50 protein-coding genes, 3 pseudogenes and 1 riboswitch (2 of these 54 cut by a window edge) are annotated in these 56,534 nt (G+C 73.1%); of the genes and pseudogenes, 37 read left to right on the top strand and 16 right to left on the bottom strand.

All coding sequences use genetic code 11. The features are described 5' to 3' along the window. The 7 genes from chvE to ET495_RS16430 all read left to right on the top strand — a co-directional run. On the top strand, positions 1–483 hold the 3' end of the coding sequence (gene chvE, locus ET495_RS16395) for a multiple monosaccharide ABC transporter substrate-binding protein (RefSeq protein WP_129205668.1). Its footprint begins 642 nt before the window's first position; the window shows 483 of its 1,125 coding nt (coding positions 643–1,125); its start codon lies beyond the left edge, outside the window; it ends in the stop codon at positions 481–483. A gap of 211 nt (positions 484–694) precedes the next feature. Next, the gene (gene mmsA, locus ET495_RS16400; RefSeq protein ID WP_281276198.1) at positions 695–2,248 is read left to right on the top strand and encodes a multiple monosaccharide ABC transporter ATP-binding protein; all 1,554 of its coding nucleotides are present in this window, start codon (positions 695–697) and stop codon (positions 2,246–2,248) included. Then, on the top strand, positions 2,245–3,417 hold the full coding sequence (gene mmsB / locus ET495_RS16405; RefSeq protein WP_129205670.1) for a multiple monosaccharide ABC transporter permease: 1,173 nt from the start codon (positions 2,245–2,247) through the stop codon (positions 3,415–3,417). Before mmsA ends, mmsB begins: the two co-directional genes overlap by 4 nt. 111 nt (positions 3,418–3,528) lie before the next feature. After that, positions 3,529–3,642, top strand: a riboswitch (ZMP/ZTP riboswitch). A 73-nt stretch (positions 3,643–3,715) separates the two neighbouring features. Beyond that, positions 3,716–5,023 carry a serine hydroxymethyltransferase gene (gene glyA / locus ET495_RS16415; protein WP_129205671.1) on the top strand — a complete coding sequence of 436 codons (1,308 nt, stop codon included), beginning with the start codon at positions 3,716–3,718 and terminating at the stop codon, positions 5,021–5,023. 89 nt (positions 5,024–5,112) lie between these two features. Beyond that, on the top strand, positions 5,113–5,991 hold the full coding sequence (locus ET495_RS16420) for a bifunctional methylenetetrahydrofolate dehydrogenase/methenyltetrahydrofolate cyclohydrolase (RefSeq protein WP_129205672.1): 879 nt from the start codon (positions 5,113–5,115) through the stop codon (positions 5,989–5,991). 158 nt (positions 5,992–6,149) lie between these two features. Beyond that, positions 6,150–6,626: a VOC family protein gene (locus tag ET495_RS16425; RefSeq protein WP_129205673.1), complete on the top strand. Its 477-nt coding sequence runs from the start codon at positions 6,150–6,152 to the stop codon at positions 6,624–6,626. 139 nt (positions 6,627–6,765) lie between these two features. After that, entirely contained in the window at positions 6,766–7,542 is a 777-nt protein-coding gene (locus ET495_RS16430) for an exodeoxyribonuclease III (protein ID WP_245993508.1), read from the top strand. 66 nt (positions 7,543–7,608) lie between these two features. Here the strand turns inward: ET495_RS16430 and galK are convergent, their stop codons facing one another. From galK to ET495_RS16445, 3 genes are all read right to left on the bottom strand, one after another. Beyond that, positions 7,609–8,895, bottom strand: coding sequence for a galactokinase (gene galK / locus ET495_RS16435; protein WP_129205674.1), 1,287 nt, complete (start codon positions 8,893–8,895; stop codon positions 7,609–7,611). Between the two features lie 140 nt (positions 8,896–9,035). Continuing rightward, a complete protein-coding gene (locus tag ET495_RS16440; protein ID WP_245993158.1) occupies positions 9,036–9,821 on the bottom strand; it encodes a VanZ family protein in 786 nt (261 codons plus the stop codon). Then, entirely contained in the window at positions 9,818–10,546 is a 729-nt protein-coding gene (locus tag ET495_RS16445; protein WP_129205675.1) for a D-alanyl-D-alanine carboxypeptidase family protein, read from the bottom strand. The genes ET495_RS16440 and ET495_RS16445 overlap by 4 nt, the downstream gene beginning before the upstream one ends. Before the next feature lie 86 nt (positions 10,547–10,632). On the opposite strand from ET495_RS16445, the gene ET495_RS16450 reads away from it, so the two are divergent. Both ET495_RS16450 and ET495_RS16455 read left to right on the top strand, forming a co-directional pair. Beyond that, on the top strand, positions 10,633–11,316 hold the full coding sequence (locus tag ET495_RS16450; RefSeq protein WP_129205676.1) for a response regulator transcription factor: 684 nt from the start codon (positions 10,633–10,635) through the stop codon (positions 11,314–11,316). Beyond that, positions 11,309–12,484, top strand: a complete 1,176-nt coding sequence (locus tag ET495_RS16455; protein WP_129205677.1) for a sensor histidine kinase — start codon at positions 11,309–11,311, stop codon at positions 12,482–12,484. The genes ET495_RS16450 and ET495_RS16455 overlap by 8 nt, the downstream gene beginning before the upstream one ends. Before the next feature lie 79 nt (positions 12,485–12,563). Here ET495_RS16455 and ET495_RS16460 read toward each other — a convergent pair whose 3' ends face one another. Genes ET495_RS16460 through ET495_RS16470 form a run of 3 tightly spaced genes read right to left on the bottom strand, consistent with a single transcriptional unit; the run spans position 12,564 to position 15,552 of the window. Next, a complete protein-coding gene (locus ET495_RS16460; protein WP_129205678.1) occupies positions 12,564–13,706 on the bottom strand; it encodes an Mrp/NBP35 family ATP-binding protein in 1,143 nt (380 codons plus the stop codon). A 9-nt stretch (positions 13,707–13,715) separates the two neighbouring features. Continuing rightward, entirely contained in the window at positions 13,716–14,264 is a 549-nt protein-coding gene (locus tag ET495_RS16465; protein ID WP_129205679.1) for a DUF1003 domain-containing protein, read from the bottom strand. After that, positions 14,257–15,552 (bottom strand): magnesium transporter MgtE N-terminal domain-containing protein, encoded by a 1,296-nt coding sequence (locus ET495_RS16470; RefSeq protein WP_129205680.1) that lies wholly within the window; start codon positions 15,550–15,552, stop codon positions 14,257–14,259. The genes ET495_RS16465 and ET495_RS16470 overlap by 8 nt, the downstream gene beginning before the upstream one ends. 108 nt (positions 15,553–15,660) lie before the next feature. Here ET495_RS16470 and ET495_RS16475 point away from each other — a divergent pair, with 108 nt between their 5' ends. Further along, positions 15,661–16,473, top strand: coding sequence for a YflT domain-containing protein (locus ET495_RS16475; protein ID WP_129205681.1), 813 nt, complete (start codon positions 15,661–15,663; stop codon positions 16,471–16,473). A 111-nt stretch (positions 16,474–16,584) separates the two neighbouring features. On the opposite strand, the gene ET495_RS16480 is transcribed toward ET495_RS16475, so the two are convergent. Together ET495_RS16480 and ET495_RS16485 are read right to left on the bottom strand one after the other, a co-directional pair. Then, positions 16,585–18,150, bottom strand: a complete 1,566-nt coding sequence (locus tag ET495_RS16480) for an aminopeptidase P family protein (protein ID WP_129205682.1) — start codon at positions 18,148–18,150, stop codon at positions 16,585–16,587. A 41-nt stretch (positions 18,151–18,191) separates the two neighbouring features. Next, positions 18,192–18,995 (bottom strand): alpha/beta fold hydrolase, encoded by an 804-nt coding sequence (locus ET495_RS16485; RefSeq protein WP_129205683.1) that lies wholly within the window; start codon positions 18,993–18,995, stop codon positions 18,192–18,194. A gap of 97 nt (positions 18,996–19,092) precedes the next feature. On the opposite strand from ET495_RS16485, the pseudogene ET495_RS16490 reads away from it, so the two are divergent. The 16 genes and pseudogenes from ET495_RS16490 to ET495_RS19540 all read left to right on the top strand — a co-directional run bounded on the left by ET495_RS16490 (position 19,093) and on the right by ET495_RS19540 (position 36,722). Then, a pseudogene (locus tag ET495_RS16490) lies at positions 19,093–19,943 on the top strand (PHP domain-containing protein). After that, a pseudogene (locus ET495_RS16495) lies at positions 19,940–20,574 on the top strand (MarC family protein). The pseudogenes ET495_RS16490 and ET495_RS16495 overlap by 4 nt, the downstream one beginning before the upstream one ends. Before the next feature lie 208 nt (positions 20,575–20,782). After that, the gene (locus ET495_RS16500) at positions 20,783–21,256 is read left to right on the top strand and encodes an RpiB/LacA/LacB family sugar-phosphate isomerase (protein WP_129205684.1); all 474 of its coding nucleotides are present in this window, start codon (positions 20,783–20,785) and stop codon (positions 21,254–21,256) included. A gap of 280 nt (positions 21,257–21,536) precedes the next feature. After that, positions 21,537–23,284: pseudogene (locus ET495_RS16505) on the top strand (glycerol-3-phosphate dehydrogenase/oxidase). Positions 23,285–23,316: 32 nt separating this feature from the next. Then, the gene (glpK, locus tag ET495_RS16510; protein ID WP_129205685.1) at positions 23,317–24,831 is read left to right on the top strand and encodes a glycerol kinase GlpK; all 1,515 of its coding nucleotides are present in this window, start codon (positions 23,317–23,319) and stop codon (positions 24,829–24,831) included. A 49-nt stretch (positions 24,832–24,880) separates the two neighbouring features. After that, entirely contained in the window at positions 24,881–26,263 is a 1,383-nt protein-coding gene (locus ET495_RS16515; RefSeq protein ID WP_129205686.1) for an MFS transporter, read from the top strand. Between the two features lie 105 nt (positions 26,264–26,368). Further along, a complete protein-coding gene (caiA, locus tag ET495_RS16520; RefSeq protein WP_129205687.1) occupies positions 26,369–27,502 on the top strand; it encodes a crotonobetainyl-CoA dehydrogenase in 1,134 nt (377 codons plus the stop codon). Continuing rightward, complete coding sequence (gene caiB / locus ET495_RS16525; protein ID WP_211340867.1) at positions 27,502–28,749, top strand: L-carnitine CoA-transferase; 1,248 nt, start codon at positions 27,502–27,504, stop codon at positions 28,747–28,749. The genes caiA and caiB overlap by 1 nt, the downstream gene beginning before the upstream one ends. 68 nt (positions 28,750–28,817) lie before the next feature. Beyond that, positions 28,818–29,576 carry an adenine nucleotide alpha hydrolase family protein gene (locus ET495_RS16530; RefSeq protein ID WP_129205688.1) on the top strand — a complete coding sequence of 253 codons (759 nt, stop codon included), beginning with the start codon at positions 28,818–28,820 and terminating at the stop codon, positions 29,574–29,576. A 23-nt stretch (positions 29,577–29,599) separates the two neighbouring features. Further along, entirely contained in the window at positions 29,600–30,511 is a 912-nt protein-coding gene (locus ET495_RS16535) for an electron transfer flavoprotein subunit alpha/FixB family protein (protein WP_129205689.1), read from the top strand. Positions 30,512–30,527: 16 nt separating this feature from the next. Continuing rightward, positions 30,528–32,090, top strand: a complete 1,563-nt coding sequence (locus ET495_RS16540; RefSeq protein WP_129205690.1) for an AMP-binding protein — start codon at positions 30,528–30,530, stop codon at positions 32,088–32,090. 36 nt (positions 32,091–32,126) lie between these two features. Continuing rightward, a complete protein-coding gene (locus ET495_RS16545) occupies positions 32,127–32,993 on the top strand; it encodes a MaoC/PaaZ C-terminal domain-containing protein (protein ID WP_129205691.1) in 867 nt (288 codons plus the stop codon). 96 nt (positions 32,994–33,089) lie between these two features. Next, entirely contained in the window at positions 33,090–33,275 is a 186-nt protein-coding gene (locus ET495_RS19795) for a hypothetical protein (protein WP_425471240.1), read from the top strand. Next, positions 33,272–34,330 carry an FAD-dependent oxidoreductase gene (locus ET495_RS16550; RefSeq protein ID WP_211340869.1) on the top strand — a complete coding sequence of 353 codons (1,059 nt, stop codon included), beginning with the start codon at positions 33,272–33,274 and terminating at the stop codon, positions 34,328–34,330. Before ET495_RS19795 ends, ET495_RS16550 begins: the two co-directional genes overlap by 4 nt. After that, positions 34,327–34,584, top strand: coding sequence for a ferredoxin family protein (locus ET495_RS16555; RefSeq protein WP_211340870.1), 258 nt, complete (start codon positions 34,327–34,329; stop codon positions 34,582–34,584). The genes ET495_RS16550 and ET495_RS16555 overlap by 4 nt, the downstream gene beginning before the upstream one ends. Positions 34,585–34,652: 68 nt before the next feature. Then, positions 34,653–36,722 carry an MFS transporter gene (locus ET495_RS19540; RefSeq protein WP_342770123.1) on the top strand — a complete coding sequence of 690 codons (2,070 nt, stop codon included), beginning with the start codon at positions 34,653–34,655 and terminating at the stop codon, positions 36,720–36,722. Here ET495_RS19540 and ET495_RS16570 read toward each other — a convergent pair. Then, positions 36,603–36,896, bottom strand: a complete 294-nt coding sequence (locus ET495_RS16570) for a DUF1905 domain-containing protein (RefSeq protein ID WP_129205693.1) — start codon at positions 36,894–36,896, stop codon at positions 36,603–36,605. The two genes, ET495_RS19540 and ET495_RS16570, sit on opposite strands and share 120 nt — an antisense overlap. 1,007 nt (positions 36,897–37,903) lie before the next feature. Here ET495_RS16570 and ET495_RS16575 point away from each other — a divergent pair. After that, positions 37,904–38,467, top strand: a complete 564-nt coding sequence (locus tag ET495_RS16575) for a hypothetical protein (protein WP_129205694.1) — start codon at positions 37,904–37,906, stop codon at positions 38,465–38,467. A gap of 239 nt (positions 38,468–38,706) precedes the next feature. On the opposite strand, the gene ET495_RS16580 is transcribed toward ET495_RS16575, so the two are convergent. Then, complete coding sequence (locus ET495_RS16580; protein WP_129205695.1) at positions 38,707–40,335, bottom strand: DEAD/DEAH box helicase; 1,629 nt, start codon at positions 40,333–40,335, stop codon at positions 38,707–38,709. A 201-nt stretch (positions 40,336–40,536) separates the two neighbouring features. Here ET495_RS16580 and ET495_RS16585 point away from each other — a divergent pair, with 201 nt between their 5' ends. Continuing rightward, positions 40,537–41,241 carry a ferritin-like fold-containing protein gene (locus tag ET495_RS16585; protein WP_129205696.1) on the top strand — a complete coding sequence of 235 codons (705 nt, stop codon included), beginning with the start codon at positions 40,537–40,539 and terminating at the stop codon, positions 41,239–41,241. Positions 41,242–41,376: 135 nt separating this feature from the next. On the opposite strand, the gene ET495_RS16590 is transcribed toward ET495_RS16585, so the two are convergent. Next, positions 41,377–41,601 (bottom strand): DUF3107 domain-containing protein, encoded by a 225-nt coding sequence (locus tag ET495_RS16590; RefSeq protein WP_129205697.1) that lies wholly within the window; start codon positions 41,599–41,601, stop codon positions 41,377–41,379. Between the two features lie 340 nt (positions 41,602–41,941). Here ET495_RS16590 and ET495_RS16595 point away from each other — a divergent pair, with 340 nt between their 5' ends. Genes ET495_RS16595 through ET495_RS19550 form a run of 3 tightly spaced genes read left to right on the top strand, consistent with a single transcriptional unit; the run spans position 41,942 to position 49,274 of the window. Further along, positions 41,942–45,520 carry a UrvD/REP family ATP-dependent DNA helicase gene (locus ET495_RS16595; protein WP_245993159.1) on the top strand — a complete coding sequence of 1,193 codons (3,579 nt, stop codon included), beginning with the start codon at positions 41,942–41,944 and terminating at the stop codon, positions 45,518–45,520. Further along, positions 45,517–47,253: an ATP-dependent helicase gene (locus tag ET495_RS19545; protein WP_342770124.1), complete on the top strand. Its 1,737-nt coding sequence runs from the start codon at positions 45,517–45,519 to the stop codon at positions 47,251–47,253. Before ET495_RS16595 ends, ET495_RS19545 begins: the two co-directional genes overlap by 4 nt. Before the next feature lie 14 nt (positions 47,254–47,267). Beyond that, a complete protein-coding gene (locus tag ET495_RS19550) occupies positions 47,268–49,274 on the top strand; it encodes a 3'-5' exonuclease (RefSeq protein WP_342770125.1) in 2,007 nt (668 codons plus the stop codon). 10 nt (positions 49,275–49,284) lie between these two features. Here the strand turns inward: ET495_RS19550 and ET495_RS16605 are convergent, their stop codons facing one another. Beyond that, positions 49,285–50,070, bottom strand: coding sequence for a phosphotransferase (locus tag ET495_RS16605; protein WP_245993162.1), 786 nt, complete (start codon positions 50,068–50,070; stop codon positions 49,285–49,287). Positions 50,071–50,489: 419 nt separating this feature from the next. Between ET495_RS16605 and nudC the strand changes: the two genes are divergently transcribed. Then, positions 50,490–51,530, top strand: coding sequence for an NAD(+) diphosphatase (nudC, locus tag ET495_RS16610; protein ID WP_245993163.1), 1,041 nt, complete (start codon positions 50,490–50,492; stop codon positions 51,528–51,530). Between the two features lie 228 nt (positions 51,531–51,758). Here nudC and ET495_RS16615 read toward each other — a convergent pair whose 3' ends face one another. Continuing rightward, on the bottom strand, positions 51,759–52,028 hold the full coding sequence (locus tag ET495_RS16615) for a mycoredoxin (protein ID WP_129205699.1): 270 nt from the start codon (positions 52,026–52,028) through the stop codon (positions 51,759–51,761). A 55-nt stretch (positions 52,029–52,083) separates the two neighbouring features. Between ET495_RS16615 and ET495_RS16620 the strand changes: the two genes are divergently transcribed. The 4 genes from ET495_RS16620 (at position 52,084) to ET495_RS16630 (ending at position 54,974) form a co-directional block, all read left to right on the top strand. Beyond that, a complete protein-coding gene (locus tag ET495_RS16620; protein ID WP_425471163.1) occupies positions 52,084–53,910 on the top strand; it encodes an ATP-dependent helicase in 1,827 nt (608 codons plus the stop codon). A 14-nt stretch (positions 53,911–53,924) separates the two neighbouring features. After that, positions 53,925–54,161 (top strand): HRDC domain-containing protein, encoded by a 237-nt coding sequence (locus ET495_RS19800; RefSeq protein ID WP_425471164.1) that lies wholly within the window; start codon positions 53,925–53,927, stop codon positions 54,159–54,161. A gap of 115 nt (positions 54,162–54,276) precedes the next feature. Then, positions 54,277–54,456 carry a hypothetical protein gene (locus ET495_RS16625; RefSeq protein WP_129205700.1) on the top strand — a complete coding sequence of 60 codons (180 nt, stop codon included), beginning with the start codon at positions 54,277–54,279 and terminating at the stop codon, positions 54,454–54,456. A gap of 146 nt (positions 54,457–54,602) precedes the next feature. After that, positions 54,603–54,974 carry a WhiB family transcriptional regulator gene (locus ET495_RS16630; protein WP_281276139.1) on the top strand — a complete coding sequence of 124 codons (372 nt, stop codon included), beginning with the start codon at positions 54,603–54,605 and terminating at the stop codon, positions 54,972–54,974. Positions 54,975–54,977: 3 nt separating this feature from the next. On the opposite strand, the gene ET495_RS19025 is transcribed toward ET495_RS16630, so the two are convergent. From ET495_RS19025 to ET495_RS19035, 3 genes are all read right to left on the bottom strand, one after another. After that, a complete protein-coding gene (locus ET495_RS19025; RefSeq protein ID WP_245993165.1) occupies positions 54,978–55,208 on the bottom strand; it encodes a hypothetical protein in 231 nt (76 codons plus the stop codon). A gap of 106 nt (positions 55,209–55,314) precedes the next feature. Continuing rightward, complete coding sequence (locus ET495_RS19030; protein ID WP_245993166.1) at positions 55,315–55,524, bottom strand: hypothetical protein; 210 nt, start codon at positions 55,522–55,524, stop codon at positions 55,315–55,317. Then, on the bottom strand, positions 55,506–56,027 hold the full coding sequence (locus ET495_RS19035; protein WP_245993167.1) for a hypothetical protein: 522 nt from the start codon (positions 56,025–56,027) through the stop codon (positions 55,506–55,508). The genes ET495_RS19030 and ET495_RS19035 overlap by 19 nt, the downstream gene beginning before the upstream one ends. A gap of 64 nt (positions 56,028–56,091) precedes the next feature. Between ET495_RS19035 and ET495_RS16640 the strand changes: the two genes are divergently transcribed. Then, positions 56,092–56,534, top strand: partial view of a SprT-like domain-containing protein gene (locus ET495_RS16640; protein WP_129206093.1) — the 5' portion only. The gene runs 118 nt beyond the window's last position; only the first 443 of its 561 coding nucleotides appear in the window; it begins with the start codon at positions 56,092–56,094; its stop codon lies beyond the right edge, outside the window.

Genomic DNA, 56,534 nt, shown 5'->3' on the forward strand with positions numbered 1-56,534 from the left:
GACCTCGACGGCTGGACCCAGATCGGCATCCAGGGCTGGGAGTCGGCCCGTGCGCAGTCCGAGATGGAGAACCGCCTCAACTCGTTCTACCAGGACAAGCAGGTCGACGTCGTGCTCTCGCCGAACGACTCGCTCGCCCTGGGCATCGCGCAGGCCCTGGCCGGCGCGGGCTACACGGTCGGCCAGGACTGGCCGCTCCTGACGGGCCAGGACGCCGACGTCGCCAACGTCCGCAACATCCTCGCCGGCCAGCAGTCGATGACCGTGTGGAAGGACACCCGCACGCTGGGTGACCAGGTCGCCAAGATGGTGACCCAGATCGTCAACGGCGAGACCGTCGACGTCAACGACACCACGTCGTACGACAACGGCGTCAAGGTCGTCCCGTCGTTCCTCCTCAAGCCGCAGGTCGTGACCAAGGACGACGTGCAGTCCGTCCTCGTCGACTCGGGCTTCCTCAAGGCGTCCGACGTCGGTCTGTGACCGTCTGCCGGCCCGCGACGCACGCGTCGCGGGCCGGCCACCCCGCCCTCGACCTTCCGGGTGCTCCCCGGGTCGACGGCAGGCATGTCATCACGACCACCAGACGACCCAGCAGTAGACGAGGAAGGAATCCGTCATGGCCACCCAGAAGACGGAGCAGGCCGGGTCCGGGGGCGCACCGGTCGCGCCCGTCGGGGACCTGATCTTGCAGATGCGCAGCATCAGCAAGGAGTTCCCCGGCGTCAAGGCCCTGAGCGACGTGACGCTCGAGGTCCGCCGGGGTGAGGTACACGCGATCTGCGGCGAGAACGGCGCCGGCAAGTCGACGTTGATGAAGGTGCTGTCGGGTGTGTACCCGTACGGCACCTACACGGGCGACATCCTGCTCAACGGCGAGGAGGTGCGGTTCAAGGGGATCCGCGACTCCGAGGAGGCGGGCGTCGTCATCATCCACCAGGAGCTCGCGCTCGTCCCGCGCCTGTCGCTCGCCGAGAACATCTTCCTCGGCAACGAGCAGGCGGCCGGCGGCGTCGTCGACTGGAACCTGACCCGCTCCCAGGGGGCCAAGCTCCTCAAGCGCGTGGGGCTCGCCGACAACCCCGACGTCACCCCGCTCGACATCGGCGTGGGCAAGCAGCAGCTCGTCGAGATCGCCAAGGCGCTGTCCAAGAAGGTCGACCTGCTCATCCTCGACGAGCCCACCGCGGCGCTCAACGACGAGGACAGCGCGCACCTGCTGGGCCTGATCCGCGAGTTCCGGGACCAGGGCATCACCTCGATCATCATCAGCCACAAGCTCAACGAGATCGCGGCGATCGCCGACCGTGTGACGGTCATCCGCGACGGAGAGACGATCGAGACGCTCGACTTCCACGGGGCGCAGCCCGTCACCGAGGACCGCATCATCCGCGGCATGGTGGGTCGCTCGCTCGACCACCGCTTCCCCGAGCACCACCCCCAGATCGGGGAAGAGGCGCTGCGCGTCGAGGACTGGACGGTCCACCACCCGATCGACACCGAGCGCGTCATCGTCGACCACGCGAACATCAACGTCCGCCGTGGCGAGATCGTCGGCCTCGCGGGTCTCATGGGCGCCGGGCGGACCGAGCTCGCGATGAGCCTGTTCGGGCGCTCGTGGGGCTCCAACATCTCGGGCCGCGTCTTCAAGGAGGGGCAGGAGATCACGCTGCGGCGCGTCGGTGACGCGATCGCGGCCGGCATCGCCTACACCACCGAGGACCGCAAGGCGCTGGGCCTCAACCTGATCCAGACCATCCGCGAGAACGTCTCGGCGTCCGCGCTGGGCAAGGTCTCGAACTGGTGGGGCGTGGTGCGCAGCGGCGCGGAAGAGGTCGTCGCGGAGAAGTACCGCAAGGAGTTCCGCATCAAGGCCCCGACCGTCGAGTCCCTCGTGGGCAAGCTCTCGGGCGGCAACCAGCAGAAGGTCGTGCTGTCCAAATGGGTGAACGCCGACCCTGACGTGCTCATCCTCGACGAGCCCACGCGCGGCATCGACGTCGGTGCCAAGTACGAGATCTACGGGATCATCAACGCCCTCGCCGACGCCGGCAAGGCCGTGATCGTGATCTCCTCCGAGCTCCCCGAGCTCATCGGCGTCTGCGACCGCATCTACGCGATGAGCCAGGGCCGGATCACCGGCGAGGTCCCGCGCGAGCAGGCCACGCAGGAAGAGCTCATGCGCTACATGACGATGGAGAAGGCCCCGGCGGCTGCCGGCGTGGCTGTGGAAGGAACCAACCGATGAACGTTCTGAGGGAGTACCTCGGCCGCAACGTCCGCCAGTACGGCATTGTCGCTGCGCTCGTGGTGATCGTGCTGCTGTTCCAGTTCCTGACCGACGGCCGCCTCCTGGCGCCGAACAACATCGCGGCACTGATCCAGCAGAACGCGTACGTCATGATCCTGGCGATCGGCATGGTGGCCGTGATCGTCGCGGGGCACATCGACCTGTCGGTCGGCTCCGTGGTCGCGTTCATCGGCGGTCTCGTGGCGATCATGATGCACGACTGGGGCTGGCCCGTCGCCATCGCGATCCTCGCGGGGCTCGCCATCGGCGCCCTGGTCGGGGTCTGGCAGGGGTTCTGGATCGCCTACGTGGGCATACCGGCGTTCATCGTCACGCTGGCAGGCATGCTCATCTTCCGCGGTCTGGCCATCGTGCTCGTCGGGCAGACGGTGGCCCCCCTGCCGTCCGGGTTCAACCGCATCGGTAACGGGTCGCTGCCGAACTTCCTCGGGTTCCTCGGGAACATGGACGTCGTCACGCTCGTCATCGGCGTCATCGCGATCGTCGGCCTGGCGTTCTCGCAGGTGCGCGCCCGTGCCAACCTCGTCCGGCACGAGCTGAGCGTCGAGCCGATCGGTGCGTTCATCGGCAAGCTCGTGGTGATGGCCGCGCTCATCGCGCTCGTGACCTACTGGCTGTCGCTGTCGCGTGGCGGCACCCCGATCATCCTGCTCATCGTCGGCGTCCTGATCCTCGGCTTCACGTTCGTGCTCAACCGCACGGTGTTCGGCCGGCACGTGTACGCCGTCGGCGGCAACCGCAACGCGGCCATCCTGTCGGGCGTCAACTCCCGCCGCACGGACTTCATGATCTTCGTCAACATCGGCATGCTCGCCGCGGTCGCCGCCATCGCGACGACGGCCCGTGCGGGTGCCGGCGTCGCGGCGGCCGGCATGAACTTCGAGCTCGACGCCATCGCCGCCTGCTTCATCGGTGGCACGGCCGTCTCGGGCGGCGTCGGCCGGATCTCGGGAGCCATGGTCGGCGCGCTCATCATGGGCGTGCTCAACATGGGCCTGTCGATCCTCGCGGTCGACGCGGCCTGGCAGCAGGCCATCAAGGGTCTGGTGCTGCTGCTCGCGGTCGCGCTCGACATCGTCTCCAAGCGCCGAGGGGCGCTGGGCTGACGGAGCTCGGCTGAACCGGCGCCGCTCGGCGCCCACCTGACATCGCCATCAGGGAGCCGTCGGACGTGGGGTGACCCCCACAGGTCCGGCGGCTCCTTGGTGCGTTACCCTGGACGGCGTCGCGACTGGCGCAGCCCCCTCCGCACGCGGGGACGGGGCAGGTGGATGACCACCAGGGAGCGGCAACGCTGTAACGACGACGGGTCGTCCGCCTGGGCCCTGTGTCATGACCTCGTGTCACGTCCATCGTCCGTCGCAGCGGCGTCCGTCGCTGCGTCCCGCAGCCAGGGAGCACGCCATGTCCTTCGAGACTCCGAGCGCACACACCCCCGACCCCCTCCTGACCGGCACCCTCGCCGACGTCGACCCCGAGATCGCCGCCGTGCTCGACGGGGAGCTTGCCCGCCAGCGCGACACGCTCGAGATGATCGCGTCGGAGAACTTCGTGCCGAACGCCGTCCTCCAGGCGCAGGGCTCGGTGCTGACCAACAAGTACGCCGAGGGCTACCCCGGCAAGCGGTACTACGGCGGCTGCGAGCAGGTCGACATCGCGGAGAACCTCGCGATCGCCCGCGCCCGCACGCTGTTCGGCGCCGAGCACGTGAACGTCCAGCCGCACTCGGGCGCCCAGGCCAACGCAGCCGTGCTGCACGCGCTCGCCACGGCGGGCGACCGCATCCTCGGTCTCGAGCTGGCCCACGGCGGCCACCTGACGCACGGCATGAAGATCAACTTCTCGGGCCGCCTGTACGACGTCGGCTCCTACGGCGTCGACCCGCAGACGTACCGCATCGAGATGGACGAGGTCCGCACGAAGGCGCTGCAGCACCGGCCCGAGGTCATCATCGCGGGCTGGTCGGCCTACCCGCGCCACCTCGACTTCGCCGCCTTCCGCGAGATCGCCGACGAGGTCGGCGCGAAGCTGTGGGTGGACATGGCCCACTTCGCCGGCCTGGTGGCCGCGGGCCTGCACCCGTCGCCGGTGCCGCACGCCGACGTCGTCTCCTCGACGGTGCACAAGACCATCGGCGGTCCCCGCTCGGGCTTCATCCTCGCCAAGGAGCAGTGGGGCAAGAAGATCGACTCGGCCGTGTTCCCGGGCCAGCAGGGCGGTCCGCTCATGCACGTCGTGGCGGCCAAGGCCGTCGCCTTCAAGGTGGCGGCGTCCGAGTCCTTCAAGGACCGCCAGGAGCGCACGCTGCGGGGCGCGCAGATCATCGCCGCCCGCCTGTCCGAGCCTGACGTCGCCGCGGCGGGTGCGTCGGTGCTCACGGGCGGCACCGACGTCCACCTCGTGCTGGTCGACCTGCGCAGCTCCGCGCTCGACGGTCAGCAGGCCGAGGACCTTCTGCACGACGCGGGCATCACCGTGAACCGCAACGCCGTGCCGTTCGACCCGCGCCCCCCGCGTGTCACGTCGGGCCTGCGCATCGGCACGCCGGCCCTGGCCACGCGTGGCTTCGGCGACGCGGAGTTCACCGAGGTCGCCGACATCATCGCCGTCGCCCTGCGTGACGGCGCCGCGGCCGACGTCGAGGCGCTGCGCGCCCGCGTCCGCACGCTGACGGAGAGCTACCCGCTGTACCCGGGCCTCCAGCAGTACTGATCGGTGACGGTACGGGTTTGTACAGAATCGGGAACGGTTCCTGTACAACCCGTACCGCGGGCCCCGGAGTGACGGGGGAAGGAGCGCAGATGGGCGCGCAGGTGCTGGACGGGAAGAGTGTGGCCGCCCGGATCAAGGGCGAGCTGAAAGAGCGGGTCGCGGGGCTGGCGGAGCGCGGCGTCGTGCCGGGGCTGGGCACGCTGCTCGTGGGTGACGACCCCGGGTCGCAGTGGTACGTCGCGGGCAAGCACCGCGACTGCGCCGAGGTGGGCATCGCCTCGATCCGCGTGGATCTGCCCGGCACCGCGACGCAGGAGGAGATCGAGGCCGCCGTGCGCCGCCTCAACGAGGACCCGGCCTGCACCGGGTTCATCGTGCAGCTCCCGTTGCCTCGCGGGATCGACACGAACCGGGTGCTCGAGCTCGTCGACCCGGCCAAGGACGCGGACGGCCTGCACCCGACCAACCTCGGGCGGCTGGTGCTGCGCGTCAACGAGGACGTCACCTCACCGCTGCCCTGCACGCCGCGCGGCATCGTCGAGCTGATCGAGCGGCACGGGGTGTCCCTGGCTGGCAAGCACGTCGTGGTCCTGGGCCGCGGTGTGACGGTGGGCCGGCCGATCGGGCTGCTGCTGACCCGCCGGGCCGTCAACGCCACGGTGACCCTCACGCACACCGGGACGACGAACCTCGCCGAGCTGGTGCGGCAGGCCGACGTCGTCGTCGCGGCAGCGGGTGTCAAGGGCATCGTCACGGCCGAGATGGTCAAGCCCGGCGCCGTGCTGATCGACGTCGGCGTCTCGCGCGAGACGGACCCCGCCACGGGCAAGTCGCGTGTCGTCGGTGACGTCGACCCGGCGGCGCTCGCCACCGCGTCGTGGTACTCCCCGAACCCGGGTGGTGTCGGGCCGATGACCCGGGCGATGCTCCTGGCCAACGTGGTCGACACGGCCGAGCGGGCGAGCTGACCCCACCGCGCGGCGCGCCTGCGGGCGCGCCGCGTCGTGGACCGATGACTTTCGCGAGCGGTGGCCGTCTACCTGGCGACCAGGGCCACCCGTGTGGGTGGCACCGCGATCGTGGGTGGCACCGCGATCGTGGGTGGCAAGGTGAGGAGGGCGGAGCCGTGGGCATCGTGAAGCCGCATCTGTGGTTCGCCTCGGGGGCCGAGGAAGCCGCCGCGTTCTATGCGAGCGTCATCCCGAACTCGCGCGTCGTCGGCGTGGTGACGGCGCCGCCGGGGGTGCCGGACGTCGAGGAGGGGGCGCCGTTCGTGATCGACCTGGAGCTCGACGGGATGGCGGTCCAGCTCCTCAACGCCGGGCCGGCGTTCACGCTCGACGAGGCGTTCAGCCTCGTCGTCGAGTGCGAGGACCAGGCGCAGGTCGACCACTACTGGGCAGCGCTCACGGCCGACGGCGGCACGCCGGGCCAGTGTGGCTGGCTGACGGACCGCTTCGGCGTGTCGTGGCAGGTGGTGCCGAAGCAGCTCGTCGAGATCTTCGGCGACTACACCACGGACGGCTCGCGGCGAGCGCTGGCGGCGATGTTCACGATGGGCAGGCTCGACATCGCGGCCCTGGAGGCGGCGGCCGCCGGGTAGGGGTGGCACACGCCGGCCGGGTCGCGCGGTCGACCTGCTCGGGGCGTTGTCGGAGCCGGATGACACAATCGCCCGCGTGAACCAGCTTGTCGTCGCCACCGCCAACGTCAACGGGATCCGTGCCGCCGTGCGCCGCGGCATGGGGGAGTGGCTGGACCAGCGCGCCCCCGACGTCCTGCTGCTGCAAGAGGTCCGCGCCCCCGACGCCGTGCTGAACGAGGTGCTCGACGGGTGGCATGTCGCGCACCAGGCGAGCGACATCAAGGGGCGTGCGGGCGTCGCGGTCGCCTCCCGCCTGCCGGTGCGCGCGGTGCGCGTCGGGCTCGAGGCCCACGGCCCGCACGAGGGACCCGAGCCCGCGGTCGACACGGGCCGGTGGGTCGAGGCGGACATCGAGGTGCCCGGTGCGCCCGGCGGGGAGCTGCTGACCGTGGTGAGCGCTTACATCCACTCGGGGTCGACCTGGCCCGAGGACAACCCGGTCAAGATGATCGAGAAGTACGCGTACCTGGAGAAGGTCACCTCGCGCCTTGCCGAGCTCGGTGCTGCGCCGGCCCCCGCGCTCGTGGCCGGCGACCTCAACATCGCTCACCACAACGTCGACATCGCCAACTGGAAGGGCAACCTCAAGAACGCCGGGTTCCTGCCCCAGGAGCGCGCCTACCTCGATCGCTGGTTCGGCGAGCTCGGCTGGACGGACCTCGGCCGCGCCCACGGCGGCGAGGGTCCCGGCCCGTACACGTGGTGGTCGTGGCGGGGCCAGGCGTTCGTCAACGACAAGGGGTGGCGTATCGACTACCAGCTCGCCAACCCGGCGCTCGCGCCGCGGGCGGTCAAGGTCGAGGTCGACCGGGCGGAGTCGTACGAGGCGCGGTGGAGCGATCACGCCCCGGTGGTGGTGACCTACGACCTGTGACGGCGTCGGGCACGCCGACCCGGGCGCGCCGGTGCGCGGCCGGGCCGGTGCCCCCGCCTCGGGCCGTCAGGCGTCGCGACCCGCGGCGTCCGACGGCGGGGCCGCGACGAACGCGGGAGCCGTCAGGCCTGCCTGCGCGAATGCCGTCGCCACCGCGGTCGCGACGGCGTCGACCTCGGACGTCCGGACCAGGGCGATGGTCGATCCGCCGAACCCGCCACCCGTCATGCGCGCCCCGACGGCCCCCGCGGCGAGCGACGCGTCGACGGCGAGGTCCGTCTCGCGCACCGTGACCTCGTAGTCGTCGCGCAACGAGGCGTGCGACGCGTTGAGAAGCCGGCCCACCCGGGCGACGGCCTCCTCGTCGGGCACGCCGTCCGCACCGAGGCCCTCGCGCACGAGCGCGACGAGCTCGGCCGTGCGGGCCGTCTCGGTGACGACGTGCCGCACGCGACGGCGCAGCGTGTTCTCGTGGTCGTGCGGCGCGAGGTCGTCCAGGGCCGCGTCGAGGTCGGACGGCGTCACCTCGCGCAGCGAGCCGACGCCGAGCAGCTCCGCGGCCGTCTCGCACGAGGCACGGCGTTCGGCGTACTGCCCGTCGACGAGCTGGTGCGGGGCGCGCGTGTCGATCACGAGCAGGGCGAGCCCGGCCGCCGCGAGGTCGAACGGGACGGGCTGGGCGAAGTCGCCCGGGGCGAGGCCGGGGCGGAAGTCCAGCAGCAGGGCCTGGCCGTCGGCGCACAGCAGCGAGGCCGACTGGTCGAGACCGCCCGTGGGGGCGCCCGCGATCTCGTTCTCGGCGCGGCGGGCGGCCGCGACGAGCTGCGCCCGCCCGGCGTCGTCGGCGCCCAGGCCGAGGCCGAACGTGTCGTCGAGCGCGACGGCGAACGCGCACTCGATGGCCGCAGAGCTCGACAGCGACGCGCCGAAGGGCACGCACGAGTCGACCACGGCGTCGAAGCCGCGCACGTCGTGCCCCGCCTGACGCAGCGCCCAGGCGACCCCCGCGACGTAGGTGCCCCAGCCGTGCAGCTCTCCGGGACGGACGTCGGCGAGCCGGATGGTCCACGGCTCGTCGGTCTGCTCGGAGACGATGCGCACGACGTCGTCGGCACGGCGGCGCAGCGCGACGTAGGTGCGGTGCGGCAGCGCGGTCGGCAGGCTCAGGCCCGCGTTGTAGTCGGTGTGCTCGCCGATGAGGTTGACACGGCCGGGGGCCGACCAGACGCCGTCGGGGGTGCCCGGCAGGGGACCGGTCTCGCCGTCGTCGTGGAACGTTCGAGCGAACAGGGCGAGCACGCGCCGGGCGCCCTCGTCACGTTTCCAGGCGGGCAGCCACTGGGGTGCGGGCATGCGGGTGTGCTCCTTGGGAGGGGTGTGTGGACGGTGGTCGCGGTGCGATCCTCCCAGGTGGAGAGGGGTTTCGCCGGGGTGAGACGTCCGCTGCGTCATGTTCGAGGCGCGCGGGCTGGACGTCGCCGCCCCGACCGAGCCTAGGGAGTCGCGGGTGAGACCGCCCGCACCGGTCCGCTCGGCACGACCGCGGCGACCGGGGATGCCGCCCTCGGAGAGCCTGCGCGATTCCGGCCCGGCGCCGACTCCGGGCTGGGCCGGCTCGTGCTGGGCTGGCTCGTGCTGGGTCGGCCCGTGCTGCTCGTCGATCGCGCGTCGTGGCGGACGCCGTCGCGCACGGCCCGGATGCCGGGCTCGCGCATCCCGCCCGGCGGCGGTCCCCCGAGGCGGACGGGGGAGGCGACGAAGGCGGCGCTCGCGAGCAGGGCCAGCACTGTCGCGACGGCGCAGGCGCGCACGAGGACCGTCGCCGTCCGCCTGCCGAGCCGCCGTCGTGCCAGGGCGAGCAGGCAGAGCCCCGCCAGCCCTCCGGCGGTGTTGGCGACGACGTCGGTGACGTCGGAGCTCCCGACGGCCAGGACGAACTGGGCGGTCTCAAGGCCCAGGCTTGCGCCCGCGACCGCCCCGATGACCTTCCACCACCGCCACGCCGGCGCGAGGAGCCCGAGGTACAGCCCGGCGGGGACGAAGAGGAGCAGGTTCATCGCGACCTCGAAGGGCTGGCTGGCACCGTGCCCGCCCGAGGCGACGAACGGCACGAGCTTGACGGTGCGCTGCGTGGTGCCCGTCCACGGGACGTCGAGCTTCCACAGCACGGTCCACACCAGCAGGGCGAGGTAGATCGCGAACAGCACGGTGAGCCGCGGCGTGACCCGGCGCGCGCCGTCGGCGACCGTGTCGTGCCCGCGCCGCGGGGTGCCGCTCACTGCTGCATCCTCGGGTCCTGCGTCGGGTCGGCGTACATCGCGGGGCAGCCGTTGACGGCGGCCTGCGGGCGAAGCTCGTAGTGCCAGGACTCGTTGGCGTAGATCTGGCACAGGCCGTACGCGGCCCCGTGCCGGGTCAGCCAGGCGGTGGCGCCCGCACCCGCGACGTCGACGGCGTCCCCGGACACGTGCGCGGACGTCTGCGGGGTGGCGACCCAGCGGGCGGCGGCCGCCGCCGAACCGTACTGCGTGATCGCCTGGTGGAGAAGCTGTTCCTGCTGCTCGGCGGAACGCCACCCGCTGGTCACGGTGATCGTGACGTCGTCGCCCGCCGCGTCGGTCGCGGCCGCGCGCAGGGCGGTGAGCAGCGCGGGGTGCAGGCGGGTCACGGTCGCCTCGCCGTCGTCGAGGACCGACAGCCCGCCCGTGCCGCCGGTCTCGCCGAGCGCGGGACGCCGGTCGCGGCCGGGTGCGGACGCCGCGGGCGCGTCGCCGGTGGCGTCGGGGGGCCCGGACGCGACGGCGTCGGGGGGCCCGGACGCGACGGCGTCGGGTGCGACCGCGGCTGCGGACGAGGCTGCTTCGGCCGACGCCGCGGCGAGCGGCGGGGTCACGACGGCGTGGTACGCGAACGCCCCGGCGAGCACCGCGCCTGCGACACCCGCAACCAGGAGCGCCCAGCGCGGGCGGCGGGCCGGTCGTCGTGCGTGTTCTCTGGTGGACATGCCACCAGTCCAGACGACGCCATGTTGCCAGGTCGTACACGGTTCTCGATACGCCCGCGATACGCCGGGCGCGGGACCATGGGGTCATGCGCGTGCTGATCGTCGAGGACGAACCCGAGCTCGCCGACGCCGTGCGTGACGGTCTGCGCCTGGAGGCGATCGCGGCCGACGTCGCGGGCGACGGGGACACGGCCCTGGAGCTGCTGGCCGTCACCACCTACGACATCGCCGTCCTGGACCGTGACATCCCCGGTCCCTCCGGCGACGAGATCGCCAGGCGCATCGTGGCCTCGGGCAGCGGGACGCCGATCCTCATGCTGACCGCGGCCGACCGGATCGACGACAAGGCCACCGGCTTCGAGCTGGGCGCCGACGACTACCTCACCAAGCCGTTCGAGCTGCGCGAGCTCGTGCTGCGGCTGCGCGCCCTCGACCGGCGGCGCGGCTACCACCGGCCGCCCGTCCAGGAGATCGCGGGCCTGCGCCTCGACCCGTTCCGCCGTGAGGTGTACCGCGACGGCCGGTACGTCGCGCTCACGCGCAAGCAGTTCGCCGTGCTCGAGGTGCTGGTCGCCGCGCAGGGTGGCGTGGTCAGTGCCGAGGAGCTGCTGGAACGGGCGTGGGACGAGAACGCCGACCCGTTCACGAACGCCGTCCGCATCACCGTCTCCGCGCTGCGCAAGCGGCTCGGCGAGCCGTGGCTGATCGCCACGGTGGCCGGCGTCGGCTACCGGATCGACACGGGACCCGACGGCGAGCGCCGTGGATAGGGCGCCCGGCACGAGCGTCCGCACGCGGCTCGCGTTCAGCTACGCCGGGTTCCTCATGGTCGCGGGCGTCCTGCTCATCGCGGTCGTGTGGGTGTTCCTCCTGCGGTACGTGCCCGACGAGGCGGTCCGGCTCCCCGCGCGACCCGCACGGTCGCTGGCCGGCTCGCCCGGGAACCCCGGTCTGTTCATCCCCGGCCGGTACGACCTGTGGCGCGCCTTCGCCCCCAAGGCGGCGCTCGCGCTGGCGGCTCTCCTCGTGCTCGGGCTGGTGGGCGGGTGGTTCCTCGCCGGGCGGATGCTCGCGCCACTGAACCGCATCACCGCTGCGACACGCGCCGCCGGGAGCGGGTCGCTCTCCCACCGGATCCGGCTGCCGGGCCGCAGGGACGAGTTCCGCGAGCTCGCCGACGCGTTCGACGGCATGCTCGCCCAGATCGAGGCCCACGTGGCCGAGCAGCGGAGGTTCGCCGCGAACGCCTCGCACGAGCTGCGCACCCCGCTGGCCATCGCACGGACGCTCATCGAGGTGGCCCGCAACGACCCGGACCGCGACGTCGACGAGCTTCTCGCGCGCCTGCTCGCCGTCAACCAGCGGGCCACCGACCTGACCGAGGCCCTGCTCGTGCTCAGCCGCGCCGACCAGGGCACCTTCACGCGCGAGACCGTCGACCTGTCCCTGCTCGCGGAGGAGGCGACCGAGACCCTCCTGCCGTTCGCGGAACGGCGCGGCCTGACCGTCGAGACCTCGGGCGACGTCGCGCTCACCGTCGGTTCGCCCGCGCTCCTTCTGCAGCTGGCCACGAACCTGGTGCACAACGCGATCGTCCACAACACCACCGGGCACGGCGGCGTGTGGGTGACCACGAGCACCGGCCCCCAGGTCGTCCGGCTCACGGTCGAGAACACGGGCGACGTCCTCGCCCCCGAGCTCGTCGCCACGCTCGCCGAGCCGTTCCGGCGCGGCACCGACCGCGTCCGCTCCGACCATGCCGGCGTCGGGCTCGGGTTGGCGATCGCGACCAGCATCGCGCGGGCGCACGGCGGGAGCCTCGATCTCGCCCCGCGCGACGGCGGCGGCCTGCGCGTCACGGTGCGGCTGCCGGCCGCCGGAGGAGGGGTTCCGGCGCCCCGCCCCGATCGCGCCCACGGCAGTGCGGGGCATCCGTAGGGCGCCGGAGCGCCGGGGCACGGCGTGGAAGCGGCGGTCGCGGGAGCGGTCAGGATGCCGCCCCGGATTCCCGGTCCGGTCAGGGCCGCGCCGGGCTGACGTCGAGCCGCCGTCCCGCGAGCCCGCGCTTGTGGGCGGCGAGCGAGCGGGCGACGTCGCGCAGCACGCGCGCCCCCGGCGAGTCGGGGGCGGCGAGCACGGCGGGCGTGCCGTCGTCGCCGGCCTCGCGGACGGCGACGTCGAGCGGCACCTGGCCCAGCAGCGGCACGTCCGTGCCGAGCGCCTCGCCGAGCGAGCGCGCGACGCGCTCCCCGCCACCCGAGCCGAAGACCTCCAGGCGCGTCCCGTCGGGCTGTTCGAGCCACGACATGTTCTCGACGACGCCGACCACGCCCTGGTGGGTCTGCACCGCGATCGACCCGGCGCGCGCGGCGACCTCGGCGGCGGCGGCCTGCGGCGTCGTCACGACGACGATCTGCGAGCCGGGCAGCAGCTGCGCCACCGAGATCGCGATGTCGCCGGTGCCGGGCGGCAGGTCGAGCAGCAGCACGTCGAGGTCACCCCAGAAGACGTCCGCGAGGAACTGCTCGAGCGCGCGGTGCAGCATCGGGCCTCGCCACACGACGGGCTGCCCGGCAGGGACGAACATGCCGATCGACACGACCTTGACGCCGTGCGCGATGGGCGGCAGCAGCATCGAGTCGACCCGCGTGGGCGGGCGGTCCACGCCCAGCATGCGCGGGATCGAGAAGCCGTAGATGTCGGCGTCGACGACGCCCACGTTGAGCCCCTCGGCGGCGAGCGCGACGGCGAGGTTGGCCGTGACCGACGACTTGCCGACGCCGCCCTTGCCCGAGGCGATCGCGTAGACCTTGGTGAGCGAGCCGGGCTGGGAGAACGGGATGACGGGGTCGCCGTCGCCGCCGCGCAGCCGCGAGCGCAGCGCCGCACGCTGGTCGGCGGTCATGACGCCGAGGTCCACGTCGACGCCCGCGACGCCGTCGAGCGCCTCGACGGCCGCGGTGACGTCACGCACGATGGTCGACTGGAGCGGGCAGCCCGCGACGGTCAGGTCGACGCCGACGCGCACCCGTGCCGCGCCGTCGGTCTCTGCGGAGACGTCGACCGAGCGCACCATGTCCAGCTCGGTGATCGGACGGCGGATCTCGGGGTCGACGACGGTGGCGAGGGCCTCGCGGACCCGGTCGGCGAGGGTGGTCATACCGCGATCCTACGGGGCGGGTGACGTGCCGGGGCTGGGCTGGGCCGGCGCGGGGGTGCTCTCGGGGGCGGTCGCCCGCTGCACCTCGAGGTCCTCGAGTCCTTCGAGGAGGTTGCGGATCTCCGAGCGGACGAAGTCGCGCGTCGCGACCTCGGACAGCGCCAGGCGCAGCGCCGCCATCTCGCGGGCCAGGTACTCGGTGTCGGCGAGGTTGCGTTCGGCCCGCTGGCGGTCCTGCTCGGCGGTGACGCGGTCGCGGTCGTCCTGCCGGTTCTGTGCGAGCAGGATGAGGGGCGCGGCGTAGCTGGCCTGGAGCGACAGCATGAGGGTCAGCGCCGTGAAGCCGTTCTCCGCCTTGTCGAAGCGCAGCGCGGGCGGACCCAGGGAGTTCCACGCGAGCCAGATCGCGCAGAAGACGGTCAGCCAGATGAGGAACCGGGGCGTGCCCAGGAACCGGGCGATGGCCTCGGTGGCCTTGCCGACGGCGTCCTGGTCCAGGCGGGGGCGGCGCCAGAGCGTGCGGCGGGCCTCCTTCGGGGTGTCGAGCCGGTCAGCCACGGGGCACCACCGTCTCCGTGCGCTCGGGTTCGGCGAGGCCCTCGTCGTGCGACTCGCGCCAGTCGTCGGGCAGCAGGTGGTCGAGCACGTCGTCGACCGAGACGGCGCCCAGCAGCCGCTTCTCGTCGTCGAGCACCGGCAGGGCGAGCAGGTCGTAGGCGGCGAGCAGGCGTGTGACGCGGCCGAGCGGCGCGTCGGCGGTCAGCCATTCGGTGTCGGTCTCGACGACCGAGCCGACGGCGGCGTGCGGAGGCTCGCGCAGCAGCCGCTGGAAGTGCGCGACGCCGAGGAACCGGCCGGTGGGCGTCTCGAGCGGGGGCCGCACCACGAACACGACCGACGCGAGCGCGGGCGGCAGGTCCTGCTTGCGGATCTGGGCGAGCGCGGCCGCGATCGTCGTCTCGGGGCCGAGCACGACGGGCTCGGTCGTCATCATGCCGCCCGCGGTGTCCTCGTCGTACGCGAGCAGGCGCCGCACGTCCTTCGCCTCGTCGGGTTCCATGAGCTCGAGCAGGCGCGCGGCCTGCGCGTCGGGCAGCTCGTGCAGCAGGTCGGCGGCGTCGTCGGGTTCCATCGCTTCCAGGACGTCGGCGGCGCGGGCAGTCTCCAGGCCCGAGAGGATGGCGACCTGGTCGTCCTCGGGAAGCTCCTCGAGCACGTCGGCGAGACGCTCGTTGTCGAGCGCGGCCGCGACCTCCAGGCGGCGCGTGCCTCCCAGCTCGTGCAGGACGTCGGCCAGGTCCGCGGGCCGCAGGTCCTCGTACGCCTCCAGCAGGGCGGCGGCGCCCTGGCCGGACCCGTCGGCCGCGAGCGTCGAGACGGCGTCGACGCCGACGACGAGCGTCGCCCCGCGCCGCCGCAGGCCGAGCGTCGACCGGCCCGGTTCGCGGCGGCGCACGAAGAGCTGGTCCACGAGCCAGTCGCCGTTGCGCTGCCGGGCGATGGCGACGTCCTCGACGACGACGGCGCCCGAGCCGTCGCGCAGCGTCACGGTGCGGTCGAGCAGCTCGCCCAGCACGAGCGACTCCATCGCGCGCTGCTCGAAACGCCGCAGGTTGACCAGGCCGGTCGAGATCACCTGGCCGGCGTCGATGCTGGTCACCCGGGTCATGGGCAGGAAGACCCGCCGTCGGCCGGGCACCTCGACGACAAGCCCGACGGCGCGGGGCGCGCCCTTGGCGCGGACGAGGACGACGACGTCGCGCACCCGTCCGACCTGGTCACCGATCGGGTCGAAGACCGAGGTCCCGGCGAGGCGGGCGACGAACACGCGGCTGGCGGTGCTCACGCTGGTCACCCTACGTCCCGACCTGGCGGGGCCGCTGAGGGGACGCGCGTGCATGCACCGGAGCGCAGGCTGGTGGTCACTCCCGTGGGGATAGGACACACTGAGCGAATGAGCTTCAGTCGTCAGCAGCCGGTGCCACGCGTGCCCACCCCGCCCCAGGGTGACGAGGTCGCCGCCTATCCGACGTACCTGGAGGCGCAGCAGGCCGTCGACTACCTGTCCGACCACAAGTTCCCGGTGCAGGCCGTCACGATCGTCGGCACCGACCTCAAGATGGTCGAGCGGGTCACGGGGCGCCTGAGCTACGGGCGGGTCGCGATCGCCGGCGCGGGCTCGGGTGCGTGGTTCGGCCTGTTCGTGGGGCTGCTGTTCACGCTGTTCGGCAGCGGGGGAGTGGCCAGCGGGTTCGCGTTCATCAGCATCGCGCTGGGCGCCGGGTTCGGGCTCCTGTTCTCCGTGCTGTCCTACGCAGTGACGGGCGGGCGGCGTGACTTCACGTCGCAGTCGCAGATCGTCGCGACGACGTACGCGATCCTGTGCGCGGCCGAGTCGGCCGGCGAGGCGCGCTCTTTGCTCATGCGGTCCCCGAACGGGCTGGGCAAGGCCCGCGCGGGTGCGGGCGCCGCGGCGGCGCCGGTCCCCGGCGCCACGGGCGCGCCCGTTCCGGCACCGCAGCCGGCCCGCGCACCGGATCCCCGCTGGACCACCCCGACGGGCGAGCCCCGCTACGGCGCGATGCTCCCGACGGCGGCACCGGCGACGCCCCCTGCGGAGCCCGCGCAGCCGGCACCACAGCAGGCGCCCGCACCTCAGCAGGCACCTCAGCAGGCACAGCAGCAGCCGCCGTCGGACCAGCAGTCGGTGACCCCGCCGACGGACCCGTACGCGCCCCCGCCGCAGGATCCGCGCCGCCAGCCCTGAGCGACCCGGCAGCCCTGAGCGACCCGGCGCCAGCCCTCACGGGCCCGGCGCGCGCGGTTCCCCGAGGCCAGCCGATGTGGCCCTGCCGGAGCGCCGGCAGGGCCACACGTCTCACGCGCGCAGCGCGCGCATCCAGGCCTCGACCGCGGCCGGGTCGCGAGGCAGCGCTGCCGAGAGGTTCTCGTTGCCGTCGGGGGTGACCAGCACGTCGTCCTCGATGCGGACCCCGATGCCGCGGTACTCCTGCGGCACGGCCAGGTCGTCGGCCTTGAAGTACAGGCCCGGCTCGATCGTGAAGACCATGCCCGGTTCGAGCACGCCCTCCTGGTACAGCTCGCGGCGTGCCTGTGCGCAGTCGTGCACGTCGAGCCCCAGGTGGTGGGACGTGCCGTGCACCATCCACCGGCGGTGCTGCTGGCCCTGGGGCGTGAGCGACACCTCGGCGGTCACGCCGTCGGGCAGCAGCCCCCATTCCTCGAGCCGCGCCGCGATGACCTTCATCGCGGCCTCGTGCACGTCGAGGAACCGCACGCCGGGGCGGGCGACGGCGAACGCGGCGTCCGCGGCGTCGAGCACGGCCTGGTAGACGCGGCGCTGGACGTCGCCGTAGGTGCCGGAGACGGGCAGCGTGCGCGTGACGTCCGCGGTGTACAGCGAGTCGACCTCGACGCCTGCGTCGAGCAGCACCAGGTCGCCCTCGTGCACCTTCCCGTCGTTGGAGATCCAGTGCAGCGTGGTCGCGTGGTCGCCCGCCGCGGCGATGGTCTCGTAGCCGACGGCGTTGCCCTCGAGGCGGGCGTGCGCGTCGAACGTCGTCTCGATGACGCGTTCGCCGCGGCGGTGCGCGACGGCGCGGGGCAGCGCGCGCACCACCGCGGCGAAGCCCTCGATCGTGCGGTCGACCGCCTCGCGGAGCTGCTCGATCTCGTACTCGTCCTTGATCAGCCGCAGCTCGCTGGTGGCGCGCACGAGGGCGTCGTCGGTCAGCTCGTGGGCGGCGGCCTTCTCCTCCTGGACGGCCGTGTCCGCGCCGGCCTCCGCGAGGATGGCCTCGACCAGCGTCTCGACGGCCTCGTCGGCCCCGGTCACCACGAGCAGCGCGACACCGGCGCCGACGTCCTTGGCGAGCGCGTCGCGCAGCTCGTCGACGTGGCGGGCCTCGATGCCCGTGAGCGTCGTGACGTCGTCGAGCGACGGGCGGGCACCCACCCAGAACTCGCCGTAGCGCGAGTCGGCGTAGAACTCCTCGGTGTCGCGCGCGGCGAGGGGCCGCACGTAGAGCACCGCGTGGTGGCCGGTCGGGCCGTCGGGGCCGACGTCGCCCGCGCCGTCCTCGACGGGGTGCAGCACCAGCACGGCGTCGGGCTCCTGGTCGGTGCCCAGGCCCGTGAGGTGCGCGAACGCCGAGTGCGGCCGGAACCGGTAGTCGGTGTCGTTGGAGCGCACGCGCAGCGGGCCGGCCGGGATGACGAGGCGCGCGCCGGGGAACTGCTCGCCCAGGCGGGCGCGGCGTGCGGCGGTGAAGGGCGCGGCCGCCGAGGGCACGACGCCCAGGCCGGCGCGCGGCGCCCACCGCGAGGTGATGAAGTCGACGAACGCCTGCGAGTGCGGCCGGTTCCGGTGGTCGGTGGCCTGGTCGCCGTCGACCGGGGCGTTCGGGGTGGTCTGGTCGCTCATGGGCCCAGTCTTGCACCGGTCCGGTGCGTGGGACCGGCGGGTCAGCCGCGGCCGAAGTCGTGCAGCGCGCGCGTCAGCACGCGGTTGAAGGCGTCGGGTGCGTCGGTGTTGACGTCGTGGCCGGCGCCCGGGACGACGACGAGAGCGCCCTGGTAGGCGGCCGCCAGGTGGCGGTGCTCCTGCAGCCGCAGGTGGTCGCGTGAGCCGTTGACCAGCCAGACCGGGACGCGGGTGGCCCGCACGTCGGCGACCGACGAGTGCCCGGCCAGGTGCGTGAGGGCGTCCGTGACGACCTGCCACCCGGGCCGGTACGGGCCGACCGCGGCGGTGCCGCCGAGCAGGGCTGCGACGTCGGCGCCGCCCGCCTTGGAGCCCTTGCCGCTGAGCGCCGCGCGCCAGCGCGTGGTCGTCGATCGCGCCTGCCTGCTCGCGGCCGTCGCGCCCGCGACCGTGACGCGTGCGACGTCGCGGAACAGTGCGACCGGCTTGCCCTTGGGGTCGGAGCAGCAGCCTGCGGCGACCACGCCGGCCAGCCGTGTGGTGTGGGCGGGGCAGGCCTGCTGGAGCGCGGCGTCGCGCGCCGCGTAGGCGAGCGTCGTGTACCCGCCGAGGCTCAGGCCGACGAGCGCGATGCGGCGGTCTGCGCCGAAGGACGTGACGGCGTCGTCGATGACCTCGAACGCCGCCGGGAGGGAGAACCGCTCGTCGCGCCGCTCGCCGTGCGCGGGCAGGTCGACGGCGACGGCGTCGTACCCGGCGTCGTGGACGTGCGCGACCTGCTCGTCCCAGATGGCCGACGACGTTCGCATGCCGTGCACGAAGACGACGGCGGGCTCGTTCCCCATGCGTCGATGGTCCCGCGCAGGGTGGTCGGAGGGCCAGGGCAGACACGGGGTGACCGGTGAAAGGTGGTGAAAACCCTGTGACGGCTACTGTGTCTCCGTGATCGACCTCCACACGCACTCGACGGCGTCGGACGGCACCGACCCCCGAGGCGCGTCATCGAGGACGCGGCGGGCGCGGGGCTCACCGTCGTCGCGCTGACCGACCACGACACCACGGCCGGCTGGGACGAGGCGGTGCTGGCGGCCGAGCGCACGGGCATCGCCCTGGTGCGCGGGGCCGAGATCTCCACGGTGTGCGGCGGCGTCAGCGTGCACCTGCTGGCGTACCTGCACGACCCCGAGCACGCGGCGCTGCTCGCCGAGCTGGAGGCCACGCGCGCGTCGCGCCTGACCCGGCTCGAGCGCATGGCCGGCCTGCTCGCCGTGGACTACCCGATCACCTGGGAGGACGTGCTCGCGCAGACGGGTCCGGACGCGACCGTGGGCCGCCCCCACCTGGCCGACGCGCTGGTCGCTGCGGGTGTGGTCGACACGCGTGACGAGGCGTTCGCGACCATGCTGCGGCCCGGCACCCGCTACTACGTGCCGCACGCCGCGCCCGATGCCGTCGCCGCGGTCCGCGCGGTGCGCGCGGCGGGCGGCGTGCCCGTGTTCGCGCACCCGGGAGCGTCGCAGCGCGGGCGCGTGGTGCCCGAGGAGCGGATCGAGGAGCTCGCGGCGGCCGGGCTGGCCGGCCTCGAGGTCGACCACCGCGACCACGACGGCGACACGCGCGCGCGGCTGCGCGACGTCGCGCGGGCGCTGGGCCTGCTGGTCACCGGGTCGAGCGACTACCACGGGGCGGGAAAACCGAACCGCCTCGGAGAGAACACGACGTCGGCCCGCGTGCTGGGTCAGATCGAGGAGCAGGGAACCGTGGACGTGGTGCGGCCGGGGCGGCGACGATGAGGGCGGTCCTGGACGTCACGTTGTTCACCGAGGTATTCGTGACGCTGTTCGTCATCATGGACCCGCCGGGGACGGTGCCCGTCTTTCTCGCGCTGACCTCGCGCATGACGCCGCGGCAGCGCAACCGGGCCGCCCGGCAGGCGATCCTCGTGGCGTTCGGAGTCGTCGTCGTGTTCGGCGCGCTGGGGCAGCAGGTGCTGGCCTACATGGGCATCTCGCTGCCGGCGCTGCAAGCGTCGGGTGGTCTGCTGCTGCTGTTCGTCGCCATGGAGCTGCTGACCGGCAAGGCGGAGAACCCCGAGCCTGCCAAGGGTGGGTCGGTCAACGTGGCGCTCGTGCCGCTGGGCACGCCGCTGCTCGCGGGCCGGGCGTGATCGTGGCGACCATGGTGTTCGTCCAGCAGAAGACGGACGCGGCCGACAGCATGGCGGCCCACTGGGCGGCGATCGTGCTCGGGGTCGTCGCGGTCCACGTCTGCACGTACCTGGCGATGCGGTTCGCGAACGTGATCCAGCGGGTGCTGCGCGAGTCGGGCGTCACGCTCATCACGCGTATCGCGGGCCTGCTGCTGGCGGCGATCGCCATCCAGATGATCGCGGACGCCGTGACGGCGTTCGTGCAGGCGGCGTAGCCCGCGAGCGACGTGCCATCCGCGTGAGGTGGCCTTGACCTGAAGACAGGCAGGCCCATACCCCACTCGATGTTCGAATCGTTGTGATTCGTGCCAACAGTCGGTTGGTTGCGCGCCAACCGCCCAGAACGGTCAAGACGCCCATGAATAGTTCATGACGTCATGACCACGACGGCAGCGCAGGTGCTGCCGCTGACTGGAGGCTGCAATGTCGCAGAGCACGACCCCGCGGATCGCGGTAGGCAACGACGAGGCAGCGGTGGCACTGCGCACCGTGGTGGTGGAGGAGCTGACCCGTCGAGGATGGCTGGTCGACACCTTCGGCCCCACCGACCGGGGCGACTCGGTCGACTACCCCGACGTGGCCGAGCTGGTCGCCCGCAAGGTCGCCGACGGCACGTACGAGCGGGCCGTCCTGCTGTGCGGCACGGGCATCGGCATGGCCATCGCCGCCAACAAGGTTCCCGGCGTGCGCGCCGCCCAGGTGTGCGACCCGTACTCGGCGCAGCGCGCCCGGATGTCGAACGACGCCCAGGTGATGACCATGGGCGAGCGCACCACCGGCCCCGAGCTCGCGCGCACGCTGCTCAACATCTGGCTGGACTCGGAGTTCGCGGGCGGCGGATCCGCGCAGAAGGTCGCCAAGCTGGACGCGCTCGACCGCCACGATCGCGCCGCGTGACGGCCCTCGGTGCCGGAGCCGCGGGCTCCGCGACCGGCACCTTCCTCCGCGCGGCCGGCTCACCGGCCGCGCGCCGGGGAACACACGATCAGCACCTCGCTGGGCGGTCCGATCGGCTGGACCCCCACCCCGGCGCGTGACCTCGCGCCGCGTGTCGCGCCCGCCCCTGGGCACCTTCCGGCGCTGACCAGCCGACCCGCCCGCGGGGCGGTGGACCCGTGCCCGCCACCGGCGCCCGGTCCTCGCCCTGACCACGAACGACCCGAAGAAGGAGAGCACGATGGTCACCACGCAGCTCACCGCTGAGTCCCGCACGCGGGCGCTCGCCGCGCTCGAAGCGTCCGACACCCCCTCTGGCGAGCTCGACATCCTCGTCATCGGCGGTGGCGTCACCGGCGCGGGCATCGCGCTCGACGCCGCGACCCGCGGCCTGTCGACCGCGATCGTCGAGGCACAGGACTGGTCGGCGGGGACGTCGAGCCGGTCCTCGAAGCTCGTCCACGGGGGCCTTCGCTACCTCCAGATGCTCGACTTCGCGCTGGTCCACGAGGCGCTGACGGAACGCGACCTGCTGATCAAGGAGCTGGCCCCGCACCTGGTGCGGCCCGTGCCCTTCCTCTACCCGCTCACCCGCCGCGTCTGGGAGCGCGCGTTCGTCGGCGCGGGCATCGCGCTGTACGACACGCTGGCGTCCCTCGCCCCGGGCAAGCGGGCCATGCCGCTGCACCGCCACTTCAGCCGCCACCAGCTCCTGCGCAAGTTCCCCGACCTGGCCGCGGACGCCGCGGTGGGAGCCATCCAGTACTGGGACGCCAGCGTCGACGACGCCCGGCTCGTCGTCACGCTGGTCCGCACCGCCGCCGCGTACGGGGCCCACGCGGCCTCGCGCACCCAGGTGGTCGAGCTGACCCGCACCGCGACCGGCGCGGTCAACGGCGCCGTCGTCGCCGACCTGGAGACCGGCAAGCACATCACCGTGCGGGCGCGGCACGTCGTCAACGCGACGGGCGCGTGGACCGAGCAGACGGAGGCGCTCGCCGAGACCGAGGGGGCCTGCGGGTCCTGGCGTCGAAGGGCATCCACATCGTCGTCCCGCGCGAGCGCATCCGCGGCACGTCCGGCCTGATCCTCCAGACCGAGAAGTCGGTGCTGTTCGTCATCCCGTGGTCGCGCTACTGGATCATCGGCACCACCGACACCCCCTACACCGAGGACCTGTGGCACCCGGTGCCGAGCGCGGCGGACATCGACTACGTGCTGGAGAAGGCCAACGCGGTGCTCGCCGACCCGCTGACGCGTGACGACATCATCGGGTCGTTCGCCGGCCTGCGGCCGCTGCTGCAGCCGGGCACCAAGGAGGGCACGTCGTCGGCCAAGGTGTCGCGCGAGCACACCGTCGCGAACCCGACACCCGGGTTCTCGGTGATCGCGGGCGGCAAGCTGACCACCTATCGCGTCATGGCCAAGGACGCCGTCGACCACGCCATCGGGTCGCGCGCATCGGCGCTGCCGTCGATCACGCACACCATCCCGCTCGAAGGGGCCGTGGGCCTGCACGCCGTCTCGCGGCACGCGAGGACGTGGGCGGCGCGGTTCGGCTGGAGCCCGGCCATGGTCGACCACCTGCTGCACCGCTACGGCTCGAACCTGGCGCAGGTCGTCGCGCTGTGCGAGGAGGACCCGTCCCTGGCTCGTCCGCTGGAGCACGCCCCGGCGTACCTGCGGGCCGAGGTCCACTACGCGGCGTCGCACGAGGGGGCCCTCCACCTGGAGGACGTGCTCGCGCACCGCACGCGCCTGGAGTACGAGACCCCCGACGGCGGGCTCGCGGCCCTGCCCGAGATCGCGGGCATCGTCGCCCCGCTGCTCGGGTGGGACAAGTCCACCACGGCGGCCGAGACCGCAGCGTGCGCCGCCCGGCGCACGGCCTACGAGGACGCGGTCACCCGGCCCGACGACGCCACGGCCGCGCAGGCCCGGCTCGCGGTCGCCGGGGTCGCCGCGCCGCTTCCGCTTTCCGTCGGCTGACAACACCACGTTCAAAGGAGAACCGGTTCACCATGCCTGACTTTGTTCTTGCTATTGATCAGGGCACGACGAGCTCGCGGGCGATGATTTTCGACCATGGTGGTCGGGTCGTGTCGGTGGGTCAGCTCGAGCACGACCAGATCTTTCCGCGTGCGGGGTGGGTCGAGCACAGTCCGGAGCAGATCTGGAACAACGTGCGTGAGGCGGTGGGTCTTGCGTTGACGCGCGCGAACGTGACGTTCACGGATATCGCGGCGGTCGGGATCACGAACCAGCGTGAGACGACGGTGGTGTGGGACAGGCGCACGGGTAAGCCGGTCTATAACGCGATCGTGTGGCAGGACACGCGTACCCAGCCGATCGTGGAGGAGCTGGGGGGGCAGGCGGGGCCTGACCGGTACAAGTCGATCGTCGGGTTGCCGTTGGCGACGTATTTCTCCGGGCCGAAGGTCAAGTGGATCTTGGACAACGTGGCCGGTGCCCGGGAGGCGGCCGAGCGTGGTGACCTGTTGTTCGGCAACACCGATGCGTGGGTGTTGTGGAACATGACCGGTGGCCCTGACGGGGGGGTGCACGTCACGGACGTCACGAACGCGTCGCGGACCATGCTGATGGACCTGGACACCTTGTCGTGGCGTGAGGACATCGCGGCGGACATGGGCATCCCGTTGTCGATGCTGCCGCAGATCCGCTCCTCGTCCGAGGTGTACGGGCTGGGCCGGGCGGGCGGGCTGCTGCCGGGGGTGCCGATCGCGGGCATCCTGGGCGACCAGCAGGCTGCGACGTTCGGGCAGGCGTGCTTCGAGGCCGGCACGGCGAAGAACACCTACGGCACGGGCAACTTCATGCTGCTGAACACCGGCACCGAGAAGGTCCCCTCGCGCAACGGGCTGCTGACCACGGTCTGCTACAAGATCGGTGAGCAGGCTCCCCGGTACGCGTTGGAGGGGTCGATCGCGGTGACCGGGTCGCTCATCCAGTGGCTGCGCGACAACCTGGGCCTGTTCTCCGACGCCCCGGACGTGGAGTGGATGGCCCGCAAGGTCGAGGACAACGGTGGCGCGTACTTCGTGCCCGCGTTCTCGGGGCTGTTCGCCCCGTACTGGCGTCCCGACGCGCGTGGCGCCCTGGTGGGCCTGACCCGGTACGTCAACCGCAACCACATCGCGCGTGCCGCGCTGGAGTCGGTCGCCTTCCAGACCCGTGAGGTGCTGGAGGCCATGCGCGCCGATTCCGGGGTCGAGCTGACCGAGCTCAAGGTCGACGGCGGCATGGTCGCCAACGAGCTGCTCATGCAGTTCCAGGCCGACCAGCTCGGCGTGGACGTCGTACGCCCCCAGGTCGCCGAGACCACCGCGCTCGGCGCGGCCTACGCCGCCGGGATCGCGGTCGGGTTCTGGTCCGGGGAGTCGGACGTGACCGCCAACTGGGCCGAGGACCGCCGCTGGGAACCGTCCATGGACACCAGCGAACGCGAACGCCTCTACCGGCAATGGAAGAAAGCCGTCACCAAGACCTTCGACTGGGTCGACGCCGACACACAGTAAACAGCCGGCGCACACATTTTTTCGAGTTCATAGCAAAGGGGTTATTTCCATGGCGAGTCATGCAGGTGTCCCGACGTCGGGCCTGGTCAGCTGGAGGGATCTGAGCACCCTGAGGCGGTGGGGGCTGCTGATGCTGGTCTCGGCCGGCAGCTCGATCATCTTCTACATCCCGTATCTGCGCTGGGTCTTCCCCGACCAGATGATGGATGCGCTGGGGATCAACAACCAGCAGATCGGCATCCTGATGTCCGCGTACGCGGTCACGGCGATGATCTGCTACGTGCCGTCGGGCATCCTGGCGGACAAGGTGCGGATGCGGACGCTGAGCTGGGTCGGCTACATCGCGACCGCCGTGCTGCTGTACGTGTACGCGCTGCTGCCCTCGTTCGGCGTGCTGATGGTCCTGATGATCGGCCTCGGCGTGACCACGATCCTGATCTGGTGGGGCACGCGCCTGAAGCTGGTGCGGCTGCTGTTCGACGAGTCGGAGTACCCGAGCCGCATCGGGTGGTCGTACCTGTTCTTCGCGCTGGGCGGCCTGCTGGTCGGCAACGTGATCGCGACGCTGCTGCTCAACCACACCGGGACCGACACCGCAGGTCACCAGGCGTTCTTGCGGTACCTGCTGCTGAGCGTGGCCACGATCATCCTGGTGATGGGCGTGCTGGCGTTCCTGTTCATCCCGCGGTTCGACAACGAGTTCGACCCGAACGCCAAGCGTCTGTCGCTCTCGGAGTTCGTCGCCGCGCTGAAGAACCCGGCCGTCGTGTGGGCGTCCCTGACGATGTTCTTCGTCTACTTCATCCACACGTCGATCACGTACACGACGCAGTGGCTGCAGATCGGTGCGATCGGGGTGGGCGCGGTCATGATCGCGAACATCGGCAACGTGCGCTCGTACGGGATGGGTGTGTTCTCCGGTCCGATCGCGGGTGCGATCACCAAGCGGGTCGGGTCGACGTCGAAGGTCGTCATGGGTGGCTTCGCGCTGGCCGTGGTGGGGCTGCTGACCTTCGTGCTCCTGCCGTGGAACACGTCGATGGCGGTGCCGTTCATCGTGCTGACGCTCGCGCTCGGGTTCGTGTGCACGGGTGTGTTCTACGTGACGACGGGGCAGCTGACCGAGGCGCGGGTGCCGACGCAGACGTTCGGTGCGGCGGCGGGCATCGTGTCGCTGGTCGGGTTCTTGCCCGACACGTTCCGTGACATCTGGTTCGGCCGGATGATCGACCAGGCCAACCTGGCCGACGGCGGGAACACCGGGGACGCGTTCCGCACCATCTGGTGGATCGTGATCGCCGCCTGTGTCCTGGGCGCCTTCTGCGCCTTCATGGTGCTGCGCATCGCTCGTAAGCAGAGCAAGGCCCGCGCAGAGCTGGCTTCCGGCGAGCACGGCGACGTCGTCGGCGCCTCCGCGAGCACCGGCGCGTAGCGGCGACTCGTTCCGCCCCCGTGGCGCGGCACGCGCACGGGACCATGCCTGACCTTCCCTGACCGACACACAGACATCGCTCACGCGAGAGAGATCGAGGACCGGATGGACTTCACCCTGACCGACGAGCAAGAGCTCATCGTCACCGGCGTCCGCGGGCTCATGGAGTCCGAGAACTGGGACGCGTACTTCGAGGAGTGCGACGCACGGCACGAGTATCCGGAGCGCTGGGTCAAGGCCCTCGCCGACCTGGGCATCGACTCCCTCATGCTGGACGAGGAGCACGGTGGCTTCGGCGAGGGGCTGACCACCCTGCTGGCGGTCTGGGAGGAGCTCGGGCGCCTCGGCGGGCCCACCTATGTGCTCTACCAGCTGCCCGGTTTCGACCAGATCATCGAGAACGGCACGCCCGAGCAGGTCGAGAAGATCATGGCGCTGCGTGGCACCGGCAAGCAGATGTGGAACGCGGCGATCACCGAGCCGAGCGCCGGCTCGGACGTCGGGTCGCTCAAGACGACCTACACGCGCCGCGACGGGAAGATCTACCTCAACGGGCACAAGACGTTCATCACGTCGTCCCTCGGGTCCCCGTACCTGGTGATCATGGCCCGTGACGCCGACAACTACGACGTCTTCACCGAGTTCTTCGTGGACATGTCGCTGCCGGGCATCAAGGTCGAGGCGCTCGACAAGCTCGGGTTGCGCATGGACTCGTGCGCCGACGTCTACCTCGACAACGTCGAGCTGACCGAGGCGGACATCTTCGGCACCGAGGGCAACGGCTTCCAGCGCGTCGTGCGGTCGTTCGACGTCGAGCGGTTCCTCGTGGCCGCGACGAACTACGCCACCGCCCTGTGCGCTCTGGAGGACGCCGCGAAGTACGCCAACCAGCGCGAGCAGTTCGGCGAGAAGATCTTCCGGTTCCAGCTCATCCAGGAGAAGTTCTGCTCCATGTGGATCGAGGTGGAGAACATGCGCAACATGCTCTACCGCACGGCCTGGCTCTATGACACCGGTCAGATGGGCAACGGCGAGGCCGCGATGTGCAAGTACTACTGCGCCAACGCGGCGTTCCGCGTCGTCGACCAGGCCCTCCAGGTGCTCGGTGGGGTCGGGATCGCCGGCGGCCACCGGGTCGGGCGGTTCTGGCGTGACCTGCGCGTCGACCGGATCTCCGGCGGCAGCGACGAGATGCAGATCCTGACGGCCGGCCGCTCCATCCTGAAGAGGTACCGCTGATGGCCGCGCAGGACGGCGCCGGGAGCGGCACGGGCCCGCTCGGCGCCGGGATGCCCGGGTTCGGCAGCCTCGAGGGCGTCACCGTCGTCTACTCGGCGATCGAGATCGCCGCTCCGACGGCCGCCGCGCTCATGGCGGAATGGGGCGCCAACGTCATCTGGATCGAGAACACCCGGGTCGGGGACTCGATGCGGGACACCGCCTTCATCAAGGAGGTGGAGCGCCGCAACCAGCGCAGCGTGTGCCTGAACCCGTTCAAGCCCGGCGGGCGGGAGGCGTTCCTCAAGCTCATCGAGAAGGCCGACATCTTCATCGAGTCCTCCAAGGGGCCGGTGTACAAGAACCGTGGGCTGACCGACGAGCTGCTCTGGGAGCACAACCCGGAGCTGGTCATCACCCACGTCTCGGGGTACGGGCAGTACGGCGAGGACGTCCGCGTCAACCGTGCCGCCTACGACCGGACGGTCCAGGCGTACATGGGCTATCTGTCGCAGAACGGCACGCCCGAGCAGCCCATGGCGCCCGGGCCGTACGTGGCCGACTACTTCACCGCGCTCATGGTGACCAGCTCGAGCCTCGCCGCGCTGTACCGCGCCAAGCGGACCGGCACGGGCGAGAGCATCGACTGCGCGATGCACGAGACGCTGCTGCGGGTCGGGGCCTACTACATGGTCGACTACCTCAACGCGGGCGTCGAGTACCCCCGGCCGGGGCCGCGCAACCAGAACCTGTGCGCGATCGGCGAGTACGAGTGCGCCGACGGCTGGGTGTCGATCATCTGCTACGGGGCGCCGCAGAACAAGTACCTGCTCGAGACCATCGGGCTGGGTCACCTGTGGGGCACGGAGGAGTACCCCGACGGTACGACGGCGCTGTGGCGTGACGGGCCGCAGGCCGAGGCCATCGAGAAGGCGCTGGGCGACTACCTGCGCACGCAGAAGGTGGCCGACGTCGAACGGGACTTCACGGCCCAGGCGATCGCCGCCGGGGAGATGCTCGAGATCCGCGACCTGGAGGCCCAGGAGCACTTCCAGCTTCGGGAGGACTTCATCGAGTGGGAGACCCACGAGGGCAAGACGGTCAAGGGCGTCAACATCTTCCCGAAGTTTGCCCGCAGGCCGGGCACCATCTGGCGGCCGATGCCTGCGCTCGGGCAGGACACCGCCGACGTCCTGACGGCCGCGGGCGTCAGCCCCGAGGAGCTTGAGGCCCTCCAGGAGCAGGGCATCGTGCGCCTCGGCGACTGAGCCCTGCACGCGAAGACAGGCCCGAGGACAGGCCCGAAGACGAGGCCCGAAGACGAGGAAGTGAGCCAATGAAGATCGTCGTGTGCTGCAAAGCCGTGCGCAACGAGGCAGACATCAAGGTGGGAGCCGGCGGTTCGCTCGACGCGAGCCGTGCGGCCTGGACCGTGGGGTCCTACGACCTGCACGCGGTCGAGGCCGGGAAGCGGCTGGTCGAGGCCACGCCGGGTGCCACGCTCGTCGGCCTCATGGCCGGCGGGTCCGAGCTGACGAACGTCAAGCTCAAGAAGGAGGTCGGCTCGCGAGGTCTCGACGAGCTGGCCGTGATCGTCGACGACGCGCTGGTCGAGGCGGACGCCCTGACCACCGCGCGGGCGCTGGCCTCCGCGATCGGCGCGATGGGCGACGTCGACCTCGTGCTGTGCGGCCCGGGCTCGGGTGACGAGTACGCCCAGGCCGTCGGGCCCATGCTCGGGGAGCTGCTCGGGCGTCCGGTCGTCAACGCCGTGGACGCGGTGGAGCCCGACGGCGCCGGCCTGCGCGTGGAGCGTTCGCTCGCGGGGGCGGTGCAGGTGCTGTCGGTGCCGCTGCCCGCGGTGCTGGCGGTGACGTCGTCGATCAACACCCCGCGCATCCCGGGGATGAGGGACATCCTCAGCGCCGGGAAGATCCCGCTGACCGAGCTGCCGGCGCCGTCCGCGGCGCCGGCCCCGGTCACCCGGGTGTCCACGACGGCGGCGCCGCGCGCCGCACGCGCGGGCAAGGTCCTCGAGGGCACGGACGAGGCGACGATCGCCGAGCTCGCCGCCCTGATCAGGTCGGCACTGTGAGCAGCGAAGGGAACGACGTCAGCATGACGAACGAGTTGTGGGTCATCGCCGAGGACAGTGCGGCGCTCGCCACCCTGTGCGGCGCGGGCCGTGCCCTCGGGCTGCCGGTCAGGGCCGTCGTCCTCGGTGACGTGGAGGACGCCGGCGCGTACGGTGCGCAGGAGGTGCTGCGGTTCGCCACCCCGGTCTCCGGGCTCGTGGAGGACACGGCGCCGGACGTCGCCGCGCTGCTCGAGGAGCGCCAGGCGCGACTCGTCGCCGCGAGCACGAGCCCCACCGGGACGCTCGTCGCGGGCCGGGTCGCCGCCCGCCTCGGCGTCCCGCTGGCCGCCGCGGTCGAGTCGGTCGAGGTCGGTGAGACCCTCACCGTCCGGCGGCAGGTGCTCGGCGGCATGGCCGTCCGCACCGAGCAGCTTGCCGGGAGCGCGGCCGTGGTCACGATCGGTGCCGGGACGTTCGACCCGGCACCGCGGGGCGAGGCCGCCGAGGTGGCGGTCGAGACCGTCGCCGCGGCCACGGACAGCGGCATCCGGCTGGTCGACACGCAGGTCCAGCAGGTCGAGTCGGTCAACCTCGCCGTGGCTCCGCGGGTCGTCTCGGTCGGCCGCGGGTTCGCCGCCCAGGAGGACCTCGCGCTCGCCGAGGCGCTCGCTGCGGCGATCGGGGCCGAGCTGGCATGCTCTCGCCCCGTCGCCGAGGGTTCGGGCTGGATGGCGAAGGAGCGCTACGTCGGTGTCACCGGCGCCAAGCTCAAGCCGGACCTGTACATCGCCGTCGGCATCTCAGGGCAGGTTCAGCACACCTCGGGCGTCGACGGCGCGAAGGTCATCGTGGCGATCAACAAGGACAAGGACGCGCCGATCTTCGCCGACGCGGACTTCGGCCTCGTCGCCGACCTGTACGAGGCGCTGCCCCTGCTGACGGCGCAGCTGTGACGGGTCACGGGCGACGATGATCGACAGTGTGGGGCCGCTGACCCTCGCAGACCTGTGGGATCAGCTTGCCCGTGACTGCGGTGACGACCCCTTCCTGACCTTCGAGGGGCAGGAGGGGGTCGTCCACCGGGTCAGCTACGGGCAGTTCGACGCCGAGACCAACCGGGCGGCGAACATGCTCGCAGCCCACGGCGTCAGGCACGGCGACAACGTCGCTCTGCACCTGCCCAACGGTCCGGAGTTCCTGGGTGCCCAGTTCGCGCTCGCCAAGCTCGGCGCGGTCGCCGTGCCGATCGCCGCGGAGCTGCAGCGCCGCGAGTGCGAGCACATCGTCGAACGGTGCCAGGCGCAGGTGGTGGTCGTCGCGGCCGAGTGGGCGCAGTGCTACGCCGACATGCCCGGGGTCCGCCTGCTCGTGATCGTGGGCGAGCACGCCGGCGACCCGGTGCCGGGCGTCGAGCGGATCGTCTCGCTCGCCGACCGGCGGTCCCACCCGCCCGTGCTGGCCACGTCTCCGGACGTCGCCAGCGACGACGTCGCGATGATCCTGTTCACCTCGGGGAGCACGGCGGCGCCCAAGGGCGTCATGATCACGCACGCCAACTGCATCTACGCCGGCTGGTACGGCAACTGGCAGGCGGGCATGACCCGCCAGGACCGGATGCTGACACCGATGCCGATGGCGCACTCGAACTTCCAGCTCGCCGCGCTGATGCCCGTCCTGACCGCCGGGTGCGAGCTGGTCATCGAGGCCCGCTACAGCGCCCGGCGCTTCTGGGGTCAGGTGCGGCGCCACCGTGCGACGCTCGTCCAGGCGGTCGCCATGATGGTCCGCACCCTGCTGCTCCAGCCGCCCGCCGACGACGCCGACAACGTCGTCCGGCACGTCATGTACTACCTCCCGCTGGACGCGCAGGCCAAGGACGAGTTCGAGGCCCGGTTCGGGGTGCGCCTGCTCAACTCCTACGGGTCGACGGAGTCGATCTGCTGGGTGGTCACCGACTTCCCGTTCGGGCCACGGCGGTGGCCGTCGCCCGGCCGGGTCGGGCTGGGCTACCAGGCGAAGGTCGTCGACGACGACGGAGCCGACCTGCCGCCGGGCGCGACCGGAGAGCTCCTCGTCCGGGGGGTGCCGGGGCGGACCCTCATGAAGGGTTACTACCGTGACCCGGAGGCCACCGCGCGGGCGCTCGACTCCGACGGATGGCTGCACACGGGCGACCGCTGCTTCTTCGACGCCGACGGGTACCTCTTCTTCGTGGGGCGTCACCAGGACCTCATCAAGCGCTCCGGGGAGAACATCTCCGCGCTCGAGGTCGAGGCCGTCCTCCTCGAGCACCCGGACGTCGCGCAGGCCGCCGTCATCGGCGTGCCCGAGCCGATCCGGGGTGAAGCGGTGCGCGCGTTCCTCGTCGCGCACGAGGGCCACGCCCTCGACGTCGAGCAGGTGCTCGCGTTCGCCCGCACGCGCCTTGCGCAGTTCAAGGTGCCGACCGACGTCGTGCTCGCCGACAGCCTCCCGCAGACCTCCACAGGAAAGACCGCCAAACACTTGCTCGACCGCGCACCGATGCGCTGAGACCGCACGAAGACCCTTCACGACAAGGAGACGACGATGAACATCAAGACGGAGATGGTGGGCCAGACCTTCGGGCCGTTCGTCCGGGAGTACACCTTCCGGGACCTGGAGCTCTTCGCGCTCGGCTCGGGCGCGGCGATCGACGGCCGGACCGGGCTGGAGTACGTCGACGAGAAGGACCCGGGCAAGCCTCAGCTCAAGGTCCTGCCGACCATCGCGGCGATGCCGATCGTGGACCAGGTCGTCACCAAGACGATCGACTACGGCTACAACTACGCGGGCTCGCTGCACTGGAGCTTCGACATCAAGTTCCACGGCCGCCCGATCCCGCAGGACGGCTCGTTCGTCACGAAGGTGCGGCTCGAAGGGCTGTACGACCGTGGCGCGGGCAAGGGCCTGCTCGCCCAGCACGTGGGCGACACCTACGACGCCGACGGCAACCTGCTGTTCACGAACGAGTCGTGGGACTGCCTGATCTACGACGGCGGCTGGGGCGGCCCTGCCGCGCCCAAGGACGTCGTCGAGATGCCCGACCGCGCCCCGGACTTCGAGGCCGAGGAGCGCGTGCCGTTCAACCAGGCTCTGATCTACCGCCTGTCGGGCGACTGGCACCCGCAGCACATCGACTGGGACTACGCGGCCGAGAACGGTCAGCGGCGCCCCATCCTGCACGCGGTGAGCACGGCCGGGTACGCCTGCCGCGCGTTCGTCGACGCCTTCGTCCCCGGTGAGCCGGAGCGGATCACGCGGTTCAAGACCCGCATCACGTCGCCGGTGCTGCCGGGCGCGACGCTGGTCACCCAGTTCTGGCGGATGGACGACACGCGCGTCCACTTCCGTGTCATCGACGCCTTCGCACCCGCCAAGCCGTACCTCAACTGGGGCGTCATCGAATGGGCGTGACCACGCCGAGGTCGCCCCGTCCCCGCACCGAGAGGACCAAGGACGAACATGCCGGACTTTGACGCCATCGTCGTCGGCTCAGGGTGTGCCGGTCCGATGGCGGCGCATGCGCTCGCCTCGGCCGGCAAGTCCGTCGCCGTCGTCGAACGCGGTGACCAGCCCGGGGCCAAGAACGTCACGGGGGCAGGCTCTACGCCCACTCGCTCGCCGCGGCGTTCCCCGACTACGCGACCGAGGCGCCGCTCGAACGCAAGATCACGCACGAGAAGGTCTCGTTCATGACCGACGACTCCAGCTTCACGGTCGACTTCACGTCGCCGGGTCTGGGTGTCGAGGGATCCGACTCGTACTCGGTGCTGCGTGCCGAGCTCGACCCGTGGCTGGCGTCGAAGGCCGAGGATGCCGGTGCTGACTACATCACCGGCATCCCGGTCGACGAGCTGCTCACCGACGGGGCGCGCGTGACCGGCGTCAGGGCCGGCGACGACGAGCTGACCGCCGACGTCGTCATCCTGTGCGACGGCGTCAACTCGCTCCTGATCGAGCAGGCCGGTCTGGGGGCGACGCCGTCGCCCCACCAGGTCGCCGTCGGCGTCCGGCAGACCTTCGAGCTGCCGGCGCGGGTCATCGAGGACCGGTTCCACCTCGCCGAGGGCGAGGGCGCCGCGTGGTTGTTCGTGGGCGCGCCCACGGGTGGGCGCGTCGGCGGCGGGTTCCTGTACACCAACAAGGACACGGTCTCGGTGGGGCTCGTGGCGACGGTCTCGGACCTGACACGGTCGCGGACCCCGCTGACGCAGCTCACCGAGGACTTCCTGCGGCATCCCGTCCTGGGACCCGTGCTCCGGGACGCCAAGCCGGTCGAGTACTCGGCGCACCTCGTCCCGGAGGGCGGCATGGACTCGATGCCGCGGCTCGCGGGCGACGGCGTCCTGGTCGCGGGCGACGCGGCCATGATGTGCCTCAACCTCGGGTACTCGGTGCGTGGCATGGACCTGGCCATCGCGGCGGGACGGATCGCCGGCGAGCAGGCGGCGCGGGCGCTCGACGCGGGCGACACGAGCGCCGTCGGCCTGGCGGGGTACGAGGCGGCGCTGCGGGACAGCTTCGTGCTCAAGGACATGAGCGCGATGCGCGCGTTCCCTCACTTCATGGAGAGCACGCCGCGCATCTTCAGCGCCTACCCCGCGATGGTGCGCGACATCTGCCTGTCGACGTTCGTCGTCGACGGCACGCCGGTCGAGCCTCTGCGACGGCGCGTCATGCGCCCGGTCAAGCAGGCAGGCGGGCTGTGGGCGCTGGCGAAGGACGGACTGCGAGGAATGAGGGCACTGTGACGGATCACGAGACCACCCCCGGGGCGGACCGGCAGCCGGTCGACGTCGACGCGAAGCTCGCGCTCGACCGGTTCGAGCTCGACGAGGGCTACGCGCACGTCGTGGTCGGCGACGACGCGGACGATGCCGTCTTCGACCACCTGGTCACCCTCTGCCCGGCGGGCCTGTACAAGCGAGGCCCTGCCGGCGAGCGGCTCTTCGACCACGCGGGCTGCCTCGAGTGCGGCACGTGCCGGATCGAGGGGGCACCGTGACGCTGTCGCGGTGGACGTTCCCGCGCGCCGGGCACGGCGTCAGCTACCGGTACTGATCGGACCGCGCCATGATCGATCAGGGTTCCACCCTGTGCGCGGACCTGCCGGGCGCCACGCTGCGTTCCGTGGTCGTCTCGCCCGAGTGGTCGAACAACGTCTATGTGCTGACGTCGAAGACCTCGGGGGAGCAGATCATCGTGGACGCGGCCGACGAGCCGTCGAAGATCCTCGACCTGCTGCAGGTCGCGGCGGCCGACTCACCTGAGCCGGCCGCCGTGCGCGCCATCGTGACCACGCACCAGCACGACGACCACATCGGCGCGCTGGCGGCGATGGTGCACCACACCGGTGCCCGCACGTACGCGGGCACCGACGACGCCGCGGCCGTCACCGAGCAGACCGGCGTGCCGATCGACCGGGCCGTCGCCGACGGCGACACCATCGACGTCGCCGGGCTCTCGCTCGGGGTGGTCGCGGTGCGCGGGCACACGCCGGGGTCGATCGTGCTGGTGCTCGACGACCCGCACGGGCCGACGCACCTGCTCGTCGGCGACGACCTGTTCCCGGGGGTATCGGCCGGACCGAGACCCCCGAGGACTTCGCGGCGCTGCTGTCGGACATCGAGCACCGGCTCATGCGCCGGTTCGCGGACGACTCCGTCGTCTGGCCGGGCCACGGACGGCCGACCACCCTTGGGGCCGAGCGGCCTCACCTGGCGGCATGGCGTGCGCGTGGCTGGTGACATGACCTGGCGGGACCTGACGCGGGCGCGGCGGTGGGGGCTGCTGATGCTGGTCTCGGCCGGCAGCTCGATCATCTTCTACATCCCGAGCCTGCGGCGGGTCTTCCCCGACCAGATGATGGATGCGCTGGGCCTGAACAACGAGCAGGTCGGCATCCTGATGGCCGCCTACGGCATCACCTCGATGATCTGCTACGTGCCGTCGGGCATCCTGGCGGACAAGGTGCGGATGCGGACGCTGAGCTGGGTCGGCTACATCGCGACCGCCGTGCTGCTGTACGTGTACGCGCTGCTGCCCTCGTTCGGCGTGCTGATGGTCCTGATGATCGGCCTCGGCGTGACCACGATCCTGATCTGGTGGGGCACGCGCCTGAAGCTGGTGCGGCTGCTGTTCGACGAGTCGGAGTACCCGAGCCGCATCGGGTGGTCGTACCTGTTCTTCGCGCTGGGCGGCCTGCTGGTCGGCAACGTGATCGCGACGCTGCTGCTCAACCACACCGGGACCGACACCGCAGGTCACCAGGCGTTCTTGCGGTACCTGCTGCTGAGCGTGGCCACGATCATCCTGGTGATGGGCGTGCTGGCGTTCCTGTTCATCCCGCGGTTCGACAACGAGTTCGACCCGAACGCCAAGCGTCTGTCGCTCTCGGAGTTCGTCGCCGCGCTGAAGAACCCGGCCGTCGTGTGGGCGTCCCTGACGATGCTCTTCTCGTACTTCGCCTACACGTCGATCACGTACACGACGCAGTGGCTGCAGATCGGTGCGATCGGGGTGGGCGCGGTCATGATCGCGAACATCGGCAACGTGCGCTCGTACGGGATGGGTGTGTTCTCCGGTCCGATCGCGGGTGCGATCACCAAGCGGGTCGGGTCGACGTCGAAGGTCGTCATGGGTGGCTTCGCGCTGGCCGTGGTGGGGCTGCTGACCTTCGTGCTCCTGCCGTGGAACACGTCGATGGCGGTGCCGTTCATCGTGCTGACGCTCGCGCTCGGGTTCGTGTGCACGGGTGTGTTCTACGTGACGACGGGGCAGCTGACCGAGGCGCGGGTGCCGACGCAGACGTTCGGTGCGGCGGCGGGCATCGTGTCGCTGGTCGGGTTCTTGCCCGACACGTTCCGTGACATCTGGTTCGGCCGGATGATCGACCAGGCCAACCTGGCCGACGGCGGGAACACCGGGGACGCGTTCCGCACCATCTGGTGGATCGTGATCGCCGCCTGTGTCCTGGGCGCCTTCTGCGCCTTCATGATGCTGCGCGTCTGCGCGCGGACGGGTCTACCGCACCGGGTCGAGGACGACGTCGACGGTCGCGCCGTCGGCGATGCCTTCGGCGTGCCGCACAGCCCGCTTGACCGGCAGCACGTAGCCGCGCTGCTCGTCGCTCGGGAAGACTGATGTCGACCACGTGGTCGCGCCGATCGTGACCACGACCTTGATCGAGCCGAAACCGCGCGGCGGCAACGGTAGCTCGGCGAGCTCGTCCGACAGGTCCGGGGGGACGGTGACGAACCACCACGCGTCGGTGCGCGCCCGCCACTGCCACAGCGGTGCAGCGAACCGGAAGGCCATGACCCGAGCGTAGACGCCCGGTCGGTACCGTGTCCGGGGGTTCGGGTGCTGCTGCCGGCGTGGCATGCGCCCCATGCCCCGGGGCGGCCCGGAGTTCGGCGGCGGACAGGCCGAACGACGGAGCTCGCCGGACGAAGGAGTCTGCCGAACAAGGGAGCTGGTGGCATGCCCGTGGTAACCGAGCCCGCGCTGCGAGAGATCGCGGTCGCCGACACGTTCTTCTCCACGACGGACCGCAGAGGCGTCATCGACGGGGCGAACGCCGTCTTCTGCCACTACGCGCGGTACCCGATGGACGAGGTGCTGGGCCGGCCGCACAACCTGATTCGTCACCCGGACATGCCCGGCGGGGCGTTCCGGCTCATCTGGGACCTGCAGCTCGCGGGCCGTCCCGCGGCCGCCTACGTGAAGAACCGGGGCCAGGACGGATCGGCCTACTGGGTCTTCGCGACCATGACCCCGCTCGGTGAGGGGTTCCTGTCGGTGCGGACGCGTCCGTGCCGCACCGACGTCTGGCAGGCGGTCGACGGCCTCTACCGCAAGGTGCTCGCGCTGGAGGTGGCCGCACGGTCCGAGGGTGCCTCGCGAAACGCCGCCGCCGCGCTCGGCGCGCAGGCCCTCACCGACGGCGTCGCCGACCTCGGCTTCGCCAGCTACCAGGACTTCGTCGCGTTCGCCGTCCCCGCCGAGGTCGCGGCACGCCGCGAGCTGGTCCGATGGACCGACCCCGACCCTCGGGACCCGGCGTCCGGCCCCCTGCGGGCCCTGCTCCAGGGAGCGGTCGGCGTCGACCTCGCGCTCGACGACCAGCTCGCCGGCCTCGACCAGGTCGACGCCCTCTCCGCGCGGCTGGCCGAGCTCTCGGACCAGACCGAGAAGGGCGTCGGCCGGCTCAGGGCGGCGGTGGCTGCTGCCGCTGCCGCGTCCGGCGAGGTCGCGGCGACCAACCCCGTGCTGGGCCGCGTGGTCGCCCCGCTGTCGGACATCGCGCGGGGCTGGCCGAGGCGATGGAGGACCTGCGGCTGCGCCACGGCGCGCTGCGCGCCCGGATCGGCGAGCTGCGGCTGCGCATCGCGCTGGCGCGGCTGCACGACGAGCAGCTCGGCGGCTTCGTACGCGAGCTCGCCGCGGACCACGCGGCGGACCGCAGCCCGCTGTACGTCCAGGAGCTGGCTCTGGCCCTCGAGGGGACCACGGTCGCCGCCGCGGACGAGGTCGCGTCGACCACCGAGGGCCTGCAGACCATGTCGCGCGACATCGGCGAGGTCGAGCGCGAGATGCGCTCCTTCCAGCGCCAGCTCGCGACGTGGCGGCTGCTCATCCCGCGGTACGGGCTGTCCCAGCGGCTCGACCCGTTCACCGAGCCGATCGACGCTCAGCTCGCCTTCGGGCTCGACCAGATCGGCGCGCTGCGCGCCCTTGCCGGCCAGTGCGTGGCCGCGTCACGTCCGTTCGACGTCGCACCGATGGCGGCGGCGGTCCAGGCCGTGCGGTCGGCGCGCGGATCGGTCGGCGAGTTCGCGGGCCAGGACCTGTCCTCGGTCCCGTGGCTCGCGTCCGCGGGCGGCTGAGCGTTCGGGCCCGGCAGAGCGTTCGGGCCCGGCAGAGTCGGACCGCGCTTCTGGCTGCGGGCCTGGCTGCCGGGTCCGGGGGGCGCGGGTCCGGGGGCGCGGGCCCCGGCGGCGCCCGGATGCCTGGACGCGGTGCCGCCCCGACGTGGCACGTCCTCGCGGGCCCGGTCCGCCGGGCCCGCGAGGACGGTCGTGTCTTCTCGGGCTCCCGTGCCGGGTGCCCGCGCGTGCGAGGGGCCTCAGCCCTCCGTCGTCCCCGCGGTGGGTCGTCCACCGCGCGTGCGGCGCCGGTTGCGCGAACGCCGACGTGCGGCGTCGCCTCCCGCCCGGGACGCCGTCCCGTCCGCTGCCGCGTCCGGCGCCGTGGCGCCGTCGCGCGTGCGCTCGCCCGCGCGCGAGCGGCCGCCGTCGCGACCGGACTGGCGCGAGCCGCCCCGCGCCTCACCCGCAGACCCTCCCGTGCGCGACCCGCTCGACGGGCGTGACGACGTCCGCTTGCCGGTCTCGCCGAGATCCTCGAGCGCCTCGGCGTCCAGGCCGGCAAGGGTGCGCTTGTCGCGGGGCAGGCGGCCCTTGGTGCCTGCCGGGATGTTCAGGTCGGAGAACAGGTGCGGCGAGGTCGAGTAGGTCTCGACGGGCTCGGGGTGCCCCGTGTCGAGCGTCTTGTCGATGAGCCCCCAGCGCGGCATGTCGTCCCAGTCGACGAACGTCACGGCCGTGCCCTTGTTGCCTGCGCGGCCCGTGCGGCCCACGCGGTGCAGGTAGGTGCGCTCGTCCTCCGGGCACTGGTAGTTGACGACGTGCGTGACGTCGTCGACGTCGATGCCGCGCGCCGCGACGTCGGTCGCGACCAGCACGTCGATGTTGCCGTGGCGCAGGGCGCGCAGCGCCTGCTCACGGGCGCCCTGGCCCAGGTCGCCGTGGATCGCGCCGGCGGCGAACCCGCGGTCGCGCAGCTCGTCGCTCACCTTCGCGGCCGTGCGCTTGGTGCGCGCGAACACGATGGTGCGGCCCCGGCCCTCGGCCTGCAGCAGCCGGGCCAGCACCTCGATCTTGTCGAGCGCGTGCGCGCGGTAGACGAACTGCGTGATGTTCTTGACGGTCACGCTCTCGTCGTCCGGGTCGGCCGCGCGGATGTGCGTGGGCTGCGACATGTAGCGGCGCGCCATGGCCACGACCGGGCCGGGCATCGTCGCCGAGAACAGCATGGTGTGGCGCTGCGCGGGCAGCCGCGACAGGATCCGCTCGACGTCGGGCAGGAAGCCCAGGTCGAGCATCTCGTCGGCCTCGTCGAGCACGATCGTCTGCGCGCGCAGCAGGTTCAGGTGGCCCTGGTTGAGCAGGTCGACCATGCGGCCCGGCGTGCCGACGACAACCTCGGCGCCGGCCTTGAGCTGCTCGATCTGCGGTTCGTAGGCGCGGCCGCCGTAGATCTGGACGACGCGCAGGCTCGGCCGCATCGCCGACGCGGTGGCGAGGTCGCCCGCGACCTGCACGGCCAGCTCGCGCGTCGGGGCGACGACGACGGCCTGCGGCTTGCCTGCCGCGACCAGGTCGTCCCAGCCGGGCTCGCCGGGCGCGACGACACGGTTCAGCAGCGGGATGCCGAAGCCCAGGGTCTTGCCGGTGCCGGTCTTGGCCTGGCCGATGATGTCGTGGCCCTGGAGGGCCACGGGCAGCGTCATCGCCTGGATGGGGAACGGGTGGGTGATGCCGACGGCGGCGAGCGCCTCGACGATCTGGGGTCGGACCCCGAAGTCGGCGAACGAGACGTCCTGCCGCTGGATGGACGAGGCCGCGTGGTGGGCCCGGGTGGCGTTCGGGGACGCGAGCGCCGTTGCGGCGCCCGGTGTGTGCTCTGTGGTCACAAGTGCCTTCGGTCAGTTCGTCGGCGCGGCACGCTCCAAAGTGGCGGCGCCGAATGGACGGCAGCCGATCGCGGAAGGACATCGCGACGCCCGGCGGGAGAGCCCGCCTGCCGTCGCGGGAGATCTGTGCGGGACGACCGGGCAACCGTGGTACAGAGTCAGTCTACGCGACGGGCGGTAACCGGCCCGTATCCTGACCGCATGAGCGAGCAACCCGTGGTGCCCGACGTCGCCGCACCCGCTGGGAGAGGACCGCTCCTGGAGGTGGTCGGGCTCGCCGCGTACGTGCGGCTCGGGCTGTTCGGGATCATCGGCCAGCACACGTGGGACGCCCCCGACCTGGCCTCCTCGCAGCGCATGCTCGCGATCGGCCTGCGCGTCGGCGAGCAGCAGGGCAGGCTCCTGGCCATCGGCGCGAGCCACGGCGTCGAGCCGGTCGAGCTCATGCGGCCGTTCGCGGGCGTTCTCGACTCGTTCGAGGCGCGCACGCCGGAGTCGTCCTGGTGGGAGGGGCTGCTCAAGGGCGTCGTCGGCCACGGCGTCGCCAGCGACCTGTGCCGGCTGCTGGCCCGCGGCCTTCCGGGCGACCTCGCCGCTCAGGTCGTCGGGGCGATGGAGTACACCGACGACGACGAGCGCGCGACATCGATCGTGCGCGCCGGCGTCGAGGCGGACGGACGTCTCGGGTCACGGCTCGCTCTGTGGGGCCGGCGCGTCGTCGGCGAGTCGCTCTCGCTGTCGCAGGCGCTGCTGACGACGCGGCCGTCGTTCGGCGAGCTCGCCCGGGCGGCGATGCCGGCGACCGTCGCACCGGAAGGACCCTCGGCGGACGTGGTCGCCTGGGTGCTTGGTGAGCTCACCGCCGAGCACACGCGGCGCATGGACCGGATGGGGCTCGCGGCCTGAGATCGGGTTTGAGGCCCGCGGCCGCCAGACCGTCCGATCCGGGCCCCGCGAACGGCGGGCTCGGGTCAGCGCAGGCCCGGCAGCAGGCCCGGCAGCAGGCCCGGCAGCAAGGTTGGCAGCAGGGTCGGCGCGCGGTCAGAGCGAACCGAAGCCGACCCGGTGCGTCTCCTCGGGGCCGACCTCGACATAGCCGATCGTCGCGGTCGGAACGATGATGCGGCGGCCCCGCGTGTCGGTGAGCTCGAGGACGCCGCCGTCGGCGAGGGCCTTCTTCAAGGTCGCGGTGACCTCGTCCGCAGTGAGATCCGTCTCCACGGCCAGCTCGCGCGGCAGGTTCTGCACACCGATCGTGACTTCCACGTTCTCTCCTTCGCCGTCACGCGCAGGTGGTGCGCGCGAGAGGTGGGCCGGGGCTCCGGCGACCCGAGGGCCACTGTCGATCCTAACCAGCGGCGTGAGCCCCCAGGGCGCGGCGCCCGGAGGTTTCGCCCAGGGCCGATCGGCGGCCACCCGCCGGTACGCATGCGCGGCCGCGAGCGCCGGCTGGCCCTGACGGGGTGACGGGAGCGGCGTGCCGAGGGCCGTCCGGGCGTGCCGGGTCCCGGCGCAGCCCGTTGTCGGTGGCGCGTGGTCGGATGTGCGGCATGCCGATCGACTCCGCCCCCGGCTCGTCGCGCCGGCCCCTGCCGGGGCCGGCGTCGTGCTCGACCGCACGCAGCGGGCCGCGCTCGAGGCGGCGCGGACGGCGTCGGCGCTGCTCGTCGCGGGGGCACCCGGCACGGGGCGGACCACGCTGGCCGCGGCGGTCGCCGTCGAGGCCGTGACCACGTGGGGGCTCGATCCCGCGCGGGTGCTGGTGCTCGCCGCGTCACGGCGCGGGGCCGCCCGCCTGCGCGACCAGGTGGCCTCGGCCTCCGGCCGCACGATCGGCGCGCCCATGGTGCGGACGGCGGCGTCCGCGGCGTTCGCCGTGCTGCGGACGCGTGCGGCCGCGGTGGGCGAGCCCCCGCCGACCCTCGTCTCGGGTCCCGAGCAGGACCTGGTGCTCGGTGAGCTGCTGGCCGGCCACCTGGAGGGTGAGGGGACGGCGCTGCTGGTGCCCGACGGCCTGCCCGAGGAGGCGCTGGGTCTGCGCGGGTTCCGCCAGGAGCTGCGGGACCTGCTCATGCGCGCGGCCGAGCGCGGCGTCGGGCCCGCCGACCTCGCCGAGCTGGGGCGGGCGCACGCGCGCCCCGAGTGGCGCATGGCGGCCCAGCTCTACGAGGAGTACCTGGACGTCACGTCCCTGCGCGCGGGCACGCCCGACTCCGGCGCGCGCTACGACCCCGCGGTGGTGATCGACGAGGCGGCGCAGGCGCTCGCGGCGTGGGACGAGGAGGTGCCGGGAGGCGCCCGGCCGGGGTGGGACCTCGTCGTCGTCGACGACTACCAGGAGGCGACCGTCGCGACCGCCCGCCTGCTGCGCGTGCTGCACGGATCGGGGCGTCACGGCACGTCGACGGCGGGAGCCGACGGGGCGCGGCTCGTGCTGCTCGCCGACCCGGACTCTGCCGTGCAGGGGTTCCGCGGTGCGACACCCGGGCTGGTCGGGCGGGCGGCGGCCCCCGGGGTGTCGTCGGGTGCGTTCGACGCCGACGTCGTCGTGCTCGGCACGGTCTGGCGGCAGACGGAGGTCTTGCGTGAGGTGACGCGGGCCGTCACCTCACGTATCCCGACGGTCGGCGGGCCGCTCCAGCGCGGGGCGGCGGCCGCGGAGGAGCGGGACGGTCGTGGCGGGATGGATGTCGCCGGTGCCGGGAGCGCGGCCTCGCCGGACGTCGGCGGCGTGCCTGGTGGCGTGCCTGATGGTGTGCCCGGCTCTGACGACGGTGTGTCGCGCATCGGGCCTCACGCCGACGGGGAACCGTCCGCCGGAGCGGCGGAGACCACCCCCGGCGGTGCCGACGCCCCGTCGGGGGTGGCCGTCGCGGTGCTCGCGGGGACCTCGCAGGAGGCCGCGTACATCGCCCGTGAGCTGCGTGCCGAGCACCTGGTGCACGGCACGCCCTGGGAGCGCATGGCCGTCGTGGCACGCACGGGTGATCGGCTCGCGGCGTTGCGGCGCGACCTCGTCGCCGCGTCCGTGCCGGTCGCCCTGCTCGGCTCTGACGTGCCGCTGCGCGACGAGCCCGCGGTGGCGCCGCTGCTCGCCGCGCTGCGCGTGAGCGCCGGGCCGCCGCCGGGCAGCCTGGAGGCGGTGCTCGACGACCTCGCGGGCGGCCGTGCCACGGCCGCCGGCACCGACGCCGGCGGCCGCGCGGACGGCGCCGTTGCGGCCGTCGACGGTGACCCTTCCCGCTCCACGGGCGTCGAGGCCGCTCCACCTGCGTTCGCGCTGCTCGACCCCGCCACTGCCGCCGCGTTGCTGACGTCGCCCGTCGGCGGGCTCGACGCCGTCGCGCTGCGTCGCCTGCGCCGGGCGCTGCGCGCCGAGGAGCTCGACGGGGGAGGCGGGCGCTCGTCCGACGCGCTGCTGGTCGAGGTGCTCGGGGACCCGGCGCGCGCGGCGAGCCTGCCGGCCGCGGTGCGCCGCGGGCCGACGGCGGTCGCGCGCGTGCTCGCCGCCGGGCGCGCCGCGGCGGGCGAGCCGGGCGCGACGGCGCAGACGGTGCTGTGGGCCGTGTGGCATGCGACGGGGCTGGCCGACCGGTGGCGTGACAACGCGCTCGCGGGCGGACCGGCCGGTGCGCGCGCGGACCGTGACCTCGACGCCGTGCTCGCCCTCTTCCGTGCCGCCGAGACCTATGTCGACAGGCTCCCGGGCGCGCCCGTCGCCGCCTTCGTTGACTATCTCGACTCGCAGGACCTGCCTGCCGACTCGCTGGCGGCCGCGGCCGTGGGTGCACGTGCCGTCGAGGCGCTCACGCCCGCGGGCGCCGCCGGGCGCGAGTGGGACGTGGTCGTGGTCGCGGGCGTGCAGGACGGCGTCTGGCCCGATCTGCGGCTGCGTGACTCGTTGCTCGGGTCGCAGGCATTGGTCGAGCTGCTGGCGGGCCGCTCGCAGGACGCGCACGGGCTCGGCCCCGAGGCGCGTTCGCAGGTGCTCGCGGACGAGCTGCGTGCGTTCGCGGTCGCGACCTCGCGCGCGCGCCGACGGCTGCTGGTCACCGCGGTCGAGGACGCCGAGGACGCGCCGAGCGTGTTCTGCGACCTCGTCGAGCCGCCCGACGGGGAGGACGAGGAGCGCGACTCGCGGCGAGTCGAGGTGGACGCCCCGCTCGACCTGCGCGGCGTCGTCGCGACGGCGCGCGCGGTGCTCGTGCGGGCCGCGGCGGCGCGCACGCCCGGGCCCGACGGCGACGCCCTGGGCGCCGCGTGCCAGGCCGTCGGCTCCGGGGGTTCCGACCCCGGTCAGGGGACCACGGAGGCGAGCGTCGCGGCGGCTCTGCTCGCCGATCTCGCGGCCGCGGGCGTCCCCGAGGCCGACCCGCGCACCTGGTACGGCGTGGCCGGAGCGTCGAGCGACGGGGCGCTGTGGAGCGACGACGCGGTGGTTCCGGTGTCGCCGTCGAAGGTCGAGACCGTCACCACGTGCGCGCTGCGCTGGGCGTTCGAGGCCGCGGGTGGCACGGCCGCGGACGACACCAGCCAGACGCTCGGCACGCTGGTCCACGCGATCGCGGAGGACCTGCCCACGGGGTCGCTGCACGAGCTCAAGGCCGAGCTGGACCGGCGCTGGCCCCAGCTCGCCCTGCCGCCGGGCTGGCCGGCGCGGCAGCTGCGCAAGCGCGCGGACCGGATGATCGAGCGGCTCGCCGGCTACCTCGGGGATGCCGGGACGCCGCTGGCCGTCGAGGCCGCGTTCGACCTCGAGGTGGGGCGCGCGCGGCTGCGCGGCAAGATCGACCGGGTCGAGGACGCCGGCGCGGGCGCCGCGCTGGTGGCGGACCTCAAGACCGGGCGGAGCGCCCCGACCAAGGACAAGGCGGCCGAGCACCCCCAGCTCGGCGCCTACCAGCTTGCCGTCGAGGCCGGGGCGCTCGGCCTGCCCGACGGCACCCGCAGCGCGGGCGCGCGCCTGGTGTACGTCGGCACCGACACCGTCTCGGCGTCGCTGCGCGAGCAGAGCGCGCTCGCCCCCGAGCCCGACGGGTCGAGCTGGGCGCGGGCGCTCGTCGAGGGCGCGGCGGACTCCATGGCCGCGGCGCGGTTCGCGGCACACACCAACGACCTGTGCCCGATGTGCCCGGTGCGCCGCTCGTGCCCGTTGCAGCCTGAAGGAAGGGGCGTGGTCGCGTGAGCCGCGACGAGAACCAGCTCGGGTTCGACGAGATCGACCCGGACGCCGACGGCGTCACGCTCGGCGACTGGTCGGCGCTCGGCGCCGCGGCTGCGCGGGCCGCGGGCAGCGGCCCCGCCGCGCTCGATGCCGTCGAACCCCAGGCGGACCCCGGTGCAGCAGGGTCCGACGTCGCGGCCCCCGCCCCGGCGCCGGGACCGGGACCGGCACCCAGCCTCACGGCCCGCGAGATCGCACGTCTCATCGGACGCCACGAGCCCACCGACGAGCAGGTAGCCGTCATCGAGGCCCCGCTCGAACCGACCCTGGTGGTCGCGGGCGCCGGGTCGGGCAAGACGGAGACGATGGCCGCCCGCGTGGTGTGGCTCATCGCCAACGAGCTGGTCGAGCCCGACCAGGTGCTCGGCCTGACGTTCACGCGCAAGGCCGCCGGCGAGCTGCAGACCCGGGTCACCTCACGCCTGGCCCAGCTCGCCCGCGCCCAGGGCCGGGCGGCGGGAGCCGTCGCACCGATCGACCTGCTCGCGCGCCCGACGATCGCCACCTACAACGCGTACGCGGCGTCGCTCGTCACCGACCACGGGCTGCGGCTCGGCGTCGAGCCGGGGTCGCGCCTGCTCGGCGAGGCCAACCGGTGGCAGCTCGCGGCCGAGCTCGTCGACTCCTGGGACGGCGACCTGGGCACCGACCGCGCGGTCTCGGGCGTCGTCGGCGCGGTCATGGCGCTCGCCGGCGAGCTGGGGGAGCATCTCGTCCCGGTCGACGTGGCCCGCGCCACGCTCGACGCGATGCTCGAGCGCCTTGAGGCGTTGCCGCTCGGCAAGCGGCAGCGCTCGCGCGGCGCCGACGTCGAGAAGCTGCTGCGCAGCCTTGCCGAGCGGCGTCACCTGCTGGACCTCGTCGCCGAGTACCGCCGCCGCAAGCGGGCCGCCGACGCGCTCGACTTCGGCGACCAGATCGCGTTCGGTGCCGAGCTCGCACGGTCGGTGCCGCACGTGGGCGAGGTCGAGCGGGCACGGTTCCGGGTGGTGCTGCTCGACGAGTACCAGGACACGTCGTACGCGCAGGTCGAGCTGCTCGCCGGGCTGTTCGGCGGCGGGCACGCGGTGACGGCCGTCGGTGACCCGCACCAGTCGATCTACGGATGGCGGGGTGCCTCGGCGTCAGGTCTGGCGCGCTTTCCGGAGCGCTTCCGCCGCGCCGGCGGAGGGCACGCGGGCGTGCGGTACCTGTCGACGTCGTGGCGCAACGACGCCGCGGTGCTCGCGGCCGCGAACGTCGCGTCGGCGCCGCTGCGGCGCGGCTCGACGCCCGCCGGCAGTGGGGACGCCGCGTCGGTGAGTGGTGCCGCGGCCGGTGCGTCGCTCGGCGTGCCCGTGCCCGTGCCGGCTCCGGCCGTCCACGTCCCGCCGCTCGACCTGCGTCCGGGCGCGGGCACTGGTTCCGTAACCGCGCACGTGGCCACGACGCTCGAGGAGGAGGCCGAGGCCGTCGCCGCGTGGGTGGCGGAGCGCTGGCGCCCGGGGTCGCACCCCGGCGGGCGCGTCACGGCAGCGGTCCTGTGCCGCGCGCGCTCGCAGTTCGCGGCCGTCGAGGTCGCGCTGCGGCGGCGTGGCCTGCCGGTCGAGGTCGTGGGCCTGGGCGGCCTGTTGTCAACCCCCGAGGTGGTCGACGTCGTGGCGATGCTCGAAGCCGTCCACGACCCGTCGCGGGGGACTCGCTGCTGCGCCTGATCACCGGGCCTCGCGTGAACCTCGGCGCGGCGGACCTGCACGCGCTCGGCTCCTGGGCGCACGACCTGGCCCGCGCGGACGACCCGCGCCGGACGTCGGGTGCGCGCCACGCGCAGGACGGTCCCGGAGCCGAGGGCGCGCGGAGCGACGACGCGGCGCGCGCCGACGAGCCCACGCACGCAGCCGGGCAGCAGGGGACGACCGCGGACGACGCCTCGGCACCGGCGGTCGTCGAGGGCGACGTCGTCGACCACCGTTCGCTGGTCGACGCGCTCGACGACCTGCCCGCGCCCGGCCGTGCGGCCCGGGACGGACGCGTCCTCACGTCCGAGGGCCACGCGCGGCTCGCCGCGCTGGGCGCCGTCCTGCGCGGACTGCGCGGGCTGACCTACCTCTCCCTGCCCGAGCTCGTCGTGCAGGCGGAGCGCGCCCTCGGCCTCGACGTCGAGGCCGCGACCGCAGACGTCCTGGCGGCGCTCGCGCCGGACGCGGGCGAGCGCGTCAGCCGCCGCGGGCGCGAGCACCTCGACGCGTTCCGCGACGTCGCCGCCACCTTCGCGCAGTCGGCCGACGTGGCGACCTTGGGCGCTTTCCTCGCGTGGCTCGGCGTGGCGCAGAACCAGGAGCGGGGCCTCGACCTGCCCGTGCGCGAGCCGGACCCGGACGCCGTCCAGGTCATCACCGCGCACGCCGCGAAAGGGCTGGAGTGGGATGTCGTCGCCGTCCCGGGCCTCGTCGACGGCGTGTTCCCGACGATCGCCGAGTCGAGCGCCGGGACGCGTGCCGAGAGCGCGTGGCTGACCGACGCGGGTGCCCTGCCGTATCCGCTGCGTGGCGACGCGGCCGACCTGCCGGTGTTCCGCTGGGAGGCCGCCGCCGACACGCGCGAGCTCGAGGAACGGCGCGTCGAGTTCCGCCTCGCGGCGGGCGAGCACGCGCTCGCCGAGGAGCGCCGACTCGCCTACGTCGCGTTCACGCGGGCGCGGCGCGAGCTGCTGCTCACGGCGCACTGGTGGGGTACGGGGGCCAAGCCACGGCGTGTGTCGCCGTTTCTCGTCGAGCTCGCCGAGGCCGGTCTGGTGACCGGTGACGGGTGGGCGGCGGCGCCCGGCCCGGCGGACGTCAACCCGCGCGATGCCGACGAGGTGACGGCGTCGTGGCCGGCGTCCGACGACGTCGAGACGGGGTCACCGCGCGACCTGCTGCGCGCGGCGGCGGCCCTCGTCGACGCCGCAGCGAGCGCGCGCGCCGCACTGGTTGCCGGTGCTGCCCGATCCGGGACCGGCGCCCGGCCCGCCGCTCCGGGCGAGGTCTTCGCACCGACCGGTGTGCTGCGGGACGGTGCGGGGCACGACGTCGTCGAGCTCTCGCGCATGCTGCTGGCCGAGCGCGACGAGCGCACCGGTCACGAGGTCGTCATGCCCGCGCACGTGTCGGCGTCGGGCCTCGTGCGGCTCGCCTCCGACCGCGACGCCTTCGCGCTCCAGCTGCGCCGGCCCGTGCCCGCGCAGCCCACGGTCCACGCCCGCCGCGGCACGCGGTTCCACGAATGGATCGAGCAGTACTTCACCGCGTCGTCGCTCGTCGACGTCGACGACCTGCCGGGTGCGGACGACGGCGACCTGCCGGGAGACGCGGACCTGGAGGCCCTGCGTGAACGCTTCCTGTCGAGCGAGTGGTCGGGACGCACCCCGGTCGCCGTCGAGCAGGACGTCGAGACCCCGCTCGCGGGAGTCATGACCCGCTCGCGCATGGACGCGGTGTTCCCCGACCCGGAACGCGGCCCGGACGCCGTCGTCGTCGTCGACTGGAAGACGGGCCGGCCGCCTGCCGACGCCGCCGCGCGTGCGGCACGCGAGGTGCAGCTCGCGGTGTACCGGCTGGCCTGGTCGCGGTGGTCGGGTCTGCCGCTCGAACGGGTGAGCGCCGCGTTCCACTACGTCGTGACGGGGGAGACGGTGCGTCCCGAACGGTTGCGCACCCAGGAGGAGCTGGAGGAGCTGATCGTGACCGGCCGGTGAGTGCCCGGGGTCAGGACGCGTCCTCGCGGGTCGCCTCGTCGAGGTCGGTGAGCATCGCCTCGGCGTCCGCCACCACCTCGGGCAGACCCTGCCGCACGCCGTGCAGGAGCCAGCGGGCGAGTGCGAGCTCGCCCACGAGCAGCGCGCGGTCCACGAGACGCGGGTCCTGCAGCTCGGTCCGTCGGAGCTGGTAGGCCTCCATGATCGAGTCGACCGCGTCGGGCGGGGCCGCGACCAGCAGCCAGGCAAGGTCGTCGGCAGGGTCGGCGACCCTCGCGTCCGACCATCCGGTCACGGCCGCGACGCGACCCCCCGCGACGAGCACCTGATCGGCGGCGAGGTCTCCGTGCACGACGACGGGCCGGAACCGCCACAGGGCGACGTCCTCGAGAGCAGCCTCCCAGCGGCGCAGCAGCGGCGTCGGGACACGGCCCGTCGCGGCCGCCTCGTCGAGCTCGACGAGGCGGCGCTCGCGGTAGACGTCCGCGGTGTACGACGGCAGACCGCACGTCTCGATGACCGACACGGGCAGCTCGTGGATCGCGGCGAGCGTGCGTCCGAGGTCGGCCGCGAGCCCTGGCCCGGGGCGAGGGACTCGATGTCGAGGCGTTGCCCGTCGATGTGCCGGTGGACGATCGCCCGTCCGCCCTCGGGCAGCAGCGCCGACCCGGCGACGCGCGGCACGGTGAAGGGCAGCACACCCGCCTCCTGGTACAGGTGCAGCGACTCGAGCAGTTCCATCTCGGCCTCGAGCGCGGCTCCTGCCATCGCCGAGCGTGGCGCGCGCACCTCCCACTGCACGCCGTCTGCCGCCGTGACCACGGCGACGTCGTAGTCCCCGGGCGTGTCCTCCTGCCTGACCGCGCGGGCGTCGAGGCCGGGCACGGCAGCCGTGGCGAGCGCGGCGAGGGCGAGGGCAGATCGTGACACGTGCCCCACCGTAGTCGCGGTCGCAGCACGGTCAGTGATCCCGTGGGCGTGTCGAAGGATGCGCCGCCCGAGTCGTGGCGTTCGCGCGGCGCGCCCGCCCGGGCGGGCCGCTCCGGGCAGCGTGTGCCGACCGCCGACGCGGTGCCCGGAGCGGGCATGACGGCGCTTCCGGGCCACGGGGGCAGCGGCTACGGTCGAACCGTGCCCGCCGTCCCTGTGCCTGCCGTCCCTGCTGTCCCTGTGCCTGCCGTCCCTGTGCCTGCCGTCCCTGTGCCTGCCAGCCCTGTGCCTGCCAGCCCTGTGCCCGTCGTCGCCGCGCTCGACCTGCCGCTCGCTCGCGCCCGCCACGACCGTGCGGCCGAGCGTCGTGACCGCGCCGGCCTGCTGCCCAGCCTGTACGCCGACGCGGCGACCCGCGTGCTCCTGGTGCACGGCGACCGCCTCTCGGTCGCAGACGCCGGTGGCCGGGCGAGGCTCGCGTGGCGTGGCCCGGCGGGACTGCCGGCGCCCGCGGACCCGGCGCCGACGCCGCCCCCGCGGCCGGACGCCGCCGACGACCCGGCGGACGTCGCCCGTGACACCCCCCGCGAGCAGGAGCCGCCCCTGTGGCTCTACCTCGGTGAGCACGACGGCGTCGCGTACGTCGCGCTCGCACTCCCGCAGACGGACGCGGCGCTCGCCACGCTCGACGTCGTACCCGGATGGGCGACCTTGCGCGACCTCGACCATCTCGACGACCTGGAGCAGGGGCTGGCCACCGAGGCCGTCGCGCTCGCGAACTGGCATGCGGTGCACGCGTTCTGCCCGCGCTGCGGTGCGCCCGCCCAGGTGCGCGCCGCGGGCTGGGTGCGCTGGTGCCCGGTCGAGGACCGCGAGCTGTACCCGCGCACCGACCCCGCTGTGATCATGGCGGTCGTCGACGACGACGAGCGACTCCTCCTGGGGCACGCGGCGCACTGGCCGGCGCACAGGTTCTCGACGCTGGCCGGGTTCGTCGAGCCGGGCGAGAGCCTGGAACAGGCGGTGCGCCGCGAGGTCGCCGAGGAGGTCGGGCTGAGCGTCTGCGACGGGCGCGACGACGTCGTCTACCGCGGTTCGCAGGCGTGGCCGTTCCCGGCGTCGCTCATGCTCGGCTTCCGGGCGCGGGTCGCGGGGACGGCAGCCGACCCGGCTCCGGACGGCGTCGAGCTCACCCAGGCGCGCTGGTTCACGCGCGCGGAACTGTCGGAGCGGGTGCGGACGGGAGAGGTCGTGCTGCCGACGCGCCTGTCGATCGCGCGGGCGCTCATCGAGGAGTGGTTCGGGGCGTCCCTGCCCGGTGCGTGACCGGTCGGTGCGTGACCGGTCGGTGCGTGACAGGCCCGGTGCGTGACAGGCCCGGTGCGTGCGTGGCCGGGAGACACCTCGGCGCCGGACGCCGTGGTGCGCGGCGTCGCGACGCCGGGCGCGATGTCACGCACCGGCCCGCGCCGACCTGGGCCTGGGGTCTCGCCGGGCCACGTTCTGGGTGACGGCCGACCGTGCTCCACGACCTGCGCGGGCCGACGACCGTGGTTACGACGCGAGCGCCTTCTTGACGTCGGCGAGCGACGGGTTGGTCGCCGCGGTGCCGTCCGGGTAGACGACGGTGGGCACGGTGCGGTTGCCTCCGTTGACCTGCTCGACGAACGCCGCCGTCTCGGGCCGCTCCTCGATGTCGATCACGGTGTAACCGATGCCGACAGAGTCGAGCTGGGTGCGCAGGCGGCGGCAGTACCCGCACCAGGTGGTCGAGTACATCGTGATGGTGCCGGGGTCGGGCAGTGTCGGGGTGGCGCCGGTCATGTGTCCTCCGTCGGGGTCGGTGGTGGTGTCGGATGCGGCTGCAAGAATCGCAGCGATGTCCGCCTCGACCAACTCCGACAGCGCCCCAGGTCTTCCCGGGGCGGTCCCTGGTGCGCCCGACCTTCCCGATGCGATCCTCGACGCCCTCGACCCCGAGCAGCGCGAGGTCGCGACGGCGCTGCACGGGCCCGTCGTCGTGCTCGCGGGCGCGGGCACGGGCAAGACGCGCGCGATCACCCACCGCATCGCCTACGGCGTGCGCGCCGGCGTCTACAAGCCGACGGCGGTGCTGGCCGTGACCTTCACGGCGCGCGCGGCGGGGGAGCTGCGCACCCGCCTGCGCGAGCTGGGCGTGGCGGGCGTGCAGGCACGAACCTTCCACGCGGCGGCGCTGCGGCAGCTCGGGTATTTCTGGCCGCGCGTCATCGGCGGGGCGCCGAACCGGATCGTGGAGCACAAGGCGCAGCTGGTCGCTGAGGCCGCGCGGCTGGTGGGCGTGAGCGTGGACCGGGTGGCCGTGCGCGACCTGGCCTCGGAGATCGAGTGGGCCAAGGTGAGCCTGGTCGGCCCCGAGGACTACGAGCGCCGGGCGCTCGCGGACGGCCGGCCAGCGCCGGCGGGCTTCGACCACCATCAGGTGGCCCGGCTGGCGACGGCGTACGAGGACGTCAAGTCCGAGCGCGGTGTCATCGACTTCGAGGACGTGCTGCAGATCCTCGCGGGCATCCTGGCCGAGAACCGTGCGATCGCCGAGGAGGTGCGGGCCCAGTACCGGCACTTCGTGGTCGACGAGTACCAGGACGTCTCGCCCTTGCAGCAGTTCCTGCTGGACCAGTGGCTGGGCGACCGCACCGAGCTGTGCGTCGTGGGCGACCCGTCGCAGACCATCTACTCGTTCGCGGGCGCCACCCCGCGTTACCTGCTGGGGTTCCGTCGCCGGTTCCCCGCCGCGCAGGAGGTCCGCCTGGTGCGCGACTACCGCTCGACGCCGCAGGTCGTCGGCGTCGCCAACGAGGTGCTGCGCCGCGGCCGCGTGACGGGCGCGCTGGAGCTGCGCGCGCAGCGCCCGCCGGGCCCGCCGGTGAGCTTCGTGGCCTATGACGACGACGACGCGGAGGCGGCGGGTGTCGCCGCGAAGGCGGGGCGGCTGATCGCGACCGGGACGCGCCCGAGCGAGATCGCGGTCCTGTACCGCACCAACGCCCAGTCGGAGGCGTTCGAGGCCGCGCTGGCCGACGCGGGGATCGGCTACCAGGTGCGCGGCGGCGAGCGGTTCTTCCAGCGCAAGGAGGTGCGCGACGCCGTCGTGCTGCTGCGTGGGGCGGCCCGGTCGGCGGACCCGGACCAGCCGATGCCCGAGCAGGTGCGTGACGTCCTGACGTCGGTCGGCTGGTCGCCCGACCCGCTGGCCGCGCGCGGTGCCGCACGCGAGCGCTGGGACGCGATGGCGGCGCTGGTCGCGCTCGCCGACGATCTCGCGCGTGCGAGCCGGCCGGGGGCCCAGGCCACCGTGGCCAGCCTGGTCGCCGAGCTCGAGGAGCGTGCGGCGGCGCAGCATGCCCCGACGGTCGAGGGCGTGACGCTCGCGTCGCTGCACGCGGCCAAGGGCCTGGAGTGGGACGCCGTGTTCCTCGCGGGGATGAGCGAGGGGCTCATGCCGATCTCGCTCGCGGAGACGGACGCGGCCGTCGCCGAGGAGCGGCGCCTGCTGTACGTCGGGGTGACGCGCGCGCGGGTCCACCTGGAGGTGTCGTTCGCCCGTTCGCGCACGCCCGGTGGCCGCGCGACCCGCAAGCGCACCCGGTTCCTCGACGGCCTGTGGCCCGAGCCGGGCGGCGGCCGTCGCCCGGGGCCGAGCGGACCCGCGCCCGCGACCTGCTGACGGGCGAGCATGACGTGACGCTCTTCGAGGCGCTGCGCGACTGGCGGCGGCAGGTCGCGGCCGAGATCGACAAGCCCGCCTACACGGTGCTCAGCGACGCGGTGCTGGCAGCGGTCGCGGAGGTTCGCCCGTCGACGACGATGCAGCTGGCGCGGATTCATGGCATCGGACCTGCCAAGATCGACCGCTACGGGGCCGCGGTGCTGGCCGTCGTGGCACGCGCGGGCGGCGCGGGAAACACGACGCGATGAGAAAGCCGAAAAAGAGGTGGCGTTCGGCGTCGGACGCTCTATCCTCGGAGAGTCCCTGACGGAGGCGGCGCACGCCGAGAGGCGAGCGCCCGAGCGCGCGAAGGAGGTGGAAGCAGTGGAGACCAACGACAAGACGATGGCGGCATTCGCCGTGCCAACGCATGCACTGGGCACGGGTCTGTCTATCCGCCTGCGTCGCCGCGCCAACGATCGCGCCGGCGTCACGCACACCTGGATCGACGGCGACCGCCTCGCCCCCGCACCCGACTCCGCTCCTGGGAGAAGTCCGGCCTAGCCCGGATCCAGGCCGCGGAGTCCTCCCAGGACCCGCGGCCTTCGTTCTCTCTTGAGCGGATCTCGACGAGATCTCGATGAGAACGGCCCGTTCCGCAGGTCCTGAAAGAGCCACAGACAGCTTTCAGCACCTGACGGAGGAAGACCGTGCGACTCGCGCACCTGCTGGACGAGCGTTACCTGGAGACGGCCCCAGGTTCCGCCGCCTGGACTCCCCACCAACCCCTGCCCGTCGCCGAGAGCGCGGGCGTCGACGCGGCGTTCGACGCCGTCATGCAGAGCGTCCTGCCCTGCCGCACGCACGACCCGGAGCTGTGGTTCGCCGAGCACACCGCCCAGGTCGAACAGGCCAAGGCCCTGTGCCGCACCTGCCCCCTGATCGCGGGCTGTCTCGCGGGCGCCGTCGAGCGCGCCGAGCCGTGGGGCGTGTGGGGCGGCGAGGTCTTCGTCGACGGCGTGATCGTGGCCCGCAAGCGGGGCCGCGGGCGGCCCCGCAAGTCGGAGGCCGCGGCTGCATGACCCTCATTCACGGCTGAGGGTCATGCAGCCGCACCGCCGGTGCGCGCGCAGCGGGCGCGCGACCGGCAGCACCTGCGGCAGCGCGAGCTCGACGAGGGCCCCTGCCGCGGCCGGGCGCGTCCCGTCGAGGTGCGCGAGCACCTGAGCGCTCGCGACCGCCGCCGCACCTGCGGCGAGCGCCGTCTCGTGCGGCGGCGGGGAGCCGCCCGCAGCTGGGCGGCGAGCGCCGGCCACGCCGGATCCTCGTCGGCGTGGTGCAGGTCGGCGCACCGCGCGCACGGCGTGACCCCCGGCAGCACGAACGGTCCGACGACGACATCGGCCTCGCGCACGGTCACGGTCAGGTGCGCCACCCCTTCCCCATCAGGCGCGTGTAGCGCGCGGGCATCGGCGCGTGCGCCTCGACCAGGACGACGACGTCGGCGACGCCGTCGGGCCGCACCAGGGTGCGTGAGGCGACGCGCGCGACAGCGTCGGCGATCGCGTCGCGGCGCGGGCGCCCGACGTCGTCGGCCACGTAGGCGCCCAGTCCTAGGTCGGTCGTCTGCACGGGGGAGGCGTCGGGGACGATGATCGTGCCGACCCCGGCCGTGGCGAGCTGGACGGCGACGACGGCACCGAGCCGTCCGGGCCGGTCACCGCGACGGCGGCCCGGGCCCGGCGGGCGAGCGTCGCGCGACCTGCCCCGTCGGGCCGCAGCGCGCCCAGCGCGGGCGCGTCGGCGGCACCGTTCCCGACGGCGCGTACCGCCGCGGTGCCCCCGGGATCGGCCGGCAGCAGGAACCCGCCGCGGCTCAGCACGGCGGCGATCGCCTCGCACCGCTCCGGTTCCACGCCCAGCCGTGCCGCCGCGGCGACGGGCGACGTGTGGCGCCGGGTCGCGAGCTCGCGCAGCCACGCCACCTCGGCCGCCTCGAGGCCGGCCAGGCGCAGCGCCCACCGCGGGTCGGTGCCGAGCTGCACCTCGCCCTGTCCACGGTCGAGCACGGGCATGCCGGTACGCATCCGAAGCCGAGCCAGCGGCAGGTCTGCGTCAGTCTGGTCCGTGGTCACGGTGCCAGCGTGCCAGGTGCGTCGTGCGCGCGGCTGGAATCGTCCACAGGCCACGAATGTGCGGATGCGGTGTGTGAATGACCACAGGACGGGAACATTTCGGTACGGTCGGGGCGTGCCCCACGACGCGCCGCCGTCCGTCGAGGTCCGCCGCAGCCGGCGCCGGACCGCGACGGTCAGCGCCTACCGGGAGGGCGACCGCACCATCGTCGCCATCCCGGCGCGGTTCTCCCGCGCCCAGGAGCAGGAGTGGGTCGCCAAGATGCTGGCGCGCCTGGAGAGCAAGGAACGCCGGCGCCGGCCGAGCGACGGCGAGCTCATCGCCCGGGCACGCGAGCTGTCCGAGCGTTACCTCGACGGCAGAGCGGACCCCTCGAGCGTGCGGTGGTCGACCAACCAGGGCCGCCGCTGGGGATCGTGCACGCTCGTCGACCGGTCGATCCGCATCTCCACGCGCGTGCAGGGCATGCCGTCCTGGGTGCTCGACTACGTGCTGCTGCACGAGCT

Source organism: Xylanimonas allomyrinae (assembly GCF_004135345.1).
Taxonomy (GTDB): domain Bacteria; phylum Actinomycetota; class Actinomycetes; order Actinomycetales; family Cellulomonadaceae; genus Xylanimonas; species Xylanimonas allomyrinae.

Excerpts from the sequence above, each read along its gene's own strand:
- ET495_RS16485 (WP_129205683.1), bottom strand. The coding sequence starts at position 18,995 with ATGGGGAACGAGCCCGCCGTCGTCTTCGTGCACGGCATGCGAACGTCG.
- ET495_RS16500 (WP_129205684.1), top strand. The coding sequence starts at position 20,783 with ATGTCGCAGAGCACGACCCCGCGGATCGCGGTAGGCAACGACGAGGCA.
- ET495_RS16530 (WP_129205688.1), top strand. The coding sequence starts at position 28,818 with ATGAAGATCGTCGTGTGCTGCAAAGCCGTGCGCAACGAGGCAGACATC.
- caiB (WP_211340867.1), top strand. The coding sequence starts at position 27,502 with ATGGCCGCGCAGGACGGCGCCGGGAGCGGCACGGGCCCGCTCGGCGCC.
- glyA (WP_129205671.1), top strand. The coding sequence starts at position 3,716 with ATGTCCTTCGAGACTCCGAGCGCACACACCCCCGACCCCCTCCTGACC.
- ET495_RS16480 (WP_129205682.1), bottom strand. The coding sequence starts at position 18,150 with ATGAGCGACCAGACCACCCCGAACGCCCCGGTCGACGGCGACCAGGCC.
- ET495_RS16515 (WP_129205686.1), top strand. The coding sequence starts at position 24,881 with ATGGCGAGTCATGCAGGTGTCCCGACGTCGGGCCTGGTCAGCTGGAGG.
- ET495_RS19795 (WP_425471240.1), top strand. The coding sequence starts at position 33,090 with ATGGCGGCGCATGCGCTCGCCTCGGCCGGCAAGTCCGTCGCCGTCGTC.
- ET495_RS19540 (WP_342770123.1), top strand. The coding sequence starts at position 34,653 with ATGATCGATCAGGGTTCCACCCTGTGCGCGGACCTGCCGGGCGCCACG.
- ET495_RS16535 (WP_129205689.1), top strand. The coding sequence starts at position 29,600 with ATGACGAACGAGTTGTGGGTCATCGCCGAGGACAGTGCGGCGCTCGCC.
- ET495_RS16475 (WP_129205681.1), top strand. The coding sequence starts at position 15,661 with ATGAGCTTCAGTCGTCAGCAGCCGGTGCCACGCGTGCCCACCCCGCCC.
- ET495_RS16460 (WP_129205678.1), bottom strand. The coding sequence starts at position 13,706 with ATGACCACCCTCGCCGACCGGGTCCGCGAGGCCCTCGCCACCGTCGTC.
- ET495_RS16545 (WP_129205691.1), top strand. The coding sequence starts at position 32,127 with ATGAACATCAAGACGGAGATGGTGGGCCAGACCTTCGGGCCGTTCGTC.
- ET495_RS16550 (WP_211340869.1), top strand. The coding sequence starts at position 33,272 with ATGACCGACGACTCCAGCTTCACGGTCGACTTCACGTCGCCGGGTCTG.
- caiA (WP_129205687.1), top strand. The coding sequence starts at position 26,369 with ATGGACTTCACCCTGACCGACGAGCAAGAGCTCATCGTCACCGGCGTC.
- ET495_RS16585 (WP_129205696.1), top strand. The coding sequence starts at position 40,537 with ATGAGCGAGCAACCCGTGGTGCCCGACGTCGCCGCACCCGCTGGGAGA.
- glpK (WP_129205685.1), top strand. The coding sequence starts at position 23,317 with ATGCCTGACTTTGTTCTTGCTATTGATCAGGGCACGACGAGCTCGCGG.
- mmsA (WP_281276198.1), top strand. The coding sequence starts at position 695 with ATGCGCAGCATCAGCAAGGAGTTCCCCGGCGTCAAGGCCCTGAGCGAC.
- ET495_RS16575 (WP_129205694.1), top strand. The coding sequence starts at position 37,904 with ATGGAGGACCTGCGGCTGCGCCACGGCGCGCTGCGCGCCCGGATCGGC.
- galK (WP_129205674.1), bottom strand. The coding sequence starts at position 8,895 with ATGCCCGCACCCCAGTGGCTGCCCGCCTGGAAACGTGACGAGGGCGCC.
- ET495_RS16430 (WP_245993508.1), top strand. The coding sequence starts at position 6,766 with ATGGGGGAGTGGCTGGACCAGCGCGCCCCCGACGTCCTGCTGCTGCAA.
- mmsB (WP_129205670.1), top strand. The coding sequence starts at position 2,245 with ATGAACGTTCTGAGGGAGTACCTCGGCCGCAACGTCCGCCAGTACGGC.
- ET495_RS16540 (WP_129205690.1), top strand. The coding sequence starts at position 30,528 with ATGATCGACAGTGTGGGGCCGCTGACCCTCGCAGACCTGTGGGATCAG.
- ET495_RS16445 (WP_129205675.1), bottom strand. The coding sequence starts at position 10,546 with ATGTCCACCAGAGAACACGCACGACGACCGGCCCGCCGCCCGCGCTGG.
- ET495_RS16420 (WP_129205672.1), top strand. The coding sequence starts at position 5,113 with ATGGGCGCGCAGGTGCTGGACGGGAAGAGTGTGGCCGCCCGGATCAAG.
- ET495_RS16615 (WP_129205699.1), bottom strand. The coding sequence starts at position 52,028 with ATGACCGGCGCCACCCCGACACTGCCCGACCCCGGCACCATCACGATG.
- ET495_RS16450 (WP_129205676.1), top strand. The coding sequence starts at position 10,633 with ATGCGCGTGCTGATCGTCGAGGACGAACCCGAGCTCGCCGACGCCGTG.
- ET495_RS16620 (WP_425471163.1), top strand. The coding sequence starts at position 52,084 with ATGTCCGCCTCGACCAACTCCGACAGCGCCCCAGGTCTTCCCGGGGCG.
- ET495_RS16570 (WP_129205693.1), bottom strand. The coding sequence starts at position 36,896 with ATGGCCTTCCGGTTCGCTGCACCGCTGTGGCAGTGGCGGGCGCGCACC.